The sequence below is a fragment of the Noviherbaspirillum saxi genome, assembly GCF_003591035.1.
GTDB classification, from domain to species: domain Bacteria; phylum Pseudomonadota; class Gammaproteobacteria; order Burkholderiales; family Burkholderiaceae_D; genus Noviherbaspirillum; species Noviherbaspirillum saxi.
Map to the genome: position 1 here is coordinate 864,914 of NZ_QYUO01000003.1, position 57,671 is coordinate 922,584.

General features: G+C 56.3%; 42 protein-coding genes and 2 pseudogenes (2 of these 44 running past the window's edge). 27 read left to right on the forward strand and 17 right to left on the reverse strand.

The window, feature by feature from the left end; genetic code table 11:
* From D3871_RS27100 to D3871_RS31825, 6 genes and pseudogenes are all read left to right on the forward strand, one after another.
* Nucleotides 1–188, forward strand: the 3' end of a protein-coding gene (locus tag D3871_RS27100) for an aromatic ring-hydroxylating dioxygenase subunit alpha (protein ID WP_119772178.1). The gene continues 865 nt to the left of window position 1, outside the view; the window shows 188 of its 1,053 coding nt (coding positions 866–1,053); its start codon lies beyond the left edge, outside the window; it ends in the stop codon at nt 186–188.
* Nucleotides 189–492: 304 nt separating this feature from the next.
* Nucleotides 493–2,103: a methyl-accepting chemotaxis protein gene (locus D3871_RS27105; protein WP_233575908.1), complete on the forward strand. Its 1,611-nt coding sequence runs from the start codon at nt 493–495 to the stop codon at nt 2,101–2,103.
* 249 nt (nt 2,104–2,352) lie between these two features.
* Nucleotides 2,353–3,861 (forward strand): aldehyde dehydrogenase family protein, encoded by a 1,509-nt coding sequence (locus D3871_RS27110; protein WP_119772180.1) that lies wholly within the window; start codon nt 2,353–2,355, stop codon nt 3,859–3,861.
* 59 nt (nt 3,862–3,920) lie between these two features.
* Nucleotides 3,921–5,348 carry an NAD-dependent succinate-semialdehyde dehydrogenase gene (locus D3871_RS27115; protein WP_119772181.1) on the forward strand — a complete coding sequence of 476 codons (1,428 nt, stop codon included), beginning with the start codon at nt 3,921–3,923 and terminating at the stop codon, nt 5,346–5,348.
* 152 nt (nt 5,349–5,500) lie between these two features.
* Nucleotides 5,501–5,953, forward strand: coding sequence for a MarR family winged helix-turn-helix transcriptional regulator (locus D3871_RS27120; RefSeq protein ID WP_147376921.1), 453 nt, complete (start codon nt 5,501–5,503; stop codon nt 5,951–5,953).
* A 182-nt stretch (nt 5,954–6,135) separates the two neighbouring features.
* A pseudogene (locus tag D3871_RS31825) lies at nt 6,136–6,601 on the forward strand (aldehyde dehydrogenase family protein).
* Here D3871_RS31825 and D3871_RS27130 read toward each other — a convergent pair.
* The 5 genes from D3871_RS27130 to D3871_RS30045 form a co-directional block, all read right to left on the reverse strand.
* Nucleotides 6,558–7,211 (reverse strand): TetR/AcrR family transcriptional regulator, encoded by a 654-nt coding sequence (locus D3871_RS27130; RefSeq protein WP_119772183.1) that lies wholly within the window; start codon nt 7,209–7,211, stop codon nt 6,558–6,560. The pseudogene D3871_RS31825 and the gene D3871_RS27130 sit on opposite strands and share 44 nt — an antisense overlap.
* 175 nt (nt 7,212–7,386) lie before the next feature.
* Nucleotides 7,387–8,979: a GMC family oxidoreductase gene (locus D3871_RS27135; protein WP_119772184.1), complete on the reverse strand. Its 1,593-nt coding sequence runs from the start codon at nt 8,977–8,979 to the stop codon at nt 7,387–7,389.
* A gap of 929 nt (nt 8,980–9,908) precedes the next feature.
* On the reverse strand, nt 9,909–11,339 hold the full coding sequence (locus tag D3871_RS27140; RefSeq protein WP_119772185.1) for a hypothetical protein: 1,431 nt from the start codon (nt 11,337–11,339) through the stop codon (nt 9,909–9,911).
* Between the two features lie 520 nt (nt 11,340–11,859).
* Entirely contained in the window at nt 11,860–12,321 is a 462-nt protein-coding gene (locus D3871_RS27145; RefSeq protein ID WP_119772186.1) for a hypothetical protein, read from the reverse strand.
* Between the two features lie 194 nt (nt 12,322–12,515).
* Nucleotides 12,516–13,007 (reverse strand): hypothetical protein, encoded by a 492-nt coding sequence (locus D3871_RS30045; protein WP_147376922.1) that lies wholly within the window; start codon nt 13,005–13,007, stop codon nt 12,516–12,518.
* A gap of 295 nt (nt 13,008–13,302) precedes the next feature.
* Between D3871_RS30045 and D3871_RS27150 the strand changes: the two genes are divergently transcribed.
* The 4 genes from D3871_RS27150 to D3871_RS27165 all read left to right on the forward strand — a co-directional run bounded on the left by D3871_RS27150 (nt 13,303) and on the right by D3871_RS27165 (nt 16,830).
* Nucleotides 13,303–13,698 (forward strand): hypothetical protein, encoded by a 396-nt coding sequence (locus tag D3871_RS27150; RefSeq protein ID WP_119772187.1) that lies wholly within the window; start codon nt 13,303–13,305, stop codon nt 13,696–13,698.
* Nucleotides 13,699–14,396: 698 nt separating this feature from the next.
* On the forward strand, nt 14,397–14,708 hold the full coding sequence (locus D3871_RS30050) for a hypothetical protein (protein WP_147376923.1): 312 nt from the start codon (nt 14,397–14,399) through the stop codon (nt 14,706–14,708).
* A gap of 346 nt (nt 14,709–15,054) precedes the next feature.
* A complete protein-coding gene (locus D3871_RS27160; RefSeq protein ID WP_119772189.1) occupies nt 15,055–15,270 on the forward strand; it encodes a DUF4287 domain-containing protein in 216 nt (71 codons plus the stop codon).
* Nucleotides 15,271–15,324: 54 nt separating this feature from the next.
* A complete protein-coding gene (locus D3871_RS27165; protein ID WP_119772190.1) occupies nt 15,325–16,830 on the forward strand; it encodes a flavin-containing monooxygenase in 1,506 nt (501 codons plus the stop codon).
* Nucleotides 16,831–16,832: 2 nt separating this feature from the next.
* Here the strand turns inward: D3871_RS27165 and D3871_RS31200 are convergent.
* Nucleotides 16,833–17,336 (reverse strand): annotated as a pseudogene (locus tag D3871_RS31200) (SDR family NAD(P)-dependent oxidoreductase).
* Nucleotides 17,337–17,414: 78 nt separating this feature from the next.
* Nucleotides 17,415–18,980 (reverse strand): UxaA family hydrolase, encoded by a 1,566-nt coding sequence (locus D3871_RS27180; RefSeq protein ID WP_119772193.1) that lies wholly within the window; start codon nt 18,978–18,980, stop codon nt 17,415–17,417.
* 333 nt (nt 18,981–19,313) lie between these two features.
* Here D3871_RS27180 and D3871_RS27185 point away from each other — a divergent pair, with 333 nt between their 5' ends.
* Complete coding sequence (locus tag D3871_RS27185; RefSeq protein WP_119772194.1) at nt 19,314–20,093, forward strand: FadR/GntR family transcriptional regulator; 780 nt, start codon at nt 19,314–19,316, stop codon at nt 20,091–20,093.
* On the opposite strand, the gene D3871_RS27190 is transcribed toward D3871_RS27185, so the two are convergent.
* Complete coding sequence (locus D3871_RS27190; RefSeq protein WP_119772195.1) at nt 20,090–20,476, reverse strand: cupin domain-containing protein; 387 nt, start codon at nt 20,474–20,476, stop codon at nt 20,090–20,092. The genes D3871_RS27185 and D3871_RS27190 overlap by 4 nt on opposite strands.
* A 529-nt stretch (nt 20,477–21,005) precedes the next feature.
* Here D3871_RS27190 and D3871_RS27195 point away from each other — a divergent pair.
* Nucleotides 21,006–22,355 (forward strand): hypothetical protein, encoded by a 1,350-nt coding sequence (locus tag D3871_RS27195; RefSeq protein ID WP_119772196.1) that lies wholly within the window; start codon nt 21,006–21,008, stop codon nt 22,353–22,355.
* A gap of 316 nt (nt 22,356–22,671) precedes the next feature.
* Here the strand turns inward: D3871_RS27195 and D3871_RS27200 are convergent, their stop codons facing one another.
* Nucleotides 22,672–23,760 carry a malate/lactate/ureidoglycolate dehydrogenase gene (locus tag D3871_RS27200; protein ID WP_119772197.1) on the reverse strand — a complete coding sequence of 363 codons (1,089 nt, stop codon included), beginning with the start codon at nt 23,758–23,760 and terminating at the stop codon, nt 22,672–22,674.
* A 207-nt stretch (nt 23,761–23,967) separates the two neighbouring features.
* On the opposite strand from D3871_RS27200, the gene D3871_RS27205 reads away from it, so the two are divergent.
* From D3871_RS27205 to D3871_RS27225, 5 genes are all read left to right on the forward strand, one after another.
* On the forward strand, nt 23,968–24,666 hold the full coding sequence (locus tag D3871_RS27205) for a FadR/GntR family transcriptional regulator (protein ID WP_119772198.1): 699 nt from the start codon (nt 23,968–23,970) through the stop codon (nt 24,664–24,666).
* Nucleotides 24,667–24,703: 37 nt separating this feature from the next.
* Nucleotides 24,704–25,744 (forward strand): L-idonate 5-dehydrogenase, encoded by a 1,041-nt coding sequence (locus D3871_RS27210; RefSeq protein WP_233575832.1) that lies wholly within the window; start codon nt 24,704–24,706, stop codon nt 25,742–25,744.
* A gap of 112 nt (nt 25,745–25,856) precedes the next feature.
* The gene (locus tag D3871_RS27215; protein WP_119772200.1) at nt 25,857–26,825 is read left to right on the forward strand and encodes a sialic acid TRAP transporter substrate-binding protein SiaP; all 969 of its coding nucleotides are present in this window, start codon (nt 25,857–25,859) and stop codon (nt 26,823–26,825) included.
* 259 nt (nt 26,826–27,084) lie between these two features.
* Nucleotides 27,085–27,663, forward strand: a complete 579-nt coding sequence (locus tag D3871_RS27220) for a TRAP transporter small permease (RefSeq protein ID WP_119772201.1) — start codon at nt 27,085–27,087, stop codon at nt 27,661–27,663.
* A 2-nt stretch (nt 27,664–27,665) separates the two neighbouring features.
* Nucleotides 27,666–29,072: a TRAP transporter large permease gene (locus D3871_RS27225; RefSeq protein ID WP_119772202.1), complete on the forward strand. Its 1,407-nt coding sequence runs from the start codon at nt 27,666–27,668 to the stop codon at nt 29,070–29,072.
* Nucleotides 29,073–29,169: 97 nt separating this feature from the next.
* Here D3871_RS27225 and manD read toward each other — a convergent pair whose 3' ends face one another.
* Nucleotides 29,170–30,381, reverse strand: a complete 1,212-nt coding sequence (gene manD, locus D3871_RS27230; protein WP_119772203.1) for a D-mannonate dehydratase ManD — start codon at nt 30,379–30,381, stop codon at nt 29,170–29,172.
* Between the two features lie 65 nt (nt 30,382–30,446).
* Nucleotides 30,447–31,919: a mannitol dehydrogenase family protein gene (locus D3871_RS27235; RefSeq protein WP_119772204.1), complete on the reverse strand. Its 1,473-nt coding sequence runs from the start codon at nt 31,917–31,919 to the stop codon at nt 30,447–30,449.
* Between the two features lie 88 nt (nt 31,920–32,007).
* On the opposite strand from D3871_RS27235, the gene D3871_RS27240 reads away from it, so the two are divergent.
* A complete protein-coding gene (locus D3871_RS27240) occupies nt 32,008–32,751 on the forward strand; it encodes an SDR family oxidoreductase (protein ID WP_119772205.1) in 744 nt (247 codons plus the stop codon).
* A gap of 22 nt (nt 32,752–32,773) precedes the next feature.
* Complete coding sequence (locus tag D3871_RS27245) at nt 32,774–33,640, forward strand: fumarylacetoacetate hydrolase family protein (protein ID WP_119772206.1); 867 nt, start codon at nt 32,774–32,776, stop codon at nt 33,638–33,640.
* Between the two features lie 66 nt (nt 33,641–33,706).
* Here D3871_RS27245 and D3871_RS27250 read toward each other — a convergent pair whose 3' ends face one another.
* Complete coding sequence (locus D3871_RS27250) at nt 33,707–34,417, reverse strand: winged helix-turn-helix transcriptional regulator (RefSeq protein ID WP_119772207.1); 711 nt, start codon at nt 34,415–34,417, stop codon at nt 33,707–33,709.
* Between the two features lie 188 nt (nt 34,418–34,605).
* Here D3871_RS27250 and D3871_RS27255 point away from each other — a divergent pair, with 188 nt between their 5' ends.
* Nucleotides 34,606–35,424 carry a class I SAM-dependent methyltransferase gene (locus D3871_RS27255; protein ID WP_233575833.1) on the forward strand — a complete coding sequence of 273 codons (819 nt, stop codon included), beginning with the start codon at nt 34,606–34,608 and terminating at the stop codon, nt 35,422–35,424.
* A gap of 215 nt (nt 35,425–35,639) precedes the next feature.
* On the opposite strand, the gene pyk (D3871_RS27260) is transcribed toward D3871_RS27255, so the two are convergent.
* The 5 genes from pyk (D3871_RS27260) to eno all read right to left on the reverse strand — a co-directional run bounded on the left by pyk (D3871_RS27260) (nt 35,640) and on the right by eno (nt 43,884).
* Nucleotides 35,640–37,181, reverse strand: a complete 1,542-nt coding sequence (pyk, locus tag D3871_RS27260) for a pyruvate kinase (RefSeq protein WP_119772208.1) — start codon at nt 37,179–37,181, stop codon at nt 35,640–35,642.
* A 930-nt stretch (nt 37,182–38,111) separates the two neighbouring features.
* The gene (locus D3871_RS27265; RefSeq protein WP_199724974.1) at nt 38,112–39,200 is read right to left on the reverse strand and encodes an ABC transporter ATP-binding protein; all 1,089 of its coding nucleotides are present in this window, start codon (nt 39,198–39,200) and stop codon (nt 38,112–38,114) included.
* 5 nt (nt 39,201–39,205) lie between these two features.
* A complete protein-coding gene (locus D3871_RS27270; RefSeq protein ID WP_119772210.1) occupies nt 39,206–40,990 on the reverse strand; it encodes an ABC transporter permease in 1,785 nt (594 codons plus the stop codon).
* 102 nt (nt 40,991–41,092) lie between these two features.
* The gene (locus tag D3871_RS27275; RefSeq protein WP_119772211.1) at nt 41,093–42,436 is read right to left on the reverse strand and encodes an ABC transporter substrate-binding protein; all 1,344 of its coding nucleotides are present in this window, start codon (nt 42,434–42,436) and stop codon (nt 41,093–41,095) included.
* Nucleotides 42,437–42,600: 164 nt separating this feature from the next.
* The gene (eno, locus tag D3871_RS27280) at nt 42,601–43,884 is read right to left on the reverse strand and encodes a phosphopyruvate hydratase (RefSeq protein WP_119772212.1); all 1,284 of its coding nucleotides are present in this window, start codon (nt 43,882–43,884) and stop codon (nt 42,601–42,603) included.
* Between the two features lie 329 nt (nt 43,885–44,213).
* On the opposite strand from eno, the gene D3871_RS27285 reads away from it, so the two are divergent.
* From D3871_RS27285 to D3871_RS27315, 7 genes are all read left to right on the forward strand, one after another.
* The gene (locus tag D3871_RS27285) at nt 44,214–45,536 is read left to right on the forward strand and encodes an ABC transporter substrate-binding protein (RefSeq protein ID WP_119772213.1); all 1,323 of its coding nucleotides are present in this window, start codon (nt 44,214–44,216) and stop codon (nt 45,534–45,536) included.
* Between the two features lie 306 nt (nt 45,537–45,842).
* A complete protein-coding gene (locus D3871_RS27290; protein ID WP_119772214.1) occupies nt 45,843–46,940 on the forward strand; it encodes an ABC transporter ATP-binding protein in 1,098 nt (365 codons plus the stop codon).
* Nucleotides 46,941–46,948: 8 nt separating this feature from the next.
* Nucleotides 46,949–48,370: a pyruvate kinase gene (gene pyk, locus D3871_RS27295; RefSeq protein WP_119772215.1), complete on the forward strand. Its 1,422-nt coding sequence runs from the start codon at nt 46,949–46,951 to the stop codon at nt 48,368–48,370.
* A gap of 21 nt (nt 48,371–48,391) precedes the next feature.
* Nucleotides 48,392–49,282, forward strand: a complete 891-nt coding sequence (locus D3871_RS27300) for a LysR family transcriptional regulator (protein ID WP_119772216.1) — start codon at nt 48,392–48,394, stop codon at nt 49,280–49,282.
* Nucleotides 49,283–49,830: 548 nt separating this feature from the next.
* Nucleotides 49,831–50,250, forward strand: a complete 420-nt coding sequence (locus tag D3871_RS27305) for a hypothetical protein (RefSeq protein ID WP_119772217.1) — start codon at nt 49,831–49,833, stop codon at nt 50,248–50,250.
* Between the two features lie 31 nt (nt 50,251–50,281).
* Nucleotides 50,282–54,457, forward strand: coding sequence for a hypothetical protein (locus D3871_RS27310; RefSeq protein WP_119772218.1), 4,176 nt, complete (start codon nt 50,282–50,284; stop codon nt 54,455–54,457).
* 718 nt (nt 54,458–55,175) lie between these two features.
* Nucleotides 55,176–57,671, forward strand: the 5' portion of a protein-coding gene (locus D3871_RS27315) for a winged helix-turn-helix domain-containing protein (protein WP_158598090.1). It continues 90 nt past the right edge of the window; only the first 2,496 of its 2,586 coding nucleotides appear in the window; the start codon lies at nt 55,176–55,178; the stop codon falls past the right edge of the window.

The following is a 57,671-nucleotide window of genomic DNA, read 5'->3' on the forward strand; positions in this document are numbered from 1 at the left end:
CGAATACGCGGCAGGCTTTCGATGAGGACCGTGCGGTGATCGAGGCGCAAGCCAAGTCGATGGCAATGGACCCAGCTCGCAAGCTGATCCCGTCGGTCTATGATTCGGCACTGGGACAGTTCCGCTGGATGATCGAGAAGCAGGCGCGTGAAGAGTCGTCAGCATCAGCGGATGGCGTGCCTGGATGAAGGTCAGTGCCGGGAAGTCGGCCCGACATGTCAATGTAGACCAGGATAGGCGCCCAAATTGCCGAGCGACACGCCCCTGAGCCGGCACGCGGAATGGCGCGAGCATGGCCAGAGCCGAGTGATGCCGTTGATTTGCCATGCAGGGCCCAGCTCACAAAACGAAATCCGTGTTTGCGCGCCGGCCACATTGCGACAGCCCTGCGGACTGCGAGCGCCTGCCAAAACGTTCGATGTTGGTGTCGTGCGCCAGGCGGAGACGGATGAATTTTTCAACATAGGACAAGTTGCCATGGCATTTAGCAATATGAAAGTGGGCACGCGGCTGACTGCGGGCTTTGCATGCGTATTACTGTTGCTGATTGTTGTCACGATGCTCGGCTTGCAGCAAATGACGCAGCTACAGGCAAGGCTGGAGCAGATCACTACCGCTAATAACGTCAAGGTAAAACTGGCGACGGCGATGCGCGATAGTGTATTCGAACGCATGGTGGCCTTGCGCAATCTGGCATTGGGCTCATCCGCGCCGGAAATGCACGATGAGATGCAGAGCATCCGACGCGAGGCAGGCAAATACAAAGAAGCCGAGTTAAAACTGAAGCAAATCATTGCCGCCTCCTCGGCTGGTGCGACAGAAGAACGGATGCTATTGGAAGGGCTCAATCGCTTCGAAACCATTGCATTGTCCTTGAGCGATAAGGCTGCCGATCTGGCCATGGCGTCGCAGATTGACCAAGCATACACGGTAACCCGAGAACTCGCGCCTGCGCAACGCAAGTGGATGTCGCAACTGGAGGCGCTCATCGCATTCGAGGGGCGACAGAGCGAGCAGTCCACCATTGACGCACGTTCGGCGTTTACGCGCGCGCGTTTCCTTATGTTAGCGATCGGACTCCTGGCAGTCGTGATTGGCATGCTGATCGCGATTTTGATTACCCGAAAGATGTTGCGTCAGCTTGGCGGGGAGCCTGAATACGCTGCACGAATCGTTGGTCAACTGGCATCCGGCGATTTGACGGCACAGATCGATATCAGGCCGTCTGACAGCGGCAGCCTATTGCTCGCAATGCGATCAATGCGGGAAAACCTGGCTTCGACGATCGGTAGAGCGCGTGCCGATAGCAGCAGGTTCGTCGCAGTGTCCAGCGAAATATGCGCGGGTAATGCAAATATCGCTTCCCGTACCGAGCAGCAGGCATGCGAGCTGGAGAGTACTGTGGAGCGCATGGAGCGGTTGACAGCGACGGTTCAACACAATCTTGAATCTGTACATCATGCCAACCAGCTGGCGGCATCTGCATCAGCCGTTGCGCTGATGGGCAGTGCCGAAGTTTTGCGCGTAGTTGAGACGATGAACTCGATCGAGACGTCCGCCCGCCGTATTGTCGACATCATCGGTGTTATAGACGGCATAGTCTTTCAGACCAATATACTCGCGTTGAATGCCTCAGTGGAGGCAGCCCGCGCTGGCGAGCAGGGACGGGGCTTCGCCGTTGTCGCGAGCGAAGTCCGCAGTCTCGCGCAACGGGCGGCGACGTCGGCGAAGGAGATCAAAGCGCTGATTGATGATGCGGTGGAAAAAGTCGATGCGGGCGGCATCCTTGCGGACAACGCGGGCGCCACGATGAACAAGCTGGCTGAAAGCATACAACGTGTGACCAAGATTATGCAGGAGATCACTGAGGCGAGCAGCGTGCAAGGGGCCGAGATCGCGCAGGTGAATCAAACGATCGCGCAAATGGAGCGCATGACACAACAGAATGCCGCACTGGTGGAGCGCGCTGCGGCAGTGACCGAGAGTATGCAGCAACGGGCGCATGGTTTAGCTCAGATCTTGCAAGTCTTTAAGGTTGCTGATGCGGCGACCGAATCTGACGGGGACCACCATCCCTCTGTATTGAGCTTGCCGCGCGCCTAGCTGTTGCAATGTGTGGTTGCGTGGCGGATGTGGCTCGTTGCCGAAAACAACTGGCAAGCAGCCACATGTGCGTCCCTGACGCCATGTGGCAGCATCAGCTCCCACGAGCTTGCAATGGATCGCCAGCGGGCTTCCACTCCGGTGCTCGCGGGTAGCCGAACAGGAAAACGGCGGCATGTCTTGACACGGCCGCATGGCTTGAATAAAGTAAATCTGCTTTATATAAACTATATTTCTTTAAGGATAAATATGAATCCTGCTATCATCGAACAACACTTCTTGCGGTTGACCTCTGGGTTCCTGGCGCACCCACTGAGATTGTTCATCGGCGGCGAATGGATGGAGGCGGCCAATGGGCAAACTATCGCTGCTGAAGACCCGGCGACTGGCGCCGTGATTGCGCATGTCGCCGCGGGCAGTACGCCGGATGTCGACCGCGCAGTGCAGGCGGCGCGTCGCGCGTTCGACGGGGGGGCATGGCCGGCGCTGTCGCCTGCGGACAGGTCGCGCCTGATGCTGCGGCTGGCAGACTTGATCGAGTCGAACGCTGAGGAGTTGGCCGTGCTGGAATGCCTCGACAACGGCAAGTCGGCCATGTTGGCCCGCGTGATCGACGTGGCGGCAGCGGTTGAATGCCTGCGCTACCATGCCGGCTGGGCGACGAAGCTGCGGGGCGAAACCATTGCGCTGTCGCTCCCCGGCGACTGGCATGCCTATACCAGCCGCGAGCCGGTTGGCGTTGTTGGCCAGATCGTGCCGTGGAACTTCCCATTGCTGATGGCGGTTGGAAAGATCGCTCCCGCGTTGGCCGCCGGCTGCACCTTGGTGCTCAAGCCGGCCGAACAAACCCCTCTTTCGGCCGTCAGGCTTGGGCAGCTGGTCGAGCAAGCGGGCTTTCCCCCCGGCGTGTTCAATCTCGTTACCGGCTTCGGCGACAGTGCCGGCAAGGCATTGGTCGAGCACCGGGGCGTCGACAAGATTTCGTTTACTGGCTCGACTTCTGTGGGCAAAGCCATCGTCGCTACGGCGGCACAGGACATGAAGCGCGTCACCCTTGAACTGGGCGGCAAGTCGCCGGTGATTGTGTTCGCGGATGCTGATGTCGAGCGCGCTGTGGAAGGCGTGGCGAATGGGATTTTTTACAATTCAGGACAGGTGTGCGCGGCCGGCTCGCGTCTCTATGTCGACAGGAAAATCTATGACCGTGTCGTCGAGGGAGTCGCGGCCCGCGCGGCACAGATGAACATCGGCTCGGGACTTGACTTGACCTCGCACATCGGCCCGCTGATTTCGCGCGAGCAGCGTGACCGGGTTGCCGCATATGTGGCCTCGGGTTGCGCCGATGGTGCTGAGCTGGTTACCGGAGGCCGCTTGCTGGACGGTGAGGGCTACTTCATGCAGCCCACGGTGCTTTCCAAGACCAACCGCGACATGCGTGTGGTGCAGGAGGAGATCTTTGGTCCGGTGCTGTGCGCGATGCCATTCCAGAGTGACGAGCTGGCGCGGATCCTGGGCGATGCGAACGACTCGCGCTACGGGCTGGCTGCTAGCGTCTGGACGCAGGACGTCGGCCTCGCGCACCGGACCGCGCGGATGCTGCGCGCTGGCCATGTCTCAGTTAACGCGACCTTAGCGATGGACATGGCGTTGCCCTTCGGCGGCTTCAAGCAGTCTGGGTGGGGGCGTGAGGGGGGAGCGGCCGGGGTCGAGGCCTATACCGAATTGAAGTCGGTTGCCGTTGCCCTTGGCGGGCGATAGACAAAATTGCTGTTTCAGTAGGTGCTGCGGCACCAAAAATGTATAAATCGAGGAATCAAATGGATTACCCCCAGATTGCAATGTATATAGATGGCGAATGGGTCGGCGCCGAGGGCCGCGATTCGCAACCCGTCTTGAACCCCGCCACTGGCGAGCAGATAGCCGTGCTGCCGCATGCCGGGCAGGCAGACCTGGAGCGCGCGCTCGAGTCGGCGCGTCGTGGTTTTCTGCTTTGGCGCGCCACGCCGGCGCAGGAGCGCGCCGTTGTGCTGCGCCGCGCTGCCGACTGGTTGCGCGCCCGGGTCGACGATGTGGCCCGGATTGCCACCACGGAGCAGGGCAAACCGCTGGCTGAAACGCGCATCGAACTCATGGCTGCGGCCGACTGTTTGGAATGGTACGGGGAAGAGGGCCGGCGCGCCTATGGCCGCGTACTGCCGCGCCCTCCTGGCAGCAGGACCCTGGTGGTCAAGGAACCGATAGGTCCGGTGGCCGCTTTTGCGCCGTGGAATTTTCCACTTGGTAATCCAGCGCGGAAGCTGGGTGCGGCGATCGGCGCGGGCTGCTCGGTCATCCTGAAACCTCCCGAGGAGGCTCCAGCCTCAGCCATGATGGTGGCACGCGCCTTGATCGAGTCCGGCTTGCCGGTCGGCGTCATGAACATCGTGTACGGCGTGCCCGATACCATTTCGCGATACTTGCTGCGCTCGCCGGTGATCCGCAAACTCTCGTTCACCGGCTCCACCGCGGTGGGCAAACACTTGATGAACCTGGCATCGGAACGGGGCATCCGCACGACAATGGAACTGGGCGGGCATGCGCCGGTTCTGGTGTTCGACGATGCCGATATCGAGCAGGCACTGAGTCTAACGGTCGCCAGTAAGTACCGCAACGCGGGACAGGTTTGCGTTTCGCCGACCAGGTTCTACATACAGGAGGGTGTATACGAGCGTTTTGTTGCCGAATTCTCTCGGCGGGCTTCTGCGTTGCAGGTCGGGAACGGCTTGCATGAGGGGACGCGAATGGGGCCCATGGCGCATCCCCGCCGGCTCGGCGCGATGGAATCGCTGATCGCTGATGCCCGGGCGGCGGGGGCGAAGTTGGAGACGGGCGGCGAGCAGATCGACCGGGCTGGTTATTTCTGGCAGCCAACGGTGCTCAGCGATGTACCGATACACGCGCGGGTAATGAGCGAGGAGCCGTTCGGCCCCGTCGCTGTCATGTCGCCTTTTAAAACGTTCGATGAAGCTATCGAGCAAGCGAATCGGCTGCCGTTCGGACTTGCAGCGTACGCGTTCAGCACTTCCGCGAAGCAAGTAATGATGGTGGGCGATGCGCTGGAGGCTGGCATGATCGGCATCAATACCACCATGATCGGTGCGGTCGACGCACCTTTTGGCGGGGTGAAGGAAAGTGGACATGGGTCGGAGAACGCGATCGAGGGGTTGGAGGCATGTCTGGTAACGAAGCAAATCTCTCAGGCGTAAGCGCTCCCCGGGCGGCCTCTGGGCAGCCCGGCAATTCGCGGTCGGATCGACACGCCTTATGGGTGCGTTGATATAAACAACATTTACTTTATAATATTGTTGGCGCGGCAATCTGCCGCAATTCGTGACCCACCGAAACCAAGGATGGCGTATTGGCGACTCCTAAAAAAAGCGTGGCGAAAACCACCATCGAGGCGACGACACTCTACATGCTCGCTGGCGCGCATCATGGTGTGCGCACCTTGATCGAAAGCGCACTCAAGCCGCTCGATTTGACGCCATTGCAGTACACCGTGCTGTCGATCATCGAACATAGGCCAGGGCTCTCATCGGCCGCGCTGGCGCGGCGCTTTTATGTCACCGCCCAAAATATGGGGCAGCTTCTGGTCACTCTGGAAAAGCGCGGCTTGCTGACGCGCTTGGAGAATGAAGAGAACAGGCGCCATCTGACGATTACATTGACGGATGAAGGCCACCGCTTGCAAGCTGTAGGGGCGTCGCAGATGCAACTGGTCGAGCGTGCCGTACTGGCGAATGTGCCGAAGGAAGCGGTCGCGACGCTACGCGAAACACTCGCTACCATCATCGCCACCCTGCGTTCTTGACCACGCGGTTCGCTTAAACGCGTCTCCATTGACGCGCCGCCCTTTCGGGCGACGCGGGCTTACCGCACACCTGCTGTCCGTGCCGACTGCGCAACGCCACCCCTTTCCTTCCCGCTATTTGCCACGCCGCGCGCGTGGGGCGCACATCTTGTCCGGCACTGCCACCCAATATCGTTGACAAGGTGTTTCTACTTTATACAAATGTAGTTTATATAAGAATTTTTTTTGGACACCCCCATGTCCACACCCTCGTCAATGCATTTTCGGCGCAAGCGACAGCCTTGCAAATAGGTTCCGGGCTGGACCCCGATACACAGATGGGACCGCTTGCCAATCCGCGTCGTCTGGCCGCGATGCATGCGCTGGTTGAGGATGCGCGTGCTGACCGACTTGGCGCCGGGGGCGCGTGTCATAACCGAAAAACCGTTCGGCCCGCTGGTCATGATTGTCCCGTTCGACAACGAGGAGCCGGCCATCGCGCAAGCGAACGCGTTACCGTTCGGACTGGTGGCTTACGTCTTCACATCGGACGCGGATCACCAAAGTGTTGCCCGGTTATCGGGACGCACAGTCGGGCTCGTCTATTTTGCAGCGCTGCATAGACTCAATCGTTGCGCGGTACTAGCCCTGACAGAATTAGAGCGATGAAGGAATCGATGAACGACTCGGGATCGAAGGCACGATCATTGTATGGGTAGAGCGAAGATTTGCAAATCATTAACATCAAGATGGGGGAAAGAAGGGCCTGTGCGGCTGAGGCAGGACCGATGGAGGTGAAGTGACCTTGCGCTATTCCCCGTGCGACGATATTGCTGACCAACTTGACGCTGCGCTCCAACACTTCTTCATTATAGAACGCGGCTAATTCTGGAAAGCTCCCAGCCTCTGCCACTATCAGTCTGGCGATGGATGAAACCCTCGGGGCGCTCACTCGCTGCCACCACCCCGATATGAAGCAGCGGAGCAGATCCGCACTGTGGCCGGAGAATTCCGGGATATCGTCCCGCGTATATTCAATTGCCTCTGCCAGGTTCTCGCGGACCACCATCGTGAACAACTCTTCCTTGTTCACGAAGTAAAGATAAAACGTGCCTTTTGAGACCCCGGCGCGTTTGACTACATCTTCCAGGCGCGTCGACGCATAGCCTTTCTCTTCAAAAAGCTCCAGTGCCGCCGCCAGTAACTCTTGGCGGCGCGCATTTTTCCGGCGCTGCCAACGGGCCTTTACGAGGACCGGTAATGTTTTCCGCTGATTCATTTTTCTTGCTCATCACAGTTAGCGGCCTGGACACCAGCGGTGCCCCTGCAATCACAGTGTTACCGCTTCTTGCCGCACAGAGGTATGCGAGCGATGGCCGTCACCAACCGTCGACGGCCACAGAAGATCGGGTTTTTAAAACGGCAATCTTTCCGTTTGGGAAGAGAGACCGCGCCTACTTGGCATCCCTCATTATTATTTCAGCTCCCTTTTCCGCGAGCATCATCACCGGGAAATTGGTATTGCCACTAGTAATATTGGGCATCACGGAGGCATCGATCACACGCAAGCCATCGAGTCCGCGAACACGGAGCGAAGTATCCACTACCGCATTGGCATCGGCTCCCATTTTGCATGTTCCGACCGGGTGATATATCGATAAGGCGTTCTCTCTGATGTACGCATCTAACTCGGTGTCGGCATTGGCCGCTTTGCCTGGCGCTAGCTCGACGCCGCGGAATTCGTCGAATGCTTTCTGTGCAATGATGTCACGAGCAATCCGGAGGCCATCCCGAAGTACCCTTAGATCATCGGGGTCTGCAAGATAGTTTGGATCGATCGCTGGTGGTGCTGTCGGGTCGGCGCTGACAATCTTGACTGTGCCGACACTGTTAGGGCGACTACCGGTCACACTCGCCATGAAGCCTTCGTCGCGTATAAGATCCCGTCCATGATTGGAGAACATGAGCGGAAGACAATAGACTTGCACATCTGGATATTCGATATCTTTCCGGGTTTTCGCGTGTGCCCAACTCTCCAGTCCATTTGTGGCGGCTGGTCCTTTTCGGAACATAAGATATTGGGCGAGAGCGGACACCATTGAAACCGGTCGAAGGTTTGAAAGCGCGGAATAGGGTTTGGTAATCTTCTGTTTGACCGAAACTGAAAGATGATCGCGCAAATTACGGCCTACCCCGGGCAGTTCGTGAACGACGGCGATGTCGTGGGGCGTGATATCGTCGGGATTTCCGATACCCGATAACTGCAGCAACTGCGGTGAGTTGATAGCACCGCCCGAGAGAATAACCTCCCGACTCGCCTGACAGAAGTGCTGTCCCGATCGATCACTGTATTCCACCCCAATTGCGCGCCCATTTTTTACAACTATTTTTCTCACAAGAGCATTGCTAATAATCTTTAGATTGGGACGGGCCATCGCAGGCCTTAGATAACAGTGCGCAGTGCTTTGACGAAGGCCATTAGCATAATTGCCCTGCATAAGAGAAATTCCTTCAGGCGTTTTGGCATTGTAGTCTTCATTGAAGCCGTGGCCGGCTTCAATGGCCGCCTGCACCCAGCTTTGTGAGATACGACTTATCCTCTCTTTAGTCGTTTGCGTCACACCGACGGGTCCCGTCCGCCCACGAAGCGTTTCGTCTCCGTTCGCAAAGCTTTCGACCAACTTGAAATATGGCAAGCAATCATGAAAAGCCCAGCCAGGGTTGCCGAGATCGGCCCAATGGTCATAATCGCCTGGATTTCCCCACGATACCGCCATTCCGTTGATTGAACTGGACCCGCCGAGAACTTTTCCGCGGGGGACATACATCGTTCGACCATTTAGGCCCGATTGTGGAGTGGTCTCGAAGTTCCAATTTCCCATTCCGGACTTCATAATCTCAAAATACCCGGCTGGCATGCGGTACATAAGGCTGCTATCTTTTCCGCCCGCTTCAATTAATGTGACGTGTACCTTAGGATCGTTGCTTAGTCGATTTGCAAGGATGCAGCCAGCGGATCCTGCACCAATAATAATGTAGTCAGACATAAAAATACCTTTATGGATGCCGCTCTAACGGCGAAATTCCTCTGTTTGGCTGTGTCCCAGGTGAGGGTATTGGAATATCGTGCTTTCTATCGGTTGTTTACCTAGGCGAGTTCGACCATAGAAGATAAATGCCGATAGGTGGAATAAGGCGTGCAGCCGATATGCCTTTGCGAGCCACATTCGTACCCAAGAAGAAGTCTGGAGGCTGGCTCTTGGAGGGATGCCACAACCCGACTGTTACAGCTTGAAAAAAGCTGCCTCAGGAATAGAACCTTTAGCCCACAGGCCCACTAGTAGCACACGACTGTTAAGCCGTACACGACGGATCTGGTGGAGTAAGTTTTGTGGCACCTTAAGAGCAATAGCCCAGTGAATATGTCTTAACTGACGGGCAATGTTTGCATAGGACGGTCTCCAATATTGTAATGGTATGATGTCCTCATCGTATCCTTAGCAATCGCCGAAGTCAATTGTTTCAATATCCTCAATTTTAATTATTGGTTCGTTCTGAGCGCGCCTTATGCCGGGTGTGTGCCTTGTACGATGAGCATAGGCGATATTAGGAGGTATGAAAAAGTACTCGTGTTAAATTGATGCGAAATCCATAAAATGGCAGGACGCGCACCTGCAAGCGAACTGCAAACCAGATGTTTTGCGTTCTAACTAATGTATTGGTCAAATGGACTCTGGGGTTGCGGCGCGCCGAAAGGAGCATGTCCGGGCACGTGTTGCCATCAAAACCCTGGCCGATAACAAAGCGATCAACGGCGTCGGATCTGACCGTGAGCGCCGCTATAGCGCCCGCGCTTAACGACGCCCACTATATGCTGGTTGGAGAAAAAGGCAATTATGCTGCGAGCTTCTGATCCGGTAGAGCAGATTGCACCAGCTTAGTTTTGGTAGAAACCAAAGCTGGTGTGACAAGATGATTATCGCGGCGTGCGAGTGAACTTCCCGGGGCGCTTGTTCGGACCTTTTGCCGCGCCTTTGTTGTTGTGTGGCTTGTTGAATCTCGGGCGAGGCTGCCCGCTTCCGCCTGGCTTGTCCAGCCACACATCGAGCTGTTCTCGGACACGCGCCATCCCACCCGTGAGCCGCAGATAGCGATTTCTGAACGACTGTCTTAGAATCTCATCGGTTTTTGCGGGAACATCTTCACGCAAGCCGATTACGCGCTGGCATTGCTCGAGTGCGCCTGCATGGGGGACATCGTCGACCGCGATGGCCGTCAACATCAGTTGCGGATACATCTGCTGCAGATCACTGAAGTCTCGTGGACTTGCACCCACAACGCCCACGACCGGCTTGAAACTGCTGTTGGCTGACGGCGGCAGCTTCGGGTCAAACAACGGTTGAACGTCGTTGTCCATCTCCCCATCGTCATCGTCGGCAGTACTAGGCTGATGCCGATTGCTGGTTGGGTCCGTATCCTTGAGAGACTGGGGAGGAGCCGGGCGCGGGTTCAACTGATGTTGCGCGTTTTCACGGGAGCGGGGATGGCTCACGCTGCCCGTATTGCGCTCCATGTTGCCAGCGCGGGGCATTGCCTGTCCCAACAGGGTGGCCACAGCGTTGATATTTTCTGGCCTGGATGCGACGTTAACCAACGCCTGTACGAACTCCTGGCATACCATCGCGATAAACGGGCGCACGATCTCATTGAAGTCCACTATAGCGGCGCTGGGCGACTTCTCCGTAAGGCGTACGTTTCTGACAGCCGGGTCTTGCTTGGGGACTTGGCCGGTAGGGCGTGGATCGTGCTGCGTGCGCTGGTGTTCTACTCGTCTGTCAGTTCCGGCCGCCATTTGCGAAGATTCTTCTGTAGCCGCAGCAGGCACTCGTGGTGTGGAGCTTGCATGAACGGCTTCTACACGATTGGCTTGATCGCTCGCTTTGCTGGCATTGGTGTCGGTTGCACTTATCGGATGCGCCGTTGGTGCTGCTGCAGCACGACTGGAATGAGCAATGTCAGTTGATTCTACGATCGGTGCTGGCGTAGCGTTGTGCTTGTCGATCTTCTTCGCCTTCTCCTGGCTAGCCGCCTTCACTCCGGTCCTATGCGACTGGGCTTCAAATAGTTCTTTCTGCGTTGCGCTAGCTGCGCTCTGAAGCATCGGCTTTAGTCTTTGACGTACCGATTCAAACCCTTGTGAGATGGAAATGAGCTTTCGATGTCGATGCTCGGGTAACGCGCTTTCCTGCGCAAGGAAGACGTCCTTGGCTTTCACTTCACTAAGGTCTCGAGAGGAAGATACTACAGAACCCATCGTTGTATGAAGCTGCTTTGCAATCAATTCCCATTCTTCGTCAGTCCATTTAATGACCGGTGCAGGGGAGGGTGTTTGGAGATTTTTGGCCATGCCGAGTAATTGCCGTAGTAAAGATGAAGAGCGGGGGGGCAGACAGCGACATCGTCATGCGATGTAGGTCCGCGATTTCCGATCATAGAGGTACCCCTGACAAAAGGGGATGATAGGCTTTGTTGTTTCAATAGATCAGAGCTTCAAGAACGCAACGAAACATGCAATGAAAGCGTTATTCGGCGCCATTTAAGCGAAACTGTTGGCGGGTCTGAATAACCGCTAGCCTGGAGAAAGAACCGGTCTCTTGAGCGGGCCCTCATCAATGATCCAACGAACGCTCATTCACGCCACCATACGTTTCCAGAGCCGATCGTGTCGTAAGGTCGCTGGACCTGAGCTGCCGAATTGCCTTGTTCATTTCGTCACTATTATGCCAGTAAAGCGGTAAAACCTCAGATAGCATCACAGCTACGCATTCCCGTGTGCCACGGGTTTTTGTGTTGATGTAGCCTGCCGAGGGTGCACCTTCCACATAGCGATTCACCGTCGGGCGTTGACGGTTGTGTACCAGTATGGACTACACCAGATGCTCTACACCCGCCAGGTCAAACACCAACTGCCGTAGTTTTGTACGGGCTCCGTCAAAACCGTATTCTCGCCGCCACCGGTTCACGTCAATAAAGCCGGCTGCTGCCAGTGCCTTCGCCGCCATACTAATGCCCTGAAACGCCGTTTCGTCCAGCTCACCATCCAATACGCGTACGCACAGGAAGGGCGTCTCGCAGGCTTGTGGGCTAGCCTTGGCATGACGTAACAAATCAAACATATTGCTATCGGCAAAGTGCGTGCCGCAAACGATCACATCGAAAGGTTCCTGCAGCAGGCGCTGCGCTTCCTGCATCGTGGTGCAGAACGTCAAATCAAAATATCCATGCCAGGCGTCTTCCACGACAGGAATGACACGCGGGACCTCGGCGATCAGTACTTTAGGCTTAGGTGAAGACATTTCTCGCAACGCCTGGTTTATTGTATGAAGCATTGTCTCCTTGTCATTTCACTGTAGATCCTGAATAGTCAACATGCAACGCAGAGACAGGTCTTACTGCGATTCTCACATCAATGACCCATTAAATGCAAGTTCGTTCTGCATTGCAGTCCGGATCTTGCAAGTTGTACACGTACCGCGATGCTGACCAGCCGACATGTAAAAACCGATAAAGGGAGACACCCATGTCAGTGCATCTGGACAAATGCACAAATGACCGTTGCCGATATTTGTTTGAAGTCGAGCAGTTCAGCAAATCGTTTGGCGATGGATCGTGAATGGGATGATTGAGTGTCCATATTGCGGCAATTGGAAAGCGGGTAATTCCAAGCTGGTCTATGTAAGCCGGAAATTAACCAAGAACTCGAGGAATGGTCCACCGTCGAGAAACCTGCCAGTACGGCTTGATGGGGACCTCGTGGAAAGAAACTGGCGAAACCGAGTTCTTGCAATCCGAGCAATGGTCCCTCTATTGAAATGAACTTCGCTGTCATGCCCACTACTAATGGGTTGGTAGTGGTTTTGTACAGCTTGTCTCCTCCGTCCATGTCCTGGATTGGATTGGCCCGCTCCCTGAAAAGGGCGCGGGTTTTTTGCTGTGCACGTATATTGCATTGCACGATGACATTTGCCGGCATGTCGCGCAGAATGCCTGCGCAGCACAAAAAATCCAAAATCATAGAGACCGAGACCGGCGGAGACAGAAAAGGCTCGTGGCGTAGTAAACGTCACGAGCCTTTTGCTTGTTATTCTCAAAAGCAATATCTGATATCACGAATCGAAAGCAGACGGATAAGAGGGCAGACGATAAGATGATCTTGTCTCCTCCAACTCTCCTTGAATTGGATTCGCCCGCTACCGCAAGGTCCGCGGGCTTTTTTCTTTTCTCCCTAGCCTTTGTTGCCCGGCACCCTGCGTGACAGACCTCTCTATAGCCGGGACGCTACCGGCTCTACCATTTGAGCAAATCCGAGAATGGATAAACACATTTCAGAACTTCAGGACAAAATTGACGTTTCACGAATCGTCATTGAGCGTGCAGACGGAATCAGTGCACAGGCACGCGTGTCGACGATGCAGGCGGCAAACCACCTCCTCGAAAGCTGGGCGGACAATGCGCCGGAAACAGGTGAGGAAGTGTGCGAAGTGCGGATCGTCTTTGAGGATGGCCTGCAGTACCGGAGCCAATTCAGGCTGAACCGCTCGCTCAAGCGTATTTCCCTGGCGCGGCACGTCCGGCGCGAGCTATCTGCTTTAACCACGCCAAAAAGACGCAAGGGACATAGTGATGATCAGACGCTCTTAATCGCTCCTGCGACGACTACGCTGGCCGAGTCTGCGCGGCGCGTCCTGGATTGTTACGATATCTGAGTACACGGCCTTGCTCTCCAGCCAGGCATTACGCCGTTGCTCCACAAGATGCACAGCCGCGACGATCAGCAGGGCATCATGATGGGGCAAGATAGCCTTGTAATGTGAAAAGAGGTTCGCTAAAAGCGTCCGGCAAAAAGCTTAAAAGTTTCTACAAATCATCTGTAAGTGCTTGTAACTACGACACTTTCCCAGTTATCCATATTGCTTGTGGATAACTTTGTGTATAACAAGGACTTGACATTCGACAACCCTAGATCGGGCGCGGGTTTCCGATAGATTGATTAAATCGTGAGCATCGGAAACAGGTGATTAGAATCAATGACTTAGCGCAATGGTATTGCGCGGTATCACACGAGCATAGTCAAAATATATTTCCCATAAATATGGCACTTTTGCTGTGCACAACTGCGGTGCTCATGGTATCGCGGTGTCGCCGATCTTGAACTTCTCCATGAGCAACAGGTGATAGTTCCATTTCCCCTTGCAGGGCAGGTAGAGACCCGATTACCGAGTGTCGTCCATTCAGATGAAGGGATTCGAGTCATGGTCGTCTGAGGAAAGTGTGACCCCACTTGAGTAGAACGCTGTTAAATCTTGCAGCTTTGAAATGGCATGCTAATTTGACATGAGATTGGCAGGAAAAGGGCGATGACCGTTTTAACCCTCGCGTCGATAACCTGAGTAGCGGAGTTCTCATGCATGATCTGGATGCAGTGGAAAAAGCGCCGCGTGCATATGTTCTTACTGATAGAGCGAGTCCTAAATGGCAACAGTTTGAAGACGATTTTCGCAGACTCGCTGCCGATCCTCATACCATTCTGTATTTGGTCACTGCAGTAAAAGCGTTAAGCAGCGGTCAAGCTGCGACACGCGAGACCAGAATGTTGGTCAACCTGGTACAGGACCTGGCAGACTATGTGGAAAACAGTAGCAGTAGTAATCCCGATCCGGCACGAGACTATTTGCTCATCCAGGCACATAGGGTATTAACGCATCATCATTTGTGAACTGCATGTCGCCTTGACCATGCCGCTGACATGAAGCCAAATGCGCAGCACGACAATCTGAGATGAAGCGCATTTGCAACCGAATTCTCTGGAAATGCCGCGTTCGTAGAACGAGGGATTGTACGTGAAATGCCCGCCCAATCCTCGGAGCTTAATGTGACCTTCGGTGTGAATTTCCAACGCATTACGTAATGCTATTCAAGCGGATAGGGCAGCGCGAGTGATTTGCGGGGTCGAAGCCCACATCGAATGGCAAGCGCGAGTCCGCTTTTCTGCTTTTCCGGTGATCCGGCCTGATACCGAGGCGATTAACCCGGCTGACTCAGACGAAAAAAGGAAATCCATAATGACCGCAAGCGAAAAACCAAAAGGACCCGCGTCGTACTTTCCATCGATCGAAAAAAAGTATGGACATCCCATCGTGCACTGGCTGCGTCTTCTGCAGGGATCCAAGGGAATGAAGCATATGCAAATGGTGAACTGGCTCAAGACGGAACATCGCATGGGGCATGGTCATGCTAATGCTCTCGTTGCCTATCACCTGGCTGGCATGAAAACCTGAGCAGGTTTAAAAAACTTCTTTGATTTCACGGTAGCCTTGACGGGAAAAACTCATATGAACGTTTGGTTGAAACGGCCTGCTTCGCGACCGCATCTAGAAGAAAATTTTCTCGACGTTCTTATCGTCGGTGCCGGGCTGTCGGGCATCGGTGCTGCCTATCATCTGCAGCAGCGGTGTCCCGACAAGCGTTATGCGATTCTGGAGGCGAGGCAGGCAATTGGCGGGACTTGGGATCTGTTCCGCTACCCAGGCATCCGCTCGGATTCGGACATGTATACGCTGGGCTATGTGTTCAAGCCGTGGACGAATCCCCAAGCGATTGCCGACGGTCCCTCCATCCGCAGCTATATCCGGGAAACCGCAAACGAAGCGGGAATCATGCAGCACGTTCGGCTCGGCCAAAAGGTCACCGCGGTCGCCTGGTCGAGCGAGGAGGCTTGCTGGACTGTTGAAGTCGAACGCGTCGCCTCGGGCGAACGCCGCAAGCTGCGGGCGCGATTCCTGTATATGTGCAGCGGCTATTACAGCTATGACGAGGCCTACCGCCCCCAATTTGCCGGCGAGGATGACTACCGGGGCACCGTCGTGCTGCCGCAATTCTGGCCCGAGGACCTGGATTACCGCGGCAAGCGGGTGGTAGTGATCGGCAGCGGCGCCACCGCGGTGACCCTGGTGCCGGCCATGGCCAAGTCGGCGGCGCATGTCACCATGCTGCAACGCTCGCCGAGCTATGTGGTCACCCGCCCCTCCGTAGACACGGTTGCCGACCGGCTGAGGCACCATCTGCCCGCGCGCCTGGCTTATAGCATGACACGCTGGAAGAACGTGATTGAAAGCATGTTCCTCTACCGGCTGGCCCGGCGTTATCCGGAGCAGACCAAGCGACGCATCATCGAGATGGCGGCAAAGGAGCTGGGCACCGGGATTGACGTCGGGACGCACTTCACGCCCAGTTACAAGCCGTGGGATCAACGCGTGTGCCTGGTGCCGGACGGCGACATGTTCCAGGCGATCCGCGAAGGTCATGCCTCTGTGGTCACCGACACAATCGAACGTTTCAGTTCCAACGGAATTCTGTTGAAATCGGGCCGGGAATTACATGCAGATATCGTGGTGATGGCCACCGGCCTGAAGCTCAATCTATTGGGTGGAGCCGCAGTGACGATTGATGGCCGCCCCTGTATCCCGAATGACGCCATGGCTTACAAGGGGATGATGCTCTCCGACGTGCCCAATCTTGCCATGGCCTTCGGTTACACGAATGCATCCTGGACGCTGAAAGCCGATCTCACCGCCGCATACGTGTGCCGCCTGCTCAATTATATGGACCGCCATCACAAAGCGATTGCCGTGCCGCGCCGTGAAGCCGGCGTCGAGCCGCAGCCGTTTCTCAGTTTTACATCCGGCTATGTGCAACGCGCGCACACGTTGCTGCCCAAGCAGGGTTCGCGCCGCCCTTGGCAGGTCTACCAGAACTATTTGCAGGACCTGCTTACCATCCGTTTCGGCCGCATCGCCGATGGTGTCATGCGCTTCGGTCCTAAAGGAACGATGCCGTGAAATTACAAGAACGGGTTGCCGTCATTACCGGGGCGCGCAGCGTCAATGTATCCGGTGACGAATCCCTTCGAGGCCGCATAGAGCACCGCACTGCCGCCGCCCTGCCTGTGCATGTAGGAAACAACTTCCTTGCATACGACGATGACCGAACGCATGTTCAGGTACGCGACCTGATCGAAGAATTCATCGGTGATCTCGGTCGTTGCGCGCCGTCCCACCATATGGCCCGCGTTATTGATCAGCACATCGATGCGTCCAAAGCGCGCAACGGTTTTCTCGATCAGCACCCGGATGGCTGCGCTATCGGTGACATCGGCTTGCAACGCGATGGCTTATCCTCCGGCGCGCATGATGTCTGCAACCACTTGTGTCGCAGGACCTTCATTGCGGTTGTAATGGACCACCACCTTGGCCTGATGTTGTCGGAATGCTCGCGCCACGGCAGAGCCGATTCCGGTACTGCTGCCGGTAATCAGGACGACCTTCGCGTTCAAATCTTCAATCATGTTTTCCTCATGATGTGTTTTTCTCCTTCGCTTCCGCCGGGACCGTCCTGTCTGGCTATTTGATGCGGCCGGTTACGGTTACATCGTCGGGCCAAGTATCCAGGGCGCGAATTCATCTTCGCCAAAGCCGTGCTCTTCGCTTTTGCTGCGCCGGCCGGAAGCAGTCTCGATGATGAGACGGAAGATCTGCTCGCCTGCCTGTTGTACCGACAGACTGCCGTCGAGGATGTCCCCGCAGTTGATATCCATGTCGTCGCGCATGCGCTGGTACATGGAAGAATTGGTTGCCAGCTTGAGCGACGGCGAAGGCTTGCATCCATACACCGAGCCGCGCCCGGTCGTAAAGCAAATCATGTTCGCACCACCCGCAACCTGGCCGGTTGCGGATACCGGATCGTAGCCGGGAGTGTCCATGAAGACCAGACCGCGCGTTGCGACCGGCTGCGCATACTCGACCACATCCGCGAGATTGCTGGCCCCAGCTTTGGCGACAGCGCCGAGCGACTTTTCGAGGATAGTGGTCAGTCCGCCGGCCTTGTTGCCCGGTGACGGATTGTTATTCATTTCGCCGTTGAGCCGCGCGGTATAGTCTTCCCACCACTTGATGCGAGACACCAGTTTCTCGCCTACTGCGCGCGAAACGGCGCGGCGTGTCAGCAAGTGTTCGGCGCCGTAGATTTCTGGCGTCTCGCTGAGTATCGCCGTGCCGCCATGCTGTACCAGCAGATCCATCGCCGCACCGAGCGCCGGATTGGCGGTGATACCCGAGTAGCCGTCTGAACCGCCGCACTGCAGTCCTATCGTCAAGTGGCTGAGCGGTACCGGTTGACGTTGAACCTGATTTGCTGCCGGCAGCAATTCCTTGACGATCGCGATGCCGCGCTCTATGGTGGCCCGGGTGCCTCCCGTCTCCTGTATCGTCATCGTGCGCAAGGTGTCCGATTCGGACAAGCCTTCCGCGCCCAGCAGCGACGTTACCTGGTTCGATTCGCATCCCAGGCCGATGAACAGTACTGCGGCAAAATTGGCGTGCCTGATATAGCCGGCGGTAACACGGCGCAGCAGATCAATGGCTTCGCCGTTGGACGCCATCCCGCATCCCGATTTGTGAGTAATGGCTACGACACCATCCACCTGTGGATACGCTGCCAGCGCATCGCCACGGAAGGCTTCCGAGATCTGCCTGCATACGGTCGCGGAGCAATTCACGCTGCTGATCACACCGATGTAGTTGCGTGTCGCTACACGCCCGTCCTTGCGCACGATGCCATCGAAGAATAGCGGAACCTGGGGTGTTTTCTCGGGCTTGATATCGGCGCAAAACGCATAGTCGCGCTCGAAGTCCTGCATCGCGAGATTATGCAGATGGATATGCGCGCCCTTGCGGATGTTGCGTGTGGCAACGCCAATGATCTGCCCGTAGCGGCGTACCGGCTCACCGGAAGCGATATCGCGGCTGGCGATCTTGTGCCCGGCCGGGATGGGATCGACCGCTGGAAAATCCGCGTCGGCCAACTCGGCGCCCGCGTTGATGTTTTGGACCGCGATCAGTACGTCGTCTTCCGGGCCAAGGCGCAAGACCCGCGCTGGTGCGTCGGTTTTGCCGATCGCCGATACCGGTATGAATGTTTCGTTTGCCACCATATCTCCCGAGTTGGTGCTTGAACGGCAAGTCTATTTGAGTTTTCAAAATGGGTAAAGTGGTAATACCAATATACCTGTGGAAAACGATATGGACCTCTTCCCGGTTCGACGTTGACGTACCTCAATTAATTCGGCAGACAGGGAATCGGTGGACAACTCCCAGCGCGGTTAATACAATGATAAATTGGAAAGCTGGTAAGGCCAGTAGAAAGTTCGACATATGCTGTGGGCTCTACGCCTTTGCGCTGTGACACCTGCCAAGGTCATACAGCTTGCCGCTGCGTACTCAAGCATAATGGCGTCCAGACATTCTTTTATTTGGCAAAGAAACACATGCCCATTCAAGCCATAGAGCCGAAGCGACTTTATCGCCAAATCAGCGACCAGCTGCGCACCCTCATACAAAAAGGCGAATTCCCGATCGGGTCCCGGCTACCCGCCGAACGCGACCTGTCGGAACAACTCGGCGTCAGCCGGCCTTCATTGCGCGAGGCGTTGATCGCGCTCGAAGTCGAAGGCTACATCGAAGTCCGCATGGGGTCCGGCATTTATGTATGCGAGCCGCCTTCGTCCGACCGCTCGGGTTACGACTTGTCATCCGAGGAGGGACCGCTGGAACTGATCCAGGCGCGCGCCGTGCTCGAAGGCGAGGTCGCCGCACTCGCTGCAAAGACCGGAAAGAAAGCGCAATTCGATGCAGTCGAAGAAGCCATCGATGCGATGGAAGCCGATGCAAGCGCCGGCATCAAACCCCTCGAGACCGATCGCCTGTTCCACATACGGGTCGCCGAGGCGACCGGCAACAGCGTATTGGTCGGCACGGTCAAGCGCCTGAACGATCTCCGTCTCGGTCCTTTATACGATCAACTCCACAGCCATTTTGAAAACGGCGATACCTGGCAGCAGGCGATCGAAGAGCACCGCGAAGTGCTCGCGGCCTTGCGCGCCAAAGACGCGGTCAAGGCAAAGGCCGCAATGCGGCGCCATATGGAAATTGCCTATAAGCGGATGACTGCCAGCCTGACAAAGACGCCGGCTCAGGCAAAGGGAACACGCGCTACCGGCAAGAAGAAGGCAAGCGCGCGCGGCACGAAGGCGGCCAAAGCCAGTTAGGGATTCATCTTGGCAAGCATGTGGTCCAGCACATGCGTATGCTCATGTTGCGGACTGAAGAGAATGACTTCCGCATTTTCTTCGACTTTTACGGTGTGTCCCGGCGGCCAATAGAACAAGTCGTTCTTGCTGGTCACTTCCTGAGTGCCATCGCCATAGGTCGTGGTCAGCTTACCCTCCAGAACGTAACCCCAATGCGGTGCCTGGCACATGTCCCCTTCCAAGCCTTGCAGTAACGGTGAGATATCCATTCCTGCCGGCAGGGAAAAATATTCGCCGCTGATTTTTCCGTAACCGCTTGCATCCCCGAAATCGGTTTTCTGACGGGCTGTCGCGCCCGGGATCCCGATCTTTACCGGGACTTCATCTTTGGCGATATGCATGGCGTCTCCTTTATGACGGAGGGTTCGTCGGGCTGTTCAGAATAAACAGCATTAAAGCTGAAGCTGACATTAGCATAAGGATGTTAAGCCGTCACCGAATTGACACAAGGATGCAACTCTTTTTCACTTTTAGACCACTCATGCCGTCTATGCTTGACGAATGGACTGTCACGCTATTTCAGTGGAGAAAGATAAAATGGGTTGCGTATCCAGTAAATACACAGACGGCTCAACGCACGTTTCGTGTTTAACCGATGTAAGCCGTTCCAACGGTAGTGCGAACGCAATAGCACATGCATCATTCGATCATTGCACGCCCGTTTCCCCGGCTGCCGTCCCTCATCCGTCAAGCCAGGCCAAACGGCCGTCGCAACGAACTTCATCGTCAAGCTTGGTTGGACAAAGTCCTAAGATCATGTTCAAGACCAGGCCCTCTTCGCAAGCGTCCAGAGCATCACGAAACACTGAACCGAAATGGGATACCGAAAAATTTCACGCCGCCACAGTCGGCCAGGATTGGTGCAGTGGGATGAGCGAGGAGCAGGTAAACGTTCTTGTCGATTTCATGAACATCGCTATTGTAAAAAAAATGGACGAGTTTGGCGAAGCACTCCCGATTGCCATGTTCGGCGGTCGGCGCCGGGCTTTTGAGGCTGCCTGCGCCGTTTACCAGAGCGATATCGGCAATATCAATGAACCGATTAATGAACCGCATTCAGAAGGTAGGACTTGCCTGCATGAGATGGCGCAAAACATGCCCGAAATAAGTCAATGGCCAGAAACGGATTCGTCTACTGGTGCGATACTGCCGCCGGTGTCGTTGAAAGAGCGCTTCGAACGTGCGTTCACGCTTGGCGCGGATCCGCTTGTGGTTGCAAAAAATGGGCAAACCCCGATTGACGTCGCGGCGCAACACGGGAGTCTGGCGAAGTTTGTTCATGCCATGGGCGAGATGACGTCTGCGATCAATATTGATCGTATGCTTGAATGGACGAATGACCAAGGCCAGAACATCCTGTCCGTGGCAGCGCGCTATGAATATGATGCAATGGCTGAGATACGCAAAATCGTGGCACACAAATTCTGCGGTAATTTACGGCCTCAGCAATTCCTTGCAAAAGGACAGTCTTCCTTGTCCGCGCAGGAATCCGAGACCTTGAAGTTAGAAATAGAGCAGAATTGGGGCGAACCACTCGACGACAGACAATTGGCGGCACTGACTCACTACATGAATGTCGCCAAGAAAACAAGCGCATCCCGCCATGACGTCATCGATGCGCTCCCCGTCAGTCTGGCGGGTGGACATCGAGCAGAGTTTATTGCCGCGTACGAGGTATACGCCGCTGGTATTGGTGATATCAATGCTCGAAACGATGATGGCCACACGCCTTTGCACCAACTAGCTCTTCATCAGAATGCCACGACCGGTCGAACAAGCATCGCTCCCATTGCCCACGAATTGGCTGGCCCTGAGTGGGTGGGTGTAGAGGAGCGGCTTGCCGTTATGTTGGGTCTTGGGGCGGATCCCTTTTCGACTGAAAAAGGGAAGTTAACATCGCCTTATTTTTTTGCGAAAGCTTCCAAGTGCACGGAATTGGAACAACCCATGTCTAAAATGCACACGGCGTTGCGCACGCTGGCCGTTGCCCAAAATGGCGTGAACAGGGTAGCTATTAATCATGCGTCGTCCGCAGAGGCGGTAAATTTCCTTTGTGATCTGGATATTGAGGAAGCATCCGCATTTGCAGGATATGGATCTGCGACCGAAATAGCCGGCATAGCAATGCATCAAAGAGCATGGACGATAAGCCGCATAACCAATGATTTCAGACGGTTGATACGAAACAATCTCGATCTGCCCGGGTCAACTGGTTGGTGACTTTGGGAATCGTGACGACACTTGGATGATTGAATAACACGTGGACCAAGGCTGGCTTCTGCTCAGTTTCGGCAAACTGCACAGTCCGCGTTTTTCCAGTTTCTTGCCGGCTTGCAGCGGCCAGTGCGCATTGACCGTGCTTTTGGCATGGCTCAGCACCAGTTCGTCCGAACTCAAGTCCGTGCATAGCGAAGCAAATAATGCTGCGTCAGTTTGTCTTCTTTGCTTGAGACATAGTCTTTCACCATCGCTTTGTTTTTTCTCGACCTGGCTCTGATTGTTTCTCTCAGAAAAAACGATTCTTAATCTAAAACGCTTATGCCGCGCCTTCCTTCACGGCCGGCACTGCAACACCCAGCCCGCGTGCCGCTTCGCACAACTGAGCCCAGGTCGTGACGTCGACCGGAATGCCATTGGCGCTTCGCTCGCGCCGCCGCGCGGCTTCTGGCTCGCCCGGCACATAGATCTCATCGGTGCCCGCCTGACGCGGCGATTCCTTGACCCAGGCGACAAACGCATCGGCCTCCGCTTCCGCGGTTGCGGCATCGAACGCCGCCGGCGACACGATGATGGAAAGCATGCAATTAATGATTGCGCTGCTCTGTACCCGCGTATCGGCATGCGTCGTAAAGCCGCCGGACAAGGCGCCGGCAAAAATTTCACACATCGCGGCCAGACCATAGCCCTTGTACTCGCCGAAAGGGAGTAGCGAACCGCGCGGCGATTCATGCATGACCCCCGGATCGGTCGTCGCCGAGCCGCTGTGATCGATCACGCACCCCGCCGGTACCGGCTGCTGCCGGTTATAGGCGACGCGCGTTTTTCCATAGGCAATACGGCTGGTCGCAAAGTCGAGCACGATCGGATCTTTCCCGCGACGCGGAAATGCCGCGCAAAAAGGATTGGTGCCAATGCGCGCATCGATGCCGCCATAAGGCGCCACCAGAGGATCACCCGCCACATTGACGAAATGGACGGACACCAGTCCCTCGGCCGCACATTGCTCGGCCCAGTGGCCGATACGCCCGATGTGATGCGCGTTGCGCAGGCCTACCGCACAAATGCCCAGGCGCTTTGCACGCTCGATGCCAAGGGCCATCGCTTCTCTTGCAACGACCTGTCCGAAGCCCAGTCCGCCTTCCAGCGTGAGCACCGCGCCGGCGTCCCGTGCGATCTCCACATGCCGGTTCAGGCGCAACTCGCCTTCGCACAGTGAACGCAGATAGCGCGGAATCATGCCTACCCCATGCGAATCGTGGCCTGACAGATTCGCCATGACAAGATGGTCGGCCACCTGTGTAGCTTCCGTTTTTTCGCTGCCGGCCGCCTGCCAGATTGCTTGAACGAAACGGTGCAGGGCATCCGAAAAAATACGCACTTCCGGCAAGTGTTCAGCCGAGTCCATCAGTCTTCTCCTTACGGGTTCAGGTTTGCTATCGCACGTCGAACAAGCCTTGGGTGCGCCGACGCCGAATCAGACCGTAACACATCGATGGATGGTTTTATATCCTTGACAACCGCAATCGAAAGTGAAATTATTCGGTCTACTGGTATGACCAATTTACCACGAGGCACGGCGACCTGTACAGGCTGTGCGCAGCCGGAAGGTCCTATGCCGATACAGATTGTCGAGGCGCCGCGCTTGTACCGTCAGATCGCCGATCAGCTGCGCATGCTGATCCGCGACAACGAGTTCAAGCCGGGAAGCAAGCTGCCGACCGAGCGCGACCTCGCGCATCAGCTCGGCGTATCGAGGCCGCCTGTCAGGGAAGCACTGATTGCGCTGGAAGTCGAAGGCTGGATCGAAGTAAGAAAGGGATCAGGTGTCTATGTCTGCGATCGCCAGGTCGAGCGGGCAATCCAGCCTGAGCTGTTTACTGAAATGCATGGGCCGCTGGAACTGATCCGCGCCCGTATGGTGGTCGAAGGCGAGATTGCGGCATTGGCCGCACGCCTCATTCGCAAACCGCAGGTCGAGCGATTGGAAGAGGCGATTGATTTGATGCAGTCCGAAGCAGATGCGGGCAGCACACCAGTTGGTGCGGATCGGATGTTCCATTTGCGTCTGGCATCGATTGCAGGCAATAGCGCGCTCACCAGCGTCGTCGCTTTGCTGTTCGATGAACGGGACAGTCCGATCTCGGCCAGGCTCGGGGAGCATCTGGAAAATGAAAGCGGCTGGAATGCGGCGATCCGCGAACATCGGCAGATAGTGGATGCAGTCGCATCGCACGATCCCGCCAAGGCGCGGGCCGCCATGCAAAAGCACATGATTCGCGCACATCGGCGTTTCACGATGCGCATCGATTGAGGGCGCGTCCCGCGCGACCATTACCAGGGAGATGACTGTGACATTGTCTTGCAAGATACATGCCGCAAAGGACCTGCGCCTTGAAAGCGAAGGCGAAGCAGGGCTTGCTCCGCATGAGGTGGAAGTTGCATTAGGGGCTGCCGGCATCTGCGGCTCGGATCTGCATTACTATTTTCATGGCAGGGCCGGCGCGTTCGAAATTCGCGAACCGCTGACTCCCGGCCATGAAGCCGCCGGTGTCGTCCGCCGTACCGGAAGCGCGGTCAAAGGCGTTGCGCCAGGACAGAAGGTGGCGGTCAATCCTTCACATGCTTGTCATGTCTGCCGGTACTGCCGCGAGGGGCGGGAAAATCTTTGCAGCAGCATGCGCTTTCTCGGCAGCGCCAGCATTTATCCGCATGTGCAAGGCATGTTCAGGGAATCCTTCGTTGTCGCCGAGAGCCAGCTGACCCCGGTGAATGCGGATATTTCATTCGGTGAACTCGCCTTCGCCGAACCTCTCGCGGTGGCGCTGCATGCGGTCAACCGCAGCGGCCCGTTGCTGGGCAAGTCCGTGCTGGTGACTGGCGCCGGCACGATAGGTTGCCTGATCGTGATGGCGGCGCGCCTGGCTGGCGCAAAGGAAATCATTTCCTGCGACATTGCGGATCATCCTCTGCAGGTTGCGCGCCAGGCCGGCGCCACGCAAACGCTGCGCAGCGACCGTCTGACGGGAAAGGAGCTATCGGATATCGCCGACATATGCATCGAAGCCGCCGGCAGCAAAGAGGCGTTGGCGACCTGCCTGCAGGCGGCCAGACGCGGCGGGCGCATCGTGCAAGTCGGTACGCTGTCCGCCGAGGGTCTGCAGTTTCCGGCAAACAGTGTGATGGCGCGCGAACTGGATTATGTCGGCGCGTTCCGCTTCGGTGTGGAGTTCGACTGGGCCGTCAACTATCTGGTGTCGAAACGAATAGATGTGAAACCTTTGCTTACCGCACAGTTGCCCTTGCGCGACGCGGTGGCCGCATTCACGCTCGCCGCCGACAAGAGCCGAAGCACCAAGGTCCAATTGACCGGGGAGGCGGCCATCATGTGAAGCATCCTCACTTCCGACAGGCATAAGCCGAGCACAGCGCAGCCATCGTTATCGCGATTGTCTGCAATGTAGCCAGGCACCACCAATTCATGGTCCAACGCAGGAGACAACAATGACAATGCTCAAAAAAACCTTATTTGCAGTGATCGCTTCCACACTCGCTTTCAGCGTACATGCGCAGACCAAACTCAAATGGGCGCACGTATATGAAACATCGGAACCGTTTCACAAATGGTCGGTATGGGCCGCCGACGAAATCGGCAAACGCACCAACGGAAAATACAAGGTCGATGTCTTTCCTGCATCGCAGCTCGGCAAGGAGAACGATATCAACCAGGGCCTGGCGCTGGGGACCGTGGACATCATCATTTCAGGCTCAAGCTTTGCCAGTAAGTCCTATCCACCTATCGGCGTGACTTATTATCCGTATGTGTTCCGCGACGCGGATCATCTGATCAAGTACACGCTAAGCGATGTCTATCGCGATCTGACGAAAGGCTACGAAGACAAGACCGGCAACAAGATCATCGCGACCACTTATTACGGCGCGCGCCAGACCACGTCCAACCGTCCAATCGCAAAATGCGCGGATATGAAGGGTCTGAAGATCCGTGTTCCCGATGTGCCGGCATATTTGGCAATGCCGCGTGCATGCGGCGCAAACACGTCTCCGATCGCGTTTGCCGAAGTATACCTGGCACTCCAGAACGGCACGGTCGAGGCACAGGAGAATCCCCTGACCACGATCGAAGCCAAGAAATTCTATGAAGTGCAGAAGAACATCGTGTTGACCGCGCACATCGTCGATCATTTGAACACGGTGATCGCAGGAAAACTCTGGAAGCAGCTTTCCGAAGACGAGAAGAAAGTGTTCTCCGACGTGACGCGTGAAGCGGCGCAGCGCGCGAGTACCGATGTGGTGACGCGTGAGAAGGAACTCGTCGATGTATTCAAGCAAAAAGGCTTGAGCGTCACCGAAGTCAACCGCGATGAATTCAGGGATACGGTGCTCAAGAACGTGAAATTCGAAGACTTCGGCTACCGCAAGTCTGACTGGGAACGCATTCAGGCTGTCAAGTAAGGGAAAATCTTTCTAGAGCAGATTGCGTATCAGTGTATGGGTTCTCCCGCGTTGCCTGGGACGATTGCGGCGTTGCCAATGCTCGACAGGGAACAGCCCTGCCTGTGCTTGGCGCCTTGCACTCGCCTCCAGGAAACGCGGCAGACCGCTTCGCTACCCTCACACCGATACGCAATCTGCTCTAGGTTCGTCAAGACCGCTGTGGTATGCGTTCATGCGCATATCCGCAGCGCATTTCTCCTCTCAAATCAGAGGTCCCATGGAACAAGCTGTTAAGCATCCTGCCGTCAGCGCGGAGGAACTTGCCCGGAGTTTTGACGAAGCCGATCACATCGAGGCCGATCTATCCGATGTGTCGTCCGAAGACTGGATCACTCTCGGCATGTTCTGGGTCATGATTCTGCTGGTATTTCTGCAATTCTTTTCGCGCTATGCATTGAACGACTCGTATGCGTGGACCGAGGAACTGGCCACCTACTGCCTGATTGGCATTGTCTTTATTGGCGCATCGATGTGTATCCGACGGGACCGCCACATACAGGTCGATATCCTGTACCGCTATTTACCAGCCGCAGCCAGTCGTGTGCTGGCAACGATTGTAGACCTGATTCGGGTCGGCTTTATCGGCTACGTGACGCTGCTGGTATGGAAATATACCGAGATCGTCGGGGATGAACCGATGACGACGCTGAACTGGCCGAAGAACATTATTTACTGGGTCGCACTGGCCGGATTCGCGATGATGACCATACGCGCCGCCCAGATCACCTGGAAGAACTGGCGCCAGGGCTACTCGATTCTCGAACGGCCGGAAGCATACGACGGCACGGAGGCTTAAGCATGTGGGTACTGATTGGTTCTTTTCTCGGCCTGATGCTGATCGGCCTTCCGGTGGCGCTGGCAATGGTCGTCGCTTCGCTGCTCTACATTATCGTGAGCGGTTCCGTACCGGACGTTGTCGTCGCTCAACGCATGATTGCAGGCGTTGAAAGTTTTCCCTTGCTTGCGGTGCCGTTCTTCATCCTGGCGGGAAATCTGATGAATATCGCGGGCATTACCGGCCGCATCTACAACTTTGCTGTGGCGCTGGTGGGCTGGATGCGGGGCGGCCTCGGGCAGGTCAACATCATCGGCTCGGTGATTTTTTCCGGTATGTCGGGCACTGCGATTGCAGACGCGGCAGGACTGGGGACGATCGAGATCAAGGCAATGAAAGATCATGGATATTCGTCGGAATTCTCGGTCGGCGTGACCGCGGCGTCTGCGACCTTGGGTCCGATCATTCCGCCTTCGCTGCCTTTCGTCATTTACGGGATGATGGCCAACGTTTCCATCGGCTCGCTGTTTCTCGCGGGCCTGATCCCCGGTATCGTCATGACGCTGATGATGATGGCGACGGTTGCCTATATTGCCAGGAAAAACAACTGGGGCGGCGATTCGGCGTTCTCATGGATGCAGCTCGGTGCGGCCGGCATTGAAATCCTTGTCGTGCTGGCATTCCCACTCGCAGTATGGTTGCTGACGCGCGCCGGCATCTCGGTCAATATCGCTGTTGGCGGGGCGCTCATTATCCTGCTTCTGCTTGACTGGTACTTCGATTTTTCGGCGGTCATGGCCTTGATGGCGCCTGTCATCTTGATCGGCGGGATGACCATGGGATGGTTCACGCCGACCGAAGCGGCAATGGCCGCAGTGGCATGGGCACTGTTCCTGGGTCTCGTGCGCTACCGCTCGATGACTCTCCGGGCTCTGACAAAGGCAACTTTCGATACGATTGAAACCACAGCCAGCGTGCTGTTCATCGTGACGGCGGCATCGATCTTCGCGTGGCTGCTGACCACCAGCCAGGCGGCGCAGATGCTGGCGGATGCCATACTCGGCTTTACCCAGAACAAATGGGTATTCCTGTTGCTGGCAAATCTGCTCATCCTGATTGTAGGCTGCTTCATCGATACCATTGCGGCAATCACGATTCTGGTGCCTATCCTGTTGCCGATCGTGCTGAAGCTCGGGATCGACCCGATCCACTTCGGCTTGATCATGACGCTGAATCTGATGATAGGTCTGCTGCATCCTCCGCTGGGAATGGTCTTGTTCGTCCTTGCGCGCGTGGCGAAATTGTCGGTCGAAAGAACCACGGTGGCGATCCTGCCATGGCTGGTGCCGCTGTTCCTGGCGCTGATTGCAATCACGTATGTTCCGCAAATCACCCTATGGCTGCCTAACTTGGTTGGCATAGGGCGGTAGACTGCAGGCATACGGGTAACTGATAAAAAACGGCAGGAATTCCTGCTGTTTTTTCTTTTAGCTCAGGACCTGCAGCGGCAAGCCCCGAGCGATACCGCTACCAGTGCCACAAGGTGCCGTCATGCGCCAGACGGTTGACCGGCAGCGAAGCGGGCTTGTACGGATATCTTGCCGCAAGCTCTTCATCGATTTCCACGCCATGTCCCGGCGCTTCGCCCGGATGCAGGAAACCGTCTTCAAAGGTGTATGCATGCGGGAAGACGGCATCGGTTTCATTGGTGTGACGCATGTACTCCTGTATGCCGAAGTTGGGCACCCATAAATCGAAGTGAAGCGCGGCGCCCATGCATACCGGCGACAGGTCGGTCGCGCCATGCGATCCGGTGCGTACCTGATACAGGCTGGCAAAATCGGCGATGCGCCGCATCTGGGTAATGCCGCCCGCATGCACGACCGTCGTTCGGATGTAGTCGATCAGCTGCTGTTGGATCAGGTCCTTGCAATCCCAGATCGAATTGAAGATCTCGCCAACTGCCAATGGCGTCGTGGTGTGCTGCCGGATCAGGCGAAAGCTTTCCTGGTTTTCCGCCGGCGTCGCGTCCTCCATCCAGAACAGATGGTAAGGCTCAAGCGATTTGCCAAGTCGCGCCGCTTCGATCGGGGCCAGGCGGTGATGCACGTCATGCAGCAGATGGATGTCGGGCCCCACCGCTTCGCGTACCGCAGCAAACAGTTTTGGTGCATGCAGCAGATAGCGTTCGGTACTCCAGTCGTGTTCGGAGGGCAGCGAACTGTCCGCCGGTTCATAAAACATGGAGCCGCGTCCCACGCCATAGACCTTGTTGAGTCCGGGTACACCGGATTGCGCGCGGATCGCCTTGTAACCCAGTTCCTTGTAATGCAGGACTTGCTTCACGGTTTCATCGATATCGGCGCCATTCGCATGCCCGTACACCATGACGCCGGAACGGCTTCTCCCGCCAAGCAGCTGATACAGGGGCATGCCGGCCGCCTTTGCCTTGATATCCCATAGCGCCGTGTCGACTGCTGCGATCGCCGACATGGTGACCGGCCCGCGTCGCCAGTACGCACCGCGGTACAGGTATTGCCAGATATCTTCTATCTGGTGCGCATCACGCCTAATCAGGCAAGGGATTACATGATCAGCGAGATAGGATGCAACAGACAGTTCGCGTCCGTTCAGGGTGGCGTCGCCGATGCCGGTCAGGCCATCATCGGTAACGATTTTCAGGGTAACGAAATTGCGACCGGGACAGCAGACTATGACTTTGGCATCGATGATCTTCATTGCTTGTTCCAAAATGGATGTGCAGTGGATGGGTAGGGCGGATATATGAAACAGTGCGACTTGGGTCAGCGCCGCTCCGCATAAGCGGCGACGGTCGTACGGCTGCCGTAGCGTTGCAAATGATCGAGCGCGGCAATCAATTCATTCCTGAGTCGCTGGCTTTGCGGCAGATTGTCGCCGAACATCGACCGGATCGACAGGACCCGGTCGACGATGTCGGATGGATCGCTGCGCGCCATCTTTTCCAGTTGCCCCGCGATAGGGTCTTGCACCAGGATCGGTTTTCCCTGCTCATCTATGCCGCTGACATAGCGCATCCATGCCGCCAATCCCAGCGCGCCCAGCCGGATTGGACGCCCTGCAGCAAGGTTGTCGCGCAAAATGGACAGCAGGCGCTGCGGAAGCTTTTGCGAGCCGTCCATCGCGATCTGATAACAGCGATGCGGCAGCGAAGAGTTTGCGAAACGTTCAAGCAACTGCGCCTGGTAAGTATCAAGATCCTGCCCCGGTACGGGGGAAAGGGTCGGCGCCGCTTCCTCTTTCATGAAGCGCCGCACCAGTGTCGCGTAGGAGGGCGCGCGCATTGCCTGGTATATGTATTCATCACCGCCCAGATAGCCCAGATAGGCAAGCATGGAATTGCTGCTGTTGAGCAGGCGCAGCTTCATTTCCTCGAAGGGTTGCACGTCCGCGACGATTTGTGCTCCGCCTGCTTCCCACATCGGACGACCCGCGCCGAAGTTGTCCTGGATAACCCACTGCCGGAACGGCTCACCCCATACTGCCGCTCTGTCTTCGACGCCGAGCAGCTCGCGGACTTCCTGGAGCGTGGACGTTGTCGTCGCAGGCACGATGCGGTCTACCATGGTGTCGGGGAAACAGACGTTGGCGACAATCCATTGCGCCGTTACTTTGTCCACCGCTTCCGCGAACGCAAGGACGAGTCGCCGCAACACTTTTCCATTGTGTTGCAGGTTGTCGCAGCTCATCACGGTGAGCGGCTGTCCATGCGCGAGCCGTCGCGCATGCAGACCGGCGAACAGCGTTCCGACCGCGCTTGTCGGTGCTTCCGGCGCGCGCAAATCGTGTGCGATATCTGGATGTGAGAAATCCAGTGCGCGGGTAGCCGGCTCCAGGGTATAGCCTTTTTCGGTGACGGTGAGCGACACGATACGTGTCTCTGCCGAGCCGATCAGCGCGGGCAGGCGTCGCGGATCATCGGGTGTGTAAATCACCTCCCGCACGCAACCGATCACTCTGATGCTGGTGTCGGATTCGCCTTTCGTCAATACGGAATAGAGACCGTCCTGCGCGCGCAAAAGCGTGCCGGCGCTGGCTTGCCGCAAGCTCGCGCCGATGATGCCCCAGTCGCGCGAACCCGAGGCGAGCGCGATTTCGGTGTACAGCGCCTGATGTGCCCGATGAAATGCGCCGGAACCGAGATGGACGATGCCCGATCTCAAGGCCGCAGGATCGTAGCCGGGGCGGATTGCGGGGGCAAGCTTGGGCAAGGTGCGAAGCGAGAGCAGTTCCGGCATGGTTGCCTCATAAATAAATTGATAAAGTGGCCTTACCAATTTATCATATCGAACACTGGCCTTCAACTTTAAAGAATGGAGAAGACACATGCCTCGTCTGTCAAACAAGATTGCCCTCGTCACCGCAGCCGGTCAGGGTATCGGCCGCGCCACTGTTGAGGCCTTTGTGCGCGAAGGCGCACAGGTGATCGCCACCGACATCAACGAGGACTTGTTATCGACGCTCACGGGATGCACTACCCGACGTCTGGATGTCACTAACGCCGACGCCATCGCTGCACTGGGCAGGGAGTTCGGGCGCGTGGATGTGCTGTTCAATTGCGCGGGATATGTCGATCACGGCAATATTCTGGAATGCAATGAAGAAGCCTGGGACTTTTCGTTCGACCTGAATGTGCGCAGCATGTACCGCATGATGCGCACGTTTCTGCCGGCCATGATAGAAGGCGGCGGAGGATCCATCATCAATATCTCGTCGGCCGCATCCAGCATCAAGGGTGTGCCAAACCGCTTCGTGTATGGTGCGAGCAAAGCGGCTATCATCGGAATGACGAAATCGGTCGCCGCCGATTTTGTCACCAAAGGCATACGCTGCAATGCAATCTGCCCCGGTACGATCGAGTCGCCATCACTGCGCCAACGGATAGAAACTCAGGCGCGCAATAGCGGACAGAGTCTGGAAGCGGTTGAAGCGGCATTCGTTGCACGGCAGCCGCTGGGACGGGTAGGCAAGGCAAGCGAGATCGCGGCACTGGCCGTTTATCTCGCCTCCGACGAATCCGCATTCACGACGGGTACGACCCAGGTGATTGACGGCGGTTGGTCCAATTAAGATTTTTGACGAAGGAACAGATATGAAGTTGATGCGATACGGGAAAAAAGGCAACGAGAAACCGGCAGCACTGGATGCGAACGGACAGGTGTGCGACCTGTCGTCGGTCATTTCGGATATCGACGCAAGCAGTCTCTCGCCAACTGGCTTGGCCAAGCTGGCTGAGGTCGATCTGAATCGCCTGCCGATCGTCACCGACGTGGGCCGCATCGCGCCGCCCTATGCGGGGATGGGCAAGTTCATTTGCGTTGGTTTGAACTATGCCGACCATGCCGCGGAATCGAATCTGCCTGTACCGCCGGAACCGGTGCTGTTCATGAAAGCGGCCAGCGCATTGATCGGCTGTAACGATCCGGTTGTACTGCCGCAGGGCTCGGTGAAGACCGACTGGGAAGTCGAACTGGGTGTCGTGATCGGCACCAAGGCGCGCTACGTAAGCGAAGATACTGCGCTGGATCATGTTGCCGGATACTGCGTGGTGAACGACATCTCCGAGCGCGAATATCAGATCGAACGCGCAGGCCAGTGGGACAAGGGCAAGGGCTGCGATACCTTCGGACCGGTCGGCCCCTGGCTGGTCACGCGCGACGAAGTACCCGATCCGCAAAACCTGGACATGTGGCTGGAAGTAAACGGCAAGCGCTTTCAGAACGGCAGCACCCGCACCATGGTCTACAAGGTTGCCCACCTGGTCAGCTACATCAGCCGCTTCATGACACTCTATCCAGGAGATATCATCAGCACCGGAACGCCGCCGGGCGTCGGCATGGGACAAAAGCCGTTACCGATTTATCTCAAGGCCGGTGATGTCATGCGACTGGGAATAGCGGGTCTGGGCGAACAGCGGCAGACAGTGCATGAATGGAATCCGTCGCTGATCGACGACTGACAGGCATACCTCTCTGCAGCGAGGCGTGGGGACGATCCGGCAGTGGTTGCCACGTCGCCGATATCTTCACGCCGTATCGTAAGGCGCCCTGTTTGCAGTGGCCGTGGCGCGGATTGCGGCGAACGTCCCCGTTCCCAGCCAGCGCCAGAGATCTTCGGCATCGTGCGATGGACCTTCCACGCGCAACTCCCTGGCCTGCAACACTTCCTTCGGCGTTCGGTCGCCCATCCATACTTCGGTCAGTGCGCGTACGCTCGATCGCACGATCAGGATCGGATCGCGCCCAGGGTCGTCGCGACACAAGTCGGCGGTGCCGTTGTCGACAATCAGCCACCACATTTTCTCGCCGGTGCGTGCATCATGGAACAGGAACTGGATGACAACCGGGCGTGGCGGGAATTCCGCAATACGTACCGAACGCCGTATATCCCACATCAGTAAAGAGGCATCCAGTTCATTGTCGCGCAGGCGGCTGCCCATCCAGCGTGCGCCCCAAGTCCCGAGGGCCATGATGATGGGCCTTAACTCATCGCCGGCTTCGGTCAGGCTGTATTCCCAGACCTTGCCGACAGCCGTGCGGCGTATTACCCCGATTTCTTCCAGATGGCGCAAGCGCTGCGACAGCAAACTGGTGGACATGCGCGGCACGCCCCGATGCAAGTCATTGAAGCGCCTGCTTCCCAGCAGCAATTCGCGCACGACGAGTGGCGTCCAGCGTTCGCACAATGCTTCGGCGCCGCGCGCCACCGTACAGAACTGACCATAGCTTTCATCCATGAAAGCCTCCGCAGACTAAACGCTTCAGATTCTGGACTGGACGTACTTGCGGGTCAAGCGCAGTCTAAGCAAATCCTGACCGGAGACAGGAAGCGATGGAACAAGTGCATTAGTTGAAAGTAATGTTGGTAGTTATTACGCACTGCCTGATCGCAATGCCCAACTTTTCAATTCAAGGAGTAATGAACATGACTGCGATGACCCCCGAGATGGAAGCGTTGAAAACACGCCTCAAAGCAACATGGATGTCAGGTGACTATGGCCATTTTGCCAAATACCTGGAGCCCGGCGCGCTGGACTTCCTGAAACGTCTGGAACTGACGCCGGGTACGCGCATGCTCGACGTCGCTTGCGGTGCAGGACAGATCGCCATTCCGGCGGCGCGTGCCGGCGTCGAGGTAACGGGCGTCGATATTGCATCCAATCTGATCGAGCAAGCGAGGACGCGCGCCAAGGAGGAAGGCGTCGACGCGCAGTTCGACGAAGGCGATGCCGAAATGCTGGCGTATCCGGATGCGAGCTTCGACGTGGTGGTCAGCTTGATCGGCGCCATGTTCGCACCGCGTCCTGAACATGTTGCGGCCGAACTCATCCGTGTTTGCCGTCCGGGCGGCCGCATCGTCATGGCCAACTGGACGCCGGAAGGCCACGTCGGTCAAATGTTCAAGACCATAGGCAAGCATGTGCCCCCGCCTGCCTTGATGGCGCCTCCTGTGAAATGGGGCGATGAAGCAACTGTTCGAGAGCGCCTGGGGCAGGGCACCACCGGTGTGCATACCAACAAGCGCATGTATCCGATGGTTTATCCTTTTCCGCCGGCCGATGTGGTGGAATTCTTCTTCAAGTATTACGGGCCGACAAATCGCGCACTGGCTGCGCTTGACACCGATGGCCAAGCCGCATTGCGCGAAGATCTGGTGCGTCTGTGGACAGCCAACAATCATGCGAGCGATGGTACGACAGCCGTTGATTCGGAATATCTTGAAGTGATGGCGATCCGTGGTTAGGAAGGGCGACTGTGATCGCAATAAAAAAAACGCCCTTCACAAGGAAGGGCGAAAGGGAGGGACGAGCTCCCGGAGGTAATCTGTTGAGCGTTCGCCTCATCAAGCGCACGATGAATGGCTTTGTTCGCTTGATGCCATCGGCTTGGCGCCGCTATGCGTTGCCTTGATGACGGAACGCTTTATTCACTTCCCAATTGATCAGGCTGATGTATGGATTATTCCGACCCTATCGGCAAAAAATAAGGATCGCGCATGCGATATCCGGAGTTTGGTTCGGTGGTGGCAAGTTCTTCCGCCGACACCCCTGCAATACTGGCGGCAGTCGATGACGGCCACACAATACGCATCAGATTGGTTGACCCGGGTACGCCAAACGGCGTGCCGGCGACAACCACTAGCGGCAACATCGGTACGCTAAAGCCATGCTGTGCGGCTGCTCGAACCGCGTTATCGACCATTTCTTCGATACTGCCCACATCGGGCGCACAGACCGAATGAACACCCCATACCAAGGCAAGGCGCCGCGAAACATGAAGGTTCGGCGTCAGGCTCAGGATCGGTGTTCGCGGGCGTTCATGCGCGACGCGCAATGTCGTCGCTCCTGAGGAGGTATAAGTAACGGTAGCGACTACCGGAAGAATATCCGCTACGGTGCGAATCGCCGCGCAGATCGCATCGGTCGCACTTTCGTTCTTTCGATGGATGACCGCATTCATCATCGTGCGTTGCAGCGGGTCGCTTTCAATCGATGTAATGATCCTGTCCATCATCCGGACTGCTTCCACCGGATAGGCCCCGGATGCAGACTCGGCGGACAGCATTACCGCATCGGCACCGTCGTACACCGCTGTTGCCACATCACTTGCTTCCGCTCGTGTCGGTGTAGGCGCGGCAATCATCGACTCGAGCATTTGAGTGGCCACTACCACCGGTTTTCCCGCTTCCCGGCATGCGCGAACAATTCGCTTTTGCAGTACGGGTACCAGCTCCGCCGGCAACTCGACCCCCAGGTCACCCCGCGCTACCATGACGCCGTCCGCCTGTTCGACAATGGCATCGAGGGAATCGATCGCAGACGGTTTTTCTAGTTTTGCCATTACCGCCGCGCGTCCGGCAACGATGGTTTTCAATTCAATCACGTCCTCGGGACACTGTACAAATGATAGTGCGATCCAGTCCACTCCAAGTTCGAGGCCGAATTCGAGGTCTGCCTTATCCTTTTCCGTCAATGCAGACAACGGCAAAATCGTTCCAGGAACGTTGACGCCTTTGCGGTCAGAGACCGTACCGGAATTGACTACAACGGTTTCAGCATAGTTTGAGCCACAGGAGACGATACGCAGCCTTACTTTGCCATCGTCGATAAGCAATTCATGTCCCGGCTGAACCGCAGCGAAAATTTCCGGATGCAAGAGCGGTGCACGATCTTTATTGCCAGGAGTCGGATCGAGATCAAGCCGGAACGATTGACCTGCTTTGAGTGTTTCTTTTCCGGCGGCGAACGTGCCAAGCCTAAGCTTAGGGCCCTGCAAGTCGAGCAAAATTCCTATAGGGCGGCTGGACTCTTTCTCGAGACTGCGGATCGCTTGATATCGGCTGCGATGATCTGCATATGAGCCGTGGCTGAAGTTCAACCGGAAAATATCCGCACCGTTTTCATACAGCTCACGGATGATTTCCGGTGTCGAACTGGCAGGACCGAGGGTCGCCAGGATTTTCGTATTACGTTTGCGGCGTACGCCAATTCTGGTATTCATTAATGCCCCTCCATTAAACTTGGATTCGGTTAAGCAGGTATGCAACCGTCGTTTTAAAAACTATAGATGCTGGACATCAATCAGGCCAATCGTAATTCCTTATTCCTTGCATCACTCTTTCTTATTCGTCGATCATGGCCCGCATTGTCACGATGTCTTTTGATCGGATGAAGGCAATCGTGTCCTGCGAATAAGAGCAACTCGAGCTCACTTAAGCCGCAAGTAAGCGGAACGCAAGCGTTCAAGTTCTTCATCGACATGGCGAGTGAAAGCCCGCAAGCCGTGTTGCGTCGACTGAACAGTTTTCGTATGGATGTGAGGCTGGTAAAGCGGCGTGCTACTTAGGAACGTGCACGAAATAATTTCCCGATTTGGTTCACGTCTGACGGGCGCGCTGCAGCGTTGCTCGGCGTCGCCATAGCTCGCTATGACTCCTTCTCGCGCCCCTCGGCGGGCCCCTTGCATCGCATCCCGTCGGACGCGTCCAAATCGGTAACTTATTCCGTACACATTCCTTAGTAACGTGGCTTTATGTAATGCCCAGCCAAGCATTCAGTCAGCAACTGATGATGGCACCATGGCGGACGACCGTCTCGGTTTACAGGAGGTGGTGTCGCAGACGGCGATTTATGTCGCCCCGGAATTGCCTGCCGTTGATCCAACATTCCAGGCTGACTATCACCGGCCGCTGTTGTACATGGAACTTCGGTACAGTCCGGCTGCGCTATCGAGAGTTTTTTACGATAGCGCAGCACAAACCTATTGCTGCAGATAGCCACGCACTTCAGCCCCGATCATGATTGTGTCGACCGGGACAACATCAACATGCAGTCTGATAAACTGCGCTTTGATCTGCGAACCATCCGGCCGAGTGAAGCCGATGGTTCGAATGCGGTCTATCATTCTTTACGCCCTCGGCGCATGCCGGGACTAAACCGCCAGATAGCGGATCTGGGTTGCATCCACGCCGAGACGCACTGCGGCCGATTCCGCGAATGGCGTCATTCCAGAAAAATGCGCCTGATCGGCTGTAACAAGCGAATCGCCGACCCGCACCCGATAACGTGTGAACTCTCCCAAAAACTCGGTATGCTCGACCGCGCCGTTCAACCATAGATAAGCACCATCGCGCACGCTGTCGCCAACCTGCATCTTGACCGTATGCGGTCTGAAGCTGATCGCCATTTTCCCTGCGCGAACGTCCGGATGCTTGGGAAGAGTGATGTCGCCGATACCCTGTGCCCGGAAGCGGACCGTGTCACCGTTAATCTGATCGATTTCACCGGCCAGCAGATTGGTTGTTCCTACAAAATTGGCAACAAAGGGATTGGCGGGATAGTCAAACAATGCTGCCGGGGTGCCGAGCTGTTGCACGATGCCCTTGTCCATGACCGCCATCCGGTCAGCCGTTGTCATGGCCTCTTCCTGATCATGTGTCACGAAAACGGTCGTGATACCCAGCGTACGTTGCAGCGAACGCAATTCCTCCCGCATCTGTACACGCAACTTCTTGTCGAGGTTGGACAGCGGCTCGTCCAGCAATAAGACTTGAGGTTCAATGACAATCGTACGGGCCAAGGCAACGCGCTGTTGCTGGCCACCGGATAGCTGGTTGGGCCGTCGATTGGCGTACTGGGCAAGGCCGACCAGCTCAAGCGCCGCGCCAACCTTTTGCTTGACGGTTGCCTTGTCTACTCGCCTCTCGACCAGGCCGAAGGCGACATTGTCCCAGATGGTCATGTGCGGCCACAGGGCATAGCTCTGGAACACCATGCCGATATTTCGTGCGTAAGGCGGCACGCCGGTGATGTCCTTGCCGTCGACCAGCAATTGCCCGCGTTGATGCTGGTTGAATCCGGCAATCAGGCGCAGCAATGTCGACTTTCCGGAACCCGACGGACCAAGAAGCGCGAAGAATTCGCCCGGCTCGATGCGTAGAGTGATGTCTTTCAGGACTTCGGTCTTGCCACCATCGTATGACAGTCCGATGTTCTTGCATTCGACGGCAATTTTTTTCAGCTGTTTCATGATGTCACCTTTGCTTCGTTGGTTCCGATTACACCGGCAAACGCTGCCGGACGTACGTTCTTGGTTTCTGTCTCTAACTGTGCCGGCGGTTCGTCCTCATCGACCTGCCTGGATCTGGTGAGCGCCGATGTCCTTTCGACGAAGACATGAGAGGCATAGGTACCCAGCGCAACGATGAGCACTGCGAGAACGCCCATTGCCGCTCCCGGTCCGCGGCCGGCGACACTTTGCATGTACAGATAGATGCCATAGCTCATCGGCGCTTGCGACTCCGAAGTAGTCAGCAGAATGGTGGCCGACAGCTCTACCGCAGCGGTAATGAAGCTGGTTACGAAGCCGGCAAGGATGCCGCCGGCCATCAGCGGCACGACAATGCGCCGGATCGCGCTGGCCTTGGTGGCACCCAGGCTTTCCGCGGCCTCTTCCAGACTGATGTTGACCTGTTGCAGCGCTGCCATGCAGGACCGGAGCGCGTATGGCAACCGGCGAACCGCGTAGGCAATCATGATCAGGACCCAGGTCTGTGTAAAGAGCGTGTCGGTGAACGGTATCGTGACGTCCTTGAACAGACGCAGATAGCCAATTGCGAGCACCACGCCAGGGATCGCCATTGCGGCACTGGCCAGGTAATCAAGCCATTGGCGGCCAGGCAGCTTGGTGCGCAGGATCAGGTAGGCGATCGCGGTTCCCAGCACGACGTCGATCAGCGCGGCCAAGCCACAGTACAGCAGGGTGTTGCTTACCATTCCACCGGCATTGGACGCTACGGATGCATAGTGCTGCAGGGTATAGGCATCAGGCACCACGGAGAAGCTCCAGACGCTGGCAAGCGACAGAAGCAGGATGCCGATATGCGGCGACAGGACCACGAGCAGAACGACGCCGATCCAGCCATAGGCGACGAAGGCCTGTGCCGTTGTGAGCTTGCGTCGCTGGATCGAGTTGCCGCCTTTTTGAGTGGTCGAGTAATCCTTGCCTTTCAATACGAGGGCGGAAAGCCAAAGCGCACCGATCGAAAAGCCGATCATGATGAACGAGATGACATAGCCCAGCGGATCATCAAGGCCGACCGATGTAATACGCAGGTAAGCCTGGGGAGCGAGCATATTGGTCGTTCCAAGCACCAGCGGCGTACCAAGGTCGTCGAATACCTTGACGAACACCAGGGCCGCACCAGCGACGAATCCAGGCATTGCGAGCGGGAATATCACACGGCGGAACAGACGAAAACCTCTGGATCCGAGATTGAGCGCGCTTTCTTCCATCGCGCCGTCAATATTCCTTAACGATACCGTCAAGTTCATCAAAACGAAGGGGAAGTAATGGATGCTCTCAACGAACACGACGGCCGTCAGCCCTTCCATCACAGGAATCTTGAAACCGAACCATTCGCTCAACAACAGGTTGATGCTGCCGTTCTCGCCAAAAATCAGTTGCAGCGCAACGGCGCCAACGAAGGGCGGCATAATCAGAGGTAATACGCCAAGCGTCTGGATCAATATCGATCCACGGAAGTCAAAGCGCACCGTGAAATAGGCGAGCGGTATCGCGATCATCGACGCGAAAAACACCGATAGCACGGAGACGATGACGCTGTTTGCAAACGATTCTCTCAACAATGACTGTTCAAAGAACGACACGAAGTGATGAAGTGTGAAATGCCCGTCCGTACCGAACGCGGACAGCACCACGGTTCCGACCGGAAGGATCAGGAACACGAACAGTGCCGCCAGTATGGCGAGCGCTATTAAAGTTGGCACTAAAGGTAATCGAAGTTTCATGATGAGCCCTTCCCACCGTGGCGACAGCGAGAATATCTGAATGAAGAATTGCGGTTTTTAAAGGAAAGGGGTTGGCCCTTTCCTTCTCCTGGCGCCGTCTGCTTATTTAATCGCGGCGCTTGCCTGCTGGGCTAGCTCAAGAGCCTTGGCGTAATTTGCCTTGGCTTTGGAGTTCCACTGATCTTCGAGGTTCGCAAGCTGCTTGTCGGCGAATTCGCCCATGCCCTTCTTCGAGACGCTCTTGGAGAACAGGTCGAGGAATGCCGGCTTCTTGAGCAAGGCTTCGTCAACTACCGGACTGTAGGCCAACTCGCGCGCCTGCTTGATCAGTTCCGCCGCCTGCGGATTCGGCTTGGCGGCCAGTTTCTGTTCTGCCTCGTGAATTGCCTTGGTGGTCGCCTGCAACTCTTTGTGACGGAAAGTGATCGTCTGGTCAAACATCGAAGTCACTACGTGATAACGAACTTGTGCAAGATCTGAGTTGAACTGCACCTTCGATTTCTTTGCAACGTCGAAGATATTGGGATAACCGGCAGGCACCTTGCCTTGCAACTTATCGTAAGAGACGATAGGCATACGCGAGATCTTCGGGTCGAGCAGTAATGCCTGTCCTTCATTGGACAGGGAAAAGGCCATGAACTTGCTTGCATCGGTCGGGTTTTTCGCACCGTTGATCAACCCGATGCTGGCAGGTACGACTGAGGTCACTGTTGGATAGGCGAACTCAACCGGGAAGCCGCTGTATTTACCGGCCAGACCGAAAAAGTCGATGACCATGCCGATACCGAATTGTCCGCTGTTGACGCCATCAGGCACGCCAAACGACCTTTCGGTAATCGCTTTGCAGTTGCCGGCAATTTCGATCAGCTGCATCCATCCCTTGTCCCAGCCCTCTCCCTGCAGCATGGTTTCGACGGTCAAGTGTGTCGTGCCGGAGCGCGACGGGGCACTCACTGCAACGTGACCGAAGTAGATGCCCTTGGTCAGATCGCTCCATTCTGCCGGAGCCGGCAACTTGTTCGCCTTCAGGTAACGGGTATTCCACATCAAACCATATCCCGACAATGCCTGGCCATAATACAGTCCGTCCGGATCGTTCATCGGATAATTGCCAATCTTTTCCGGTGCGGCGCTATTCTTGATGTCCCCTGCCTTGGACAGCAGCTTTTCACGTGACAGGACTTCAAATGCATCCGGTGCCGAAGCCCAGAAGATATCGGCGCGCTGCCCAGCCGATGCTTCCTTGATGAAGGCCAGCGAGGCAGTCGTATTCTTGTTCAAGACCTCGACTTTAATGTCCGGATACTTTTGTTCGAACGCTTTCTTGTAAGTGTCGGTGATCTCTTTCGGGAAGGAGGTAATGATGGTAATCGGCGCCGCGCTGGCATTGGCAAAGGCTGCGGACAATAACGAAACGATTAAAGCGCGTTTGAATGTAAATTCCATGTCTTCTCCAATATCTTGATGGTTTCTTTAACGGCCTTCACCTGATTGAAAGCGGTTGATTGCAATATAGCGATTTAAAAAAGCAAACTCCAATCACAATTTTTGATACAGGGGAATTAAATCTCTTATGGTGCACGGCACAAGACGTGTAAGACGCCTTCCTACTACCTTAAGTTATAGAATGCGCTGCGGCCCGGATATGACGCGATGTTGCCCAGGTCTTCTTCGATGCGCAGCAACTGGTTGTACTTGGCCATGCGGTCCGAACGCGACATCGAACCCGTCTTGATCTGCAAGGCATTGGTGCCCACTGCGATATCGGCAATCGTCGCATCCTCGGTCTCGCCCGAGCGGTGCGAAATCACTGCGGTGTAGCCCGCGCGCTTGGCCATCTCGATCGCGGCAAAGGTTTCGGTCAAGGTGCCGATCTGGTTGATTTTGATCAGGATGGAATTGGCAATGTTCTTTTGGATGCCTTCGCGCAGGATCTTGGTATTGGTGACAAACAAATCGTCGCCGACCAGCTGCACCTTCTTGCCCAGCGCATTGGTCAAGGTCGCCCAGCCTTCCCAGTCGTTTTCCGCCATGCCATCCTCGATCGAAATGATCGGGTATTTGTCGCACCAGGTCGCCAAGAGGTTGGTAAAGTCGGCCGACGACAGCGACAGCCCTTCGCCATGCAGCTGGTACTTGCCATCCTTGTAAAACTCAGAGGCGGCGCAATCCAGACCCAGGGCGATTTGCGTGCCCGGCTCGTAGCCGGCTTGCTCAATGGCTTGCAAAATCAGCTTGATCGCGGCTTCATGGTTGTCGACCGAGGGCGCGAAACCGCCTTCGTCACCGACGGCCGTGGTCAGCTTCTTGTCGTGCAGGATCTTCTTCAGCGTGTGGAACACTTCGGCGCCATAACGGATCGCTTCGCGGAAGCTCGGTGCGCCTACCGGGATGATCATGAACTCTTGCAAGTCGAGATTGTTGTCGGCATGGGCGCCGCCATTGATGACGTTCATCATCGGCACCGGCATTTGCATCGCGGCCGAACCGCCGAAATAGCGGTACAGCGGCAAGCCGGATTCTTCGGCGGCGGCCTTTGCGACAGCCATGGAAACAGCCAGCGTGGCGTTGGCACCGAGGCGGGCCTTGTTGTCAGTGCCGTCCAGATCGATCAGGGTGCGGTCGAGGAAGGCCTGCTCATTGGCATCCAGGCCCATGATGGCTTCGGAGATTTCGGTATTGATGTTCTCGCAGGCCTTGAGCACGCCCTTGCCCAGATAGCGGCTCTTGTCGCCGTCGCGCAGTTCGATCGCTTCGCGCGAACCGGTGGAAGCGCCCGACGGTACCGCGGCGCGGCCCATGACGCCGGACTCCAGCAAGACGTCGCATTCCACAGTGGGGTTGCCGCGCGAATCGATCACTTCGCGGCCGATGATGTCTACGATGGCACTCATGCAGGTCACTCCATAAAATAGGTAAAGAGAATGCGGGACGGGCTTGTCGTCGATGGCACCCGGAGCCGCCTGCACTATAAATGCCGGAAATAAATCGATCTAATCGAGATTTGTTATCTCCTGCATCATTGTTTCTTATGTGCGGCCTAATCCATGGCTGAGAGCTTGATATTCTGCAAACCTTATTTGCATGAATGCGCTTTTTAATCACTTCGCACACATCAGGACACCCTCATAAAGTTATTCGGCCTTTTTCATCACGTTTTCTGATTGGCATTTAAAAGCACCGGATCTTATATTGCCCAAGACATTCCATAAGGGGGAATAAGATGAGAAAAATTCTGGTCCGTACCTGTATCAGTGCGTTAATGATGTTTGCCGCAACCGCTGCCCATAGTGCCTCCGTCTCTATCGTTACCTCGTTTCCAAAGGAACTCACCGACGTTTATAAGAAAGCGTTTGAAGAGGCGTATCCGGATACGACAGTGGAATTCATTGGCAAGAGCACCGGAAGTGCTGTGGGCTTTGTCAAGAATATACCGGTTGGACAACGGCCCGACGTGTTCTGGGCCTCCGCGCCGGATGTGTTCGAGCTGATGGCACGAGACCATTTGCTTGAAAAGGCGCCGGAAGTCAGAAACCCCGCCGTGCCGCCCAAAATCGGCCAATATCCGATGAACGATCCGGACGGACTGTATTATGGCCAGGCGCTATCCGGTTACGGGATCATGTGGAACAAACCTTATCTGCAAAAGAATGGCTTGCCGAAACCGGCAGAATGGGAAGATTTAACCAAGGCGGCATATTTCGGCCATGTGGCTATGAGTTCGCCTTCGCGCTCCGGCACAACCCACCTTACCGTAGAAACGATCCTGCAAGGAGAAGGCTGGGATTACGGATGGTCACAGCTCCTGAAGATCGCGGGCAACTGCGCAACCATCACCGATCGTTCTTTCGATGTGCCGGATGGCGTCAATAAAGGAAAATTTGGTGTCGGTTTGGTCATCGATTTTTTTGCACTGTCCGGAAAATTCAGCGGAAATCCAGTCGACTTTGCCTATCCGACGAAGACCGCCGTCGTGCCGGCAAGTATCGCCCTGGTCGCCGGCGCAAAGAATCCGGCTGCGGGTAAACGCTTTATTGCGTTTGCGCTGTCCAGAAAAGGCCAGGAACTGTTGCTGGAGCCGAAAATCTCCAGAATCCCTGTCCTGCCCTATGGGGATCTTTTCGATAGCGTGCCAGGCCTCTATCCCAATATCTTTGGCGTGGCAAGACGTGTCAAGGTGCGCTTCGATGCCAGCCTTGCCGAGGGCCGGCGCGAATTGGTATTGGAGTTGTTCGATCAAACCATTTCCTCGCTATTGCCTGAACTGCAAGCAGTAACGAAAATAATTCACGAAGCCGAACAACGGCTCGACGCGCGGCCCAATGAGCGCGCCTCCTTGCTTTTAAAACGGGCGCGCCAAATTGCCTACATGCCGGTTATCAGCGAACCGGCAACGAGCCCCGGGCAGCAAACGACGAAGCAGGGAAAGATCGCCTCCGAGAAGGCGCTGCCGGCAAGCGACCGCCCATGGCAAGCAGCGGCAAGAAAAAATTATATGCGGGCGATGGATATAACCATGGAGGCCATGACACTCATAAGTCGTTAATGCGTGAAATGGCAAAGCTCTCTGTCGTGATGCGGTGCACCATCACGATTTTTTCTGGATTAATCAGAATTTATGATTGGAAATGATTTTTCATATGGTTATAGTCACCTTATAAGTCACATCGGCAAATCATAAATTCGAGGAGCACACATGAAATTCATATGGGGGACATGCGTTTTCCGCAGCACGCGCCGGCTCCGCAATAACTGTCATTGAGCCATTGGTCATATGCCGTAACAGCACCGGCATCCACTGACGACAACAGCGCTCGGCACAATCCGGAGCCGATGAAACAAGGATCACCCCATGAAGCAACTCAGAAAGATCGCGGTCGAATGCAAAAATATCGGCCTGTCGTATGACGGTGGCAAAACCGAAGTTCTCAAAGATATCAACCTGCGTATCGAACCCGGTGAATTCTTTGCCTTGCTCGGCCCGTCGGGATCGGGTAAATCGACTCTGCTGCGCCTGATTGCCGGCTTCAATCAGCATCAACGCGGGCAATTGCTGGTGGACGGCAAGGACATCACCGGCGTGCCGCCACATGCGCGCAATATCGGCATGGTTTTTCAAAGCTATGCGCTATGGCCTCACATGACCGTGTGGGACAACGTTGCCTTCGGCCTGGTGGAGCGGCGGATCGACAAAGCCACCATCAAACAAAAAGTGGGCGCCGTTCTTGATCTGGTCGGCCTGTCGCAATATGCCTCCCGGCGCCCGAATCAGCTATCCGGCGGCCAGCAGCAACGCGTGGCCTTGGCGCGCACCGTGGTGATCGAACCCCAGGTGCTTCTGCTCGATGAGCCCTTGTCCAATCTGGACAAGAAACTTCGTGTGCAGATGCGGCAGGAAATCCTTTCGCTTCAGCGCAAGCTTGGCATTACGACGGTATTCGTCACCCATGACCAGGAAGAAGCGATGACTACCGCGGATCGCATGGCCGTGATGGATAAAGGTATCGTGCAGCAGTTGGGCACACCGGCCGCCCTGTTTGATTATCCTTGCAATCCGTTTGTCGCCAATTTTGTTGGTACCACCAACCTGATAAGCGGCGAGATCGATGATCTGACCGGCGACATGTTGCGTTTTCGTACGCCGGGCATTGGGGAGATCAGACTCCCCAAACATCCGGATGCGCGCGCAGGAAAAATCGCCATCAGCTTCAGGCCGCATACTATTCGCATGACGGTCGGCGACGCCATTCGTGATGGTGCCTATGTGTGGCTCAACGGATCGATAGAACACGTTGAGTTTCTCGGCGAATTTACCCGGTATCGGGTACGTGTCGGCGAGGCGGTTGTAACCGCCGACCAGTCTCACTTTTCCGGGATGGCGCCATTTCCGCCGTCGGCGCCGGTGCGACTCGGGATCGAGACCTCGCAGATCCGCTATCTGCCATTGTGAGCACCGGTATGCGTAGACAACGCAATCTGAAAATCATCGCGACACTTGGCCCGTCATCGGCCACATCTCAGGATGTGCGCAAGCTGTTCGAAGCAGGCGCCGATGTGTTCCGGATCGATATGGCACATGGCGGCCGCGAAGACCACCGCGAATTATGCAGCGCTGTCCGTCTGGTCGAACATGAAATCGGACGGCCGCTCGGATTGCTGATGGACTTGCAGGGTCCTAAGCTACGTATCGGCGGCTTTCGCCAGTCCGGTGTTGAACTGGTGACCGGGCAGCGATTCTGTTTCGACCAGTCGCCGGCCTTAGGCGACCATACCCGGGTCTGCCTGCCGTATCCCGCGATCCATTCGGTTCTCTCTGAAGGTGATGTCTTGCATCTCGAGCACGGCAGAATCCTGCTGCGCGTCGAATCAGTTGCAGACAATACCGTTTATTCCCGTGTCTTGACAGGAGGACTCGTCGAAGACGGGCGAGAGATCAAGATACCGAATGTGCGCTTGCCCATGTCTTCATTGACCGACAAGGATATCGATGACTTGGCTTTCGGGTTATCGGTTGGTGTCGACTGGGTCGCGCTATCGCTTGTGCAGGATGAGAACGATATCGCCGCGCTTCGGCAGCAGATCGGCGAGGCCGGGAAAACCCGCATTATCGCCAAGATCGAACGGAGCGAGGCTTTGCAAAACCTGGAAAAGATTGTCGCTGCGGCAGACGCCGCGATGATTGTACGTGATGCGCTCTCTATCGAACTCGCCATGGAAGAGGTGCCCGTTACCCAGCGTCGGATTGTGCGTGAGTGCCTTGCTCAGGGAAAGCCGGTACTCGCCATGACGCAAATGCTGGAATCGATGGTACATCATCCCACGCCGGCAGCCGCCGAAGCCAATCATGTCGCCAGCGCGGTTTATGATGGCATGGACGCCATTGTTCTATCGTCCGAAACCGCTCATGGCAAGTATCCTGCAGATGCGGTTGCTGTAATCAATCGCGTCGCCCAGCGGGTAGAACAAGATACCGCCTATGCACAGCAAGTGCATGGCAATTATTCCTTACCGGAGAAAGTCGGTTCGACCGAAGCGATCAGTGCTGCCGTACGTGGCACGGCCGAACTGTTGCCTCTATGTTTCACAGCGGCATACACGCTGTCCGGCTCGACTTGCCTTGCCGTGGCCAGGGTAAGGCCGCGCTCGCCGATACTGGGATTGTCCCCGCTGATTGAAACGGCAAGAATGCTATCGCTGGTCTGGGGCGTGTATCCGGTGCATACCGCCGATGCCCCCAGCGTTGAACGCATGCTTGACGATGTCTATCAGGCCGCCCAGAAAGCAGGTTTTACCCAGCCGGAAAGGCCGTTCGTTATCGTGGCCGGCATGCCGTTCGGCACCCCAGGGTCGACCAATCTGATGCGCATAGCTTGGACATAAACGGAGAACAGGTCCACCTTTATGGAAATTTATCAGCTACGCACCTTTATCACCGTTGCCAAGCTTGGCCATATCACCAAGGCGGCAGACGCGCTGCATGTGACCCAGCCGGCAGTGACCGGCCATGTCAAGGCGCTCGAACAGGAATTGGGTATTACTTTGTTCGACCGTGGGCACGGCCGCATCTCGCTCACCAAAGCCGGTGAAATGCTGCTGCCCGAGGTAGAAAAGACCTTGAGCGCATTCAATGCCACGCTGGCAAAGGCAAAAGAATTAAAGGGAGAAATTACCGGACGTGTACTGATCGGAACATTGGGAGATCCGGATTTTCTCAGGCTCGGCAGTTTCCTGAACGGTCTACTGTCGGCACTGCCGCTCCTCGAAATCAAAACGCGGTCTGCCCTGGCCGTCGCCAATCTCGATGCGGTGGCGTCGGGCGAAATTGCAGCAGGGTTTTATATCGGAACGGCGCAGAGTCCGGATGTAGCCAGTCTCGCATTGCGCGGAGTGCGATACCGCGTAGTGGCGCCAATGAGCTATGCGGAACGCCTGCCGGCATGCGGCTGGGGTGAAATTGCCGCGATGCCATGGATCGGTGCGCCTGAAAAGAGCCATATCCATCAATTACTCGTGTCCATGTTTGGACGGCAAGGGTTGCGCCCAAACATCGTGATGGAAACAGACGAATTGACGTCCCCGCACAGCCTGGTTCGTGCTGGTCTCGGCCTATCCCTTATGCGGGAAGACCTTGCACTGATCACCGCCGAAAAGGGAGAAGTGGCGATCTGGAGCCACGCCTCCGCCGATACCCAGCTATCCCTGCTTTACCGTGTGGATGCCGAGTTCGATCCGGTTGTGGTGGGGATGCTCTCGATACTGCGGGATACCTGGGGAAGCAGCATCAACAATTAGTGCATTTTCGCTGCTTTTTTGCTGCTATATCAGGTTTCGATATTTGCGGGCGTGTCGGCTTCAAGTGCTGTCGACTTGACATTCACAAACGCGCTCTTCTTTGGATTAAGCACTTCCAGCAACCGTTTATCCATTCTGGCATTCGACAGATACCATTCCGTCCAACAGGGATTTGTCCCGGACAGCTCCAATAAAAAATATCGCTAGTAATTGTTAGGCGGACCCCCGTGCTTGCACGTTTCAGGCAAATACCCGAGGCCTCCACGCAGGCACCGAGGCCCGCGCTACTGTCAAAACCAATCCGCTCTAGGGCAATGCTGCGCACTCGTCCCGCCGTTCGTCTTTTGTGTATGCACATGAGTGCACAAATCACACAAACGCCATGCTCGCAGCAATAAATGGAACTCGTTGCGATGTGGCGGCCACTCATTGACGCAACCCACGCAAACTGGTCCACCGCCTGTCGACTATCGTGCCGTGTCAGTCCAGTTCCGGCAGTGTGGATCACCATTTTTCTAAGGCGCATTGCGCAGAAAAGGACGATCCAAATGAAAAAAGAGCCCGGCGCCCAGCCGCAAGCCCATACGCAACAGGACAAGCATTTGCAGCGCTTGCGCGATCTGCTCGACCTGCCGCTGAACACGCTGCAACACGATGTGCTTTTTTTTACGATGGCCGACAAATATCCGGTCATTGTGCGCCGCGTCGACACGCGATATCTGTCGCTGGTCTGTGAAATAGCCCGGCTCGATGCGCTGACCGCAGCGAACTGGGAAGCGCTGCTGACGCGCTTGAGCGCCGCATACGACTACGCGTTCCCGGTCAGCCCGCTGACGACCGATGGAAAGCTTGCGCTGCTATGGCGTTGCGACGCCGATGTCCCAGTTGATCAATGGTTGCGTTGGGCAGAAGACGCGCTGACCTTCGCATTCGACCTGCAGGCGCGACTCAACGCCAACGCACTATAGCCGACTGCCATACACAACATATAGAGACAACATGACCAATTTTCCTCAAGTGCCGAACGGCTTGACGACCACACAAGTCAATGTGGGTGTTTACGTAAACGAAGCATCTGTCCGCCATGAACAGACGCAGAAGGCGCAACTAGCAGACATTCGTGCACGGGAGGCGCCGCCGTCACCCGCCGCGCTGATGACAAAGGAAAAATACCTGCAACTCGGATCCGGTGAAAAAATTACTGAGCATTGGAAACAGATGGCTGAGACTCGCGAGAAGATCAATGCGGCGTCGCTCGGGATGGAAGCGCTTGAGAAAGCGTCGCAAACTTCAACTGCCGTCGACACACCGCCACGGTCATCGTCTATTTTTACTTATAGCGGACTGAAAAGAGTGACCAGTGCACCCATGCGGAAGCGTGCATTTTCTGTCGGCGTACTGTCGCTTCCGACGGATGACGAACCAAACATGACAAGGGCAATGCAGACCCCGCACTCCCGCGCAGAGCGGGGAAAAGTTGGGAAAAACAAAGGATCGCAACGTTCTCTGAAAAAATTACTTGACAAGAACAAGCTCAATGCGCGTATCGGCATGCAGCATCTCGCCAATGTGCAGCATCTGCTGCAAAAGGCAAAACAAAACCATGAAGTCGTCACCTATCGGCGCGCGCAGCGCCTGGAGGCACTGCAGGCCAACGGTCCGCGCTTGATTGAACTGGTGAAAGAACGCGAAGTGCTGTTCGCGAAACAACGCAGTTCCGCGCCAAGCCACCCGCTCGGCCTACCGGAACCCGGCCTGGAGTCCGCCATCGATGCCAACGCGGCCGCAATTGCGGAACTGTTGAATCAAGTGACACCCGGCGACCAGGTGATCGCACACCTGCCCGCGCTGATGAAGGCGGTTGCGGCTGGCGAGCCGCCGAAGAACGCCGCAACGTACGATTCTGACGCAATCACTGAGATACCTGATGAGATCACCGCGCAATCACAGGACCCAAAGCGCGAATCAAAGCAACCGGAAAATAAATACGACGCGTTGACCCGGGCATTGGGCGATCTTCTTCCGTTGAATCAAGATCTTATCGACGACCTGAAAGCCGCCGAGCAGGATCTTGAAAATGCAGAGGCGTTGGTAGAACGTGCCACAACGTATACCGATACGCAAAGTGAATCGGCAAAAACATTGCGTAATAAAGATTGTCAAGACATCATCGCAGCGCTGCCTGGCTTCAATGCCAACGCCGATAGTGCGACGCTGTCGGGACAGCTCACCACGCTGTTTAATCGCCTGCAGGCGCAGAATGCACCGGCCAAGGATGCGCTGGATGGCGCACAGGTATTCCAGCTCGCCTACCAGGCGATCGCCGATACCTTGTCGACTGTCGGAGGCGATGCCGATCCGGCGCGCGCCGCCGCACTGCTGGAGCATTTACTGGCACCTGCGGACAGTGCGGACGCGGGCAGACATTTCGAAACAGTGATCGGCATGGTGATGGGCAACCCGAACTCCGACCAGTTGCCGGCAACCGAACAAAGGTCGGCGGCGATCAACGACATGGACGCCGTGCTGCAGGCGCTGGCTCCGCTGCGTCGCGGCATGGAAGTCATCCATCGCATCACTGCCGAGGATGGCCATGCGCCGAACTTGCAGGCGCGCGGGATGGCCAGGCGCGACCAGACGGTAAAGATTTTTCTAACCGCCGGCAAAACGCGCGCGGAAAAAGATGGCGCGATCAATCCCAGCACGATGCAATTGCTCGACACCGCACAAAAAGGGGCACGCAAGGCGTTTTACAGCCTTGATGTCGCTCCGGCCGAGGGTATCGCCCTGGCGGCGGCGCGCAATCGCTTCACCGAGGCAGGGACCGGAACCGAATTGCAGTATGTCGCCGACAGGTTGACAAAATTCAAGGACGAATGGCTGCCGCGCGCAGTGAAACGCGCCGACAGCGTGACTGGATCGATCGGGCAGGGCAGCCATACCGGCATCATGGCGCCGGTGGACATGCTGCCGACGACAGGCAAGACACCAGTGTCTGAAACCACGCTGCAACTGGCCGCTCGGACTTCGACGTCGTATGGCATCGATCCGGTCAAGACCGGCGGACAGATCGATGACTATGTAAGGCGTTCATCGCGGGCGTTGCAGGCGGCGGCAACGGCGCTCGTGAGAGCTGATCCGAGCACGATGGACGTGCTGCTGCAATGCGCAGCGGCGCAGATTGCGCAAGAAAGGATCACGGCGCAAACGGACCAGAAGATCCGTCCGGAGCATTACGCACTGGATGCGAGCGATAGCGCCGTTATTCAGGAGCGGTTCCTGGAGCTCGCGCGGCAGGCCGGTGTCGTTACCGCAGGTCAGGAATCCCAGAACCTATCGAACCAGAGCGCAGACCAGCTGCCTGAGCATATCGCGATGCCATTGAAAGCGGAAAGCCTGTTCCAGTGGAAGACGGCCCTGCAAACCCAGCTCACGCCACAGGTTCCGGAGGATGATCCGGCCAGACAGGCGATGAGCGCGGCGGTGGGGATGGTCAGGCGGCTGGAAAACTTGATGGATACGTCGTCCGCGCCAAAGATCAAGACGCAGGAAGACATCTACACATACCTGGCGGCAAAGATCGAACAGCTGCAGTTGCGCGGAAAGCTGCGGATGACCGGCGGCGGCGTAGTCGGCGCGAATGCCAAACTGATCAATTGGACAATGAAGGTTGCGGAAGAAGTCGCGTATTACACGCAATTGGCTGCCACCCTCGGTAGTTTCGCGGTATCGGGTGGGCCCAGGGTGCGGCTGGATGGCCAGTTCGGGCGTAATGCGGTATTCGAGATATCGATGTCGACGGTCGGCTTTGAAATCACGATCGCATCGGAAAAAAAGGCATCGTCGGCAGCCGGCGCTGGCGCCAGTGGCAGCGTTGGCAACGCGCTGGTCAAGGGAAGCGTAGCGGCCGACAAAGCGTTGGTCGGGGATCGGATACTGCAGCAAGGCGTGAAGTTCATGATTCCGCGCAGCGTGACCAAAGAATACACGGACGATGCCATGCGTCTGGAAGCGCGCAAGCTGTTCGACCTGATATTCCAGATGCAAATGGCGGAGGATGGACAGGTCGAGCGCATGAACTTTGATGCTTCCAATAACAACGAGGAATCGACCGGCATTCCGAACAACCTCGCGCAGATCTTTGCGGAGTGCCCGCATGTATCGGTCGCGGTGATCGACGACATGAGCGACAGGAGCCGCAAGCAGGAAACCGGTTTAAATGCATCGGTCAAGGCGACGCCCCTCCTCGACAGCGTCCGGGCCGGACTGACGATTGGCGGCGGCGTGAGAAACACGCATCTGGATTGGCGCGCCGTCGAGGTGTCGGAGAAGAGCGGTTATCACAATGTCGAACGGCATAACTATGCGACCGGCGGACAGATCGCAATCACTGGCGGTGTTGGCGTTACCGCTATCGCCGGGAACGTGGAGGACGCTGCAATCGAGCATACGTTCTCCGTCGGTCTGCCCGGCGTGAGCGTGTCGCATCAGGTGAAGCTGGCGGGCAAGGACGCGAAACTGCGACTGGTCAGCATCGATGGCAAAACCGATGCGGTCAACACCCGGCGCGATGTCGAGCATTCGAGCGTCACATCGCTGGAGCAAAGCATACGCACGAACTTCGAAGCGTGGGTGCAGCTCGGCGTTGTGGAACTGTTCAAGACATCCGAATACAAAGAATACAAGGATGCGCCGCTCGCAGAGAAAAGGCGTGTAGTAGCGGAACATCTGAACAACACCATCCGCGAGTTGGAGGAAAAGGATCATGCGGAGGATGGCCGGCGCGTGCTGCGCAACGTGTTTGCGGAAAGCTACCGGCTGGTCGATTCCGCCGCCGCGCAGTATGACAGCTTGCGCGATGCACAGACGCAGGCCGAAGCGCGCCTGAATAAGCTCCAGACGGAATTGAAAGCTGCAGGCAATGCACCGCACGAAAGTAGGAAAGCGCTAAAGACAGCGCTAAACACGGCAATCCTTGAAGCACGCACAGAACGCGAAAATTCTCTGGATATGCAAAATGCGCTGCTGCAGCATGAAGCATCGTGGATGCCGTGGAAGCTCACCGCGAGCGAACGCACGCTGGAGAATCAGCAAAAGGGCGTCGATATCGCCATCCAGATGGGCCTCATCACTGTCGCGGAAGGACAGCGGCCGATGAAGAGCTGGCCAGCGTGAGCGGTAATATCCCGCCGGCCGAAGCTGACGCAAATTACTACCGACACCTTTCCGAGTAAGCCATGTCGGCCTGACTCACACCAAAGAGTCTCTACGCAACCCGGGGAGATTCAGTAAATTTTGCCCGGGCCTGCAGCGGCCGTTTCAATGGTTTTAGCCGTTGCTTTTGCAGGGAAGCGCTTTTCGCCTTGCAGCCATCGCTGGGTTTGAGGGAACGGCGTGAATACATCGGAGCGTGGAGCGAAGGTCCCGAATAGTAAGACGCTTACTCTAACAGGTGCCTCTCACCCAATTTACCGTGAAAAGGCGTTGGCCCTGCCAGCCCGATGGAAGAACGACTTGCGGCTTTGACCTCTCGACTACCGCAGCGGCGCGCCATGGCTTCAAAAGCGATGAGCGGATATCCCACCCACTTGGGGGGGGACACCATGCATGCAGCAGTGTCTAGAATGCAGCCTGTTGTAGTCGGTTAATCAACCATGGTGGGCAGGTAACGAGCAAGAAGTAATATTGTCTGCATTGAAATTTATTCCTTTCTGAAACCTTCAAAACAGCGGGTAGCGGACTTCGTGCCATGAATAGTCAAGCTTGAGGGCAAGAATCACTTGCCAGCCTTCCCCATGCGCCTTCCCCTATACTGTTTATTAAAGATGACTCCTCACAGACGGCAATGCATGCGGTCCTGCCATATGGCGAACGTGGCATAAAGGAAGCTTTCTTGGCAAGTTCCACTACGATATCGGCGCTGCTCCCCACTTCCCAGGACCGGTGGCGGCTTGGCTTGATCAGAACAAAGCTGTCCCCGCCGAAGGCGAGGCAACAGGTGAATCGTCCCGCGCTGATACAACGGCTGCAAGCCGGTCTCGAACGCCGGCTGACGGTACTTGTGGCACCGGCCGGGTTCGGCAAAACGACGTTGCTGGGCGAGTGGTATGCAGGCTTGCGACGAGAAGGCTATACCGTCGCCTGGTTAAGCCTGGATCAGGAAGACGACGACCTGACCCAGTTCAGCGCTTACCTGATGGCCGCGATCGGCCATTCTTGCGGCGATTCGACGCATTCCCCTTTCCAGCAGTTGAACGGGGATGCATGGACGTCGATCAATGCGCAGTTCAACGAACTGGTCAACGAACTTGCCGTCACTGGCAAGCGCCTGGTGGTCATACTCGATGATGCCGACCGCCTTCAGTCAACGGGGATTCGGGAAGCGCTTTTCCGGCTACTACGCCATGCACCCGAAAATTTCCATATGGTCATGGCAGGCCGCGCGGAACCGATTATTCCGCTCAGTTATTTTGCATTGCGTGATCAGCTGGTTCAGCTGGACATAGAACAAATGCGATTCGACGCCGCTGCCGCCTCGGAGTTTTTTGCGCAGGCGACGAACATCGTGCTTGATGCCGGTCAGGTACAGGCGCTGGTCGATGCGACGGAAGGTTGGGTGGCCGGGCTGCAGCTTGCTTCCTTGACGCTGTGCGCTGATGAAGACCCGGCCGATCTTGCCCGCAGATTGCCGCGCACGCAGCGCAGTATCGGGGCCTACCTTGAGGAAAATGTCCTGGTTCGGGCTCCTGCACACATTCTCGATTTTTTGCTGAAGACGTCTATCCTGGAACGACTGTCGCCCGACTTGTGCAACGCGGTAACCGGGGCAGGCAATGGCGCTGAGACCTTGGCCTGGCTCGTTTCACAGAACATGTTCATTCGTCCCCTGAGTGAAGGATCGGAGTGGTATCGTTACCATGCCTTATTCTCGGAATATCTGCGCAGCCGCCTGGCACGTAAAGGTCCGGCAGCGGTCTCGGCGTTACATCGCAAGGCAAGCGAATGGTATGCAGGCGAGTTTCTCTGGCCTGAAGCAGTGAGGCACGCCCTGGCGGCAGGCGATATCGCGCGAGCTACCTCGCTCGTGGATGAGTGCGCGATGAATCAGGTGGAGATCAGTGAAGTACGTACCGTGCTCGGTTGGGTATCAAGATTGCCCGCCGAAGCTTATCGGGACCGGCTCAACTTGCGTCTTGCACAATCCTGGGCACTTGCGCTTTCGCTCCAGATAAAGGACGCAAAGAGTGCGGTGCAGCAGATTGAAGCCGATATCGGCAATGGCTTGTTACCCGAGAACGACGCCCTGTTCACCGAAGTGATCGCGGTGAAGGCGTTGATCGCCGGTTTATCCGATGAGAGTACGAATTCGCTGGAACTCGGACGCAGTGTGTATGAAAGGAAGCCGCCGCCCGGATCATGGGTCGACGCGATCGGATTGACGACCTATGTCTTCGGCCTGAGCTATGGTTCGAGATTCGAGGAAGTCGATCTGCTTCGCAAATCGACTGGTGTGATGAACGATACCGACCCCTTGTATTCCACGGTTTATCGTCAGAGCATGTTCGGACTGGCTTACCTGGTGGAGGGCAGGCTTCACGACGCGGCGCGTATTCTGGAAGCGGTCGCAAGCAAGGCAAATGAACGAATAGGTCGTTATGCCGCCGCATCGGTGCTACCGGCCGGTTATCTTGCAACCATTTACTATGAGTGGAACGAAATCGGCCAGGTCAGGGAGATTGTGCAAAATCGCCTGGAAACGGCGATTGAAGCCTGCTCGTTGGGTCCTTTGGCTGGCTTCTATATCAGCTCTGCGCGGCTGGCAGTGATCAGCGGCGACTTTGATGAGGCAGAGCGGCTCCTGCACGATGCGGAAGCCATTGCGCAGGCGCGCGGATGGCTAAGGATGGAGGCCGCCTGCAAGTCGGAAGCGATCCGTCTCTGTATTCGTCACGGGGAGCTGCCACGTGCGGCGAGGGTGCTGCTGGCAGTCGGACTTCAGCATGCGGGAGCTACGAAACTGGCGCTGCAGGAACTGGCGATCGCACTCCGGTATGGGCAACGGAACAGCATGGCCAGGTCAATTATTGACGAAGGAGAGGTCATCAAACCGCTGCTTGAGGAATTGCATCGCGATCAGACGGGATTCCCTTACCTGGAACGCTGGTACACAGGTAATTTGCTGAACCAGTTCCAGCCACAAAATCTCGGTGTTGAAGTAGCGATGCCGACGGGCGGCGGAAAAGTCTCGGAAAAGATTGCCGCAAGCCGCCTGAGCGCACGCGAAATCGAAATCCTGGATCACGTGGCGCGCGGCTTGTCGAACAAGGAAATTGCCAGGGCAATTCGGGTTGCGCCGGAAACCGTCAAGTGGCATCTGAAAAATATCTAC

Bases quoted from the DNA above. Each gene is read 5' to 3' on its own strand.
- D3871_RS27290 (WP_119772214.1), top strand. From the start codon at position 45,843: ATGAAGCAACTCAGAAAGATCGCGGTCGAATGCAAAAATATCGGCCTG.
- D3871_RS27160 (WP_119772189.1), top strand. From the start codon at position 15,055: ATGACCGCAAGCGAAAAACCAAAAGGACCCGCGTCGTACTTTCCATCG.
- D3871_RS27310 (WP_119772218.1), top strand. From the start codon at position 50,282: ATGACCAATTTTCCTCAAGTGCCGAACGGCTTGACGACCACACAAGTC.
- D3871_RS27270 (WP_119772210.1), bottom strand. From the start codon at position 40,990: ATGAAACTTCGATTACCTTTAGTGCCAACTTTAATAGCGCTCGCCATA.
- D3871_RS27195 (WP_119772196.1), top strand. From the start codon at position 21,006: ATGAGCGAGGAGCAGGTAAACGTTCTTGTCGATTTCATGAACATCGCT.
- D3871_RS27205 (WP_119772198.1), top strand. From the start codon at position 23,968: ATGCCGATACAGATTGTCGAGGCGCCGCGCTTGTACCGTCAGATCGCC.
- pyk (WP_119772208.1), bottom strand. From the start codon at position 37,181: ATGAATACCAGAATTGGCGTACGCCGCAAACGTAATACGAAAATCCTG.
- D3871_RS27145 (WP_119772186.1), bottom strand. From the start codon at position 12,321: ATGCTTCATACAATAAACCAGGCGTTGCGAGAAATGTCTTCACCTAAG.
- D3871_RS27215 (WP_119772200.1), top strand. From the start codon at position 25,857: ATGACAATGCTCAAAAAAACCTTATTTGCAGTGATCGCTTCCACACTC.
- D3871_RS30050 (WP_147376923.1), top strand. From the start codon at position 14,397: ATGCATGATCTGGATGCAGTGGAAAAAGCGCCGCGTGCATATGTTCTT.
- D3871_RS27245 (WP_119772206.1), top strand. From the start codon at position 32,774: ATGAAGTTGATGCGATACGGGAAAAAAGGCAACGAGAAACCGGCAGCA.
- D3871_RS27200 (WP_119772197.1), bottom strand. From the start codon at position 23,760: ATGGACTCGGCTGAACACTTGCCGGAAGTGCGTATTTTTTCGGATGCC.
- D3871_RS27105 (WP_233575908.1), top strand. From the start codon at position 493: ATGAAAGTGGGCACGCGGCTGACTGCGGGCTTTGCATGCGTATTACTG.
- D3871_RS27150 (WP_119772187.1), top strand. From the start codon at position 13,303: ATGGATAAACACATTTCAGAACTTCAGGACAAAATTGACGTTTCACGA.
- D3871_RS27305 (WP_119772217.1), top strand. From the start codon at position 49,831: ATGAAAAAAGAGCCCGGCGCCCAGCCGCAAGCCCATACGCAACAGGAC.
- eno (WP_119772212.1), bottom strand. From the start codon at position 43,884: ATGAGTGCCATCGTAGACATCATCGGCCGCGAAGTGATCGATTCGCGC.
- D3871_RS27225 (WP_119772202.1), top strand. From the start codon at position 27,666: ATGTGGGTACTGATTGGTTCTTTTCTCGGCCTGATGCTGATCGGCCTT.
- D3871_RS27190 (WP_119772195.1), bottom strand. From the start codon at position 20,476: ATGCATATCGCCAAAGATGAAGTCCCGGTAAAGATCGGGATCCCGGGC.
- D3871_RS27235 (WP_119772204.1), bottom strand. From the start codon at position 31,919: ATGCCGGAACTGCTCTCGCTTCGCACCTTGCCCAAGCTTGCCCCCGCA.
- D3871_RS27165 (WP_119772190.1), top strand. From the start codon at position 15,325: ATGAACGTTTGGTTGAAACGGCCTGCTTCGCGACCGCATCTAGAAGAA.
- D3871_RS27185 (WP_119772194.1), top strand. From the start codon at position 19,314: ATGCCCATTCAAGCCATAGAGCCGAAGCGACTTTATCGCCAAATCAGC.
- D3871_RS27110 (WP_119772180.1), top strand. From the start codon at position 2,353: ATGAATCCTGCTATCATCGAACAACACTTCTTGCGGTTGACCTCTGGG.
- D3871_RS27180 (WP_119772193.1), bottom strand. From the start codon at position 18,980: ATGGTGGCAAACGAAACATTCATACCGGTATCGGCGATCGGCAAAACC.
- D3871_RS27285 (WP_119772213.1), top strand. From the start codon at position 44,214: ATGAGAAAAATTCTGGTCCGTACCTGTATCAGTGCGTTAATGATGTTT.
- pyk (WP_119772215.1), top strand. From the start codon at position 46,949: ATGCGTAGACAACGCAATCTGAAAATCATCGCGACACTTGGCCCGTCA.
- D3871_RS27130 (WP_119772183.1), bottom strand. From the start codon at position 7,211: ATGAATCAGCGGAAAACATTACCGGTCCTCGTAAAGGCCCGTTGGCAG.
- D3871_RS27220 (WP_119772201.1), top strand. From the start codon at position 27,085: ATGGAACAAGCTGTTAAGCATCCTGCCGTCAGCGCGGAGGAACTTGCC.
- D3871_RS27115 (WP_119772181.1), top strand. From the start codon at position 3,921: ATGGATTACCCCCAGATTGCAATGTATATAGATGGCGAATGGGTCGGC.
- D3871_RS27250 (WP_119772207.1), bottom strand. From the start codon at position 34,417: ATGGATGAAAGCTATGGTCAGTTCTGTACGGTGGCGCGCGGCGCCGAA.
- D3871_RS27240 (WP_119772205.1), top strand. From the start codon at position 32,008: ATGCCTCGTCTGTCAAACAAGATTGCCCTCGTCACCGCAGCCGGTCAG.
- D3871_RS27255 (WP_233575833.1), top strand. From the start codon at position 34,606: ATGACTGCGATGACCCCCGAGATGGAAGCGTTGAAAACACGCCTCAAA.
- manD (WP_119772203.1), bottom strand. From the start codon at position 30,381: ATGAAGATCATCGATGCCAAAGTCATAGTCTGCTGTCCCGGTCGCAAT.
- D3871_RS27300 (WP_119772216.1), top strand. From the start codon at position 48,392: ATGGAAATTTATCAGCTACGCACCTTTATCACCGTTGCCAAGCTTGGC.
- D3871_RS27135 (WP_119772184.1), bottom strand. From the start codon at position 8,979: ATGTCTGACTACATTATTATTGGTGCAGGATCCGCTGGCTGCATCCTT.
- D3871_RS27275 (WP_119772211.1), bottom strand. From the start codon at position 42,436: ATGGAATTTACATTCAAACGCGCTTTAATCGTTTCGTTATTGTCCGCA.
- D3871_RS30045 (WP_147376922.1), bottom strand. From the start codon at position 13,007: ATGATTTTGGATTTTTTGTGCTGCGCAGGCATTCTGCGCGACATGCCG.
- D3871_RS27140 (WP_119772185.1), bottom strand. From the start codon at position 11,339: ATGGCCAAAAATCTCCAAACACCCTCCCCTGCACCGGTCATTAAATGG.